The organism is Pseudofrankia sp. EUN1h (assembly GCF_001854645.1).
Lineage (GTDB): Bacteria > Actinomycetota > Actinomycetes > Frankiales > Frankiaceae > Pseudofrankia > Pseudofrankia saprophytica.
On record NZ_MBLN01000025.1, the window covers coordinates 173015 to 230685 of the forward strand.

Genomic DNA, 57671 nt, shown 5'->3' on the forward strand with positions numbered 1-57671 from the left:
GGTCCATCCCCCGCAACAGCTCACCGAAAGCCTTCTGATCGAGACTGCCCGCGATGGCGTCGGCGAACGGTCGCAGCTGTCCGGCGAACGCCGGCTCGTTCCCGAGCCACGCGAGCCAGCCCGCCGTATGCGCCGTGGCCGCCGGCACCGCGTAGCGGTCGGCCCCGGTGCCGGTGGCCGCCGGACCGGCGCCGGGGGCCGCCGCTCGGCCCGCGTCGACGGCCCGGTCGTCGTCCTCGGCCGCCAGCCGCACCAGTTCCAGCGCCAGGGCCGGCCCATCACCGCGCTCGGCGAGCGCGGCGAGCACCGCCGCGTCCTGCGCGCCGCTGCCCGGCCCGGCGAGCAGCCGGCCGCGCGCACGCTGGGCGCGCAGCAGGGCGACGGTGTCGGTCAGGTCCTCGCGGGCGGCCCGCTGCCGCAACGCGCGTTGCCGGCCACGGTCCGAGGCCGCGGCGGCGGCCAGCTGGGCCGTATGCCGGGCCCTGGCCGAGGTCAGGAGACTGCCGGCGAAGAACGCCGGGCCGGGCAGGTCGGCGAGGCACAGGAGCGCGTACAGCGGGTCGGCGATCCGATGCGCGGGCCGGTATTGCCGCTTCCAGAGGTGGGCGATGATCTGTTCGACCGGCAGGCCGCGACGTTCCCGCAGGTCGACCAGCAGCTCGAAGTAGTCCGCCGCCGGGAACGGCAGCCCGGGCAGGCTCGCCGGCCGGCCGGCGCTCGCGAACCGCACCTCGGCCTCGCCCGGCCGCGGCCGATCGGTGTAGGCGAGCCGTATCCGGTGCTCGGTGCCCGAGTCCGCCCAGGTGCTGGCGACGAGCCGCGCCCGCTGGCCGTAGGGAAGCAGTGCGGCGACGGCGTCGAGGAAGCCAAGACGCTCCTCCACCTGTTCCCAGCTTCCCGCCGCCGACGCCCCCAGGAGCGCCACCGGCTGGCACAGCAGCAACGCGGCGATCCCGGCGGCGAGCCGGAAGTTCTCACCCGCCAGCCGGTCGGCGATCCGGCCGGCGTCGAGCCCGGCCAGGGACCCGAGCGGTACGGCGCCCGGCACGTCGTCTCCCACGGCCGCCGGCGCCGCGGGCTCGGGGACGGGAGCGGGGCGGACGGCGATGCTGGTGTCGCGGTCGTGCGACACGCCCACGGCGTCCGGCCCGACGGCGGCCGCCACCTCGGGGTCGTGCCGCAGAGCCTCGTACAGGCCCTGGTAGCCGACGGCAACGGCGGCGAGCGCGGCGAACGGCGCGCACAGGTAGGTCGTGCCGGCCACCCGCCGGCCGGCGGCGTCGGCCAGGTCTGTCCAGTCGCGCACGGCGATCCCGAGTACGCCCGGGCCGACCGGCCCCGGGCCACCGGCGCCGGTAACCAGGGCCGTTCCCGTTCCCGTTCCCGTTTCCGCGCCGGCCGCGCCGCCAGCCCTGCCCGCGAGCGGGTTCAGCGGGGCGTAACTGACGGTGGCCCAGGGCAGGGCGGCGGCGCCCGGCCGGCTGGCCCGCGGTGGTGGCGTACCGGGACCGAAGCGGCGAAGAATGCTGTCGTAGTCGGCCCGGCTGAAGTACGCGTTGCTCGCGCGCTGCACCGCGTAGTCATCCGAGGCGCCGGCCTGCTTGCCGTAGACCGCCCAGCCAGCCGCGACCCGCCGGGCGCCAGCGGTCGGGTCCACCGGGGACCGCCGCCGTGGCTCGTCGGCTGGTGACCGGCTCACCGGCCCACCTCGGCTAGACCTCGTCCTCGTCGTCGAAGGTCACGGCCGCCGACGGAGTGAAGGTGGCTGGGCGCTCCTCGTCAGACAAATCCGGCGGGGGCTGCCGACCAGCGCTCGGCACGGGCGGCGCCAGGTCCGGCGGGGGCGCCAGGTCGGGCGGGGGCGCCAGGTCGGGCGGGGGCGCCAGGTCGGGGTCGAGGTCCGGGTCGAGGTTGTCGACGGACGTGTCCCAGCGGGGCCCGCCCGTCGGCGTGACCGGCGCGACCCCGGGTGGACGGCCCTTGCGGATCGACTCCTCCAACCACAGAAAGGGCTCCAACACGCCTACCGGACGGATCGGGCCGCGGATGCGCGCCCCCGCCTCGCTGGTGGCGACGTTACGGAAGTCCTGAACCCGGAAATAGCCGGCGGGGCCGACGTAGAAGCCGACCGACGAGCTGGCAAAGTACCGGACCCGTCCGGGGCTGAAGTGCGTCTCAATCGCTCCGCGGACCCTCGGCCCGCTGGTGGCCTCACGCAGGGCGCAGAGCGTCTGGAAGAAGTCCGCGGCATCCTCACTGGTGATCTGCGGGAGCAGCAGGTCGTTGTCGCCGGCAGACAGGAACGCGCCGTCATAGGCGCGGTTGAACACGATCGGGTCGTCGATCTTGTTGATGCAGACCGCCAGATAGTGCGGCAGCCGGCCATCCCGCAGCCGACCCAGCTGGGCGGCCCGCGCGGTGACGCGCTCGAGCATGCTGTCCAGGTACTGGAACGTGTCGTGGGTGGCCAGCTCCCGCAGGGGATCGAACAGGTAGACGATCCCGTCGGCCCGGGCCAGGTGGTCGACCAGCCGCTCGACCTGGTCGTCGGTCCCCGAGGCGGCGCCGAACGACCCGCCGACCGGGTCCTCGTCGCCGAAGTCGATGTCGGGAGTCGAGAGGTCCGCCGCGTCCGGGCCGTAGCGCCGGCCACCGACGTCGACCAGGACGATCTCGAACTCCCGGATCCGCTGGCCCCGCCGCCGCAGCCGAGACCACCAGCCGACCGTCTGCGGCTTCACCAGTCTCAAGGTCAGCTCGTGCACCGAGTCGAGGGTCGCCTCCGGGAAGCTGCCCGCGTTCAGCTGGGCGGTGATCCGGCGCAGGAAGCGCGAACTCGGCTCGTTGCCGCCGTACAGCAGCCAGCCCTGTTCCCTGTCGGGCTGGTCGCCGACCGCGAGCCGCAGGGCGGCGAGCATCGTCGTCTTGCCGCTCTCCGTCGCGCCCCACAGCCCGATCCGGCTTGCCGCGGCCCGCTCCGCCGACCCACTCGGCCGCGTCATCGGCACCGTCCCGACCGCCCGAAGGCGTCCCCGCACCTCATCAAGCCCCCCGAACTAGCCGCCGACGGTGTTTCCTCGCCCATGTTTCGCTCACCGTCATCCGTCCAGCACATCGGCGACCGGTGCCGTCAGTGCCCGCGCCGCCGCCGCCGCGAGGTCTGGATTTCCGTCGGACGCGGCGACGTAGGCGACCACCACCCGAGTGATCTTGGCACCGTCCTTGACGAACTGGACCGACCAGGCGCCCGCGTCGCCCGCCAACACCGAGAAGGTGGCCCGAGTGCCGAGGTCACCGAGATCCTTCAGGGCCGTGAGGTCGTCGCCGGCCTGGCGGTCCTGGTCGGCGGCGCCACCGCCGGTCAGCAGGTAGGGCGCCGGCAGCTTGCCGGGCGACTTCTCGTTCAGCGTGGCGAGCCCGGCGAGCGCGGTCGCCACCTGCAGCGGGCTCGCCCAGAGGCAGGTGCTGAGGTCAGGGCCGCAGTCCTGGGCCGACCCAACCGTGATCCCGTCGACGCCGGAGTGGTCCCCGCTGTCGAGTCCCTCCTTGCCCAGCTGCTCGCCGGCCTTGCCGTCGAGGGCGACCGCCGTGAGCAAYGGTCCGAGGACGGGACTGAGATCCTTGCCGGGTGTCGGGGCGGGTGTCGGGGCGGGCAGTGCGCCGGCGACGAGGGCGAGAACCTTCCCGCAGCGTTCGCCCGCGAGGAACCGAGGTGTCGAGTGCGGATCCTTCGGCAGCTCGACGCACGCCTGGTATCGCGGGTCCTTCCGGATCGCTTCGTCGGCCGAGGCGAGAATCCTGTCGGCCGCGTTTCGGTCGGGAGGCGCCGGCGCGAACGCGTCGTCGACCTGCCTCTGGTCGATCGGCTTCCCGGCGACCGTCTGCTTCTGGTCAACCAGTACCTGCAGCGCTTCCCGCCTTAGCTGATCGCGGGCGGTCTTCGCCGCCGCGTCGTATCCGGAGTCGCTCGAGAGCGCGGACAGGATCAGCAACGAGCCGATGTCACCCGTGGGGGCCGCGGCCCACCACCCCTCCCGATCGACCCGCCCGCTTCCGGTTCTCGCGCCGCCGGAGGGGTCAGCGGTCACCGGCGACACTCCGGCGGGCGTGACCATCGGCCGGCCCGGGCCGGCCGCCGCCGAGAGGGGGTTGGCATCCGCTGGCGGCGGGGTCTTGGGGCCGGCGGTGGACGGCGAGGCTCCGGCCCCCCCGCCCGACGTCGACGCACCGCTGGACGGCTTCGGGCTCTCCTGCCGCTTCGCCCCGCCGGTCGGCGACGGCGTGCTCGGCGACGGTGGCCCGGAGGGCGTGGCGGCGGTGGACGGCGTAGGAGTGACGGACGGGGTGGGCGTGGCGGAGGGCGTGGCCGTGGCGGGCGGCGCGGTGCCGCCCGAGCCGCCGGTGCCGGTGCCGGTGCCGGTGGCGAGGGTCAGCAGCTTGCCGTCGCTGACCTCCAGGGCGACGACGGAGCCCACCGCCCCGGGTTGCAGTTCCTTCGTCATCGCGTCGACGGCGGCCTGCTGGGCGGAGCCGTCCAGCGTGGCCTCCGCCGCCTGCGGGCAGCGGGCGCCGAACCCGCCACCGGGCGCCTGCGCGGGCGGCTTCGCCGGGCACCACGCGCCGGCGCCAACCCGCCCGCTCAGGGCCTTTCGGGTGACCTCGTCGAGACCMGCCCATCCCACGTCGATGGTCGCCTTGGGTCGATACCTGTCGGCCTCCGAGACCGCCGCGGTGTCGTCAGCGGCGCTACTGTGACGGTTCTCGTTCGCGGCGGCCACCGGCAGGGCGATGACCATCGCGAGGACGCAGCCGACCGCGACCAGCCGTGGCACCCCGTCATCGCGGTCATCGCGGCGCGCGCGGCCAGCCACGGCGGCCGGCGGCTGGCGCGCGGCCGCGGCGACCGGCGCGCCCTGGCGCGCGGTCCGGCCGGCGGCGCCGAGCAGGGCGCCCACCGTCCAGAGCAGCACGACCAGGCTGACCCCGTCCGCGGAGACGCCGGGCATCGCGACGTCGACGTGGAACCCCGGCCACAGCAGCGGCAGCACCGGCACCGCGAGCGTCACCACCGTCACGGCGGCCAGGCCCCTGGCCCACGCGCCGACGACACCCCGCCCGCACCGCCGTGCCAGCAGCACGGCCAGCAGCCCGACGGCCACCGCGGCCACCAACAGGACGAGCAGGCCGGCGAGCCCCAGCTCCTCGCCGACGACACGCAGCGCGTCGGTGTCCGGCACCACCCCGTCGAGCTGGTAGCCGTTCGACCCCGAGCCCTTGGAGAGCGTGTACCCCTCCACCAGGCCCAGGCCCGGTCCGCTGCCACCCCATCCGCCCCGGGCCAGCGCCGATGCCGCGTGCCGCGCCGGCCCGGCGGCGTAGCCGTTCTGGAACACGTCCTGGGTGTGGGTGACGTCGAACAGGGCCGCGACCCCGAGATAGCCACCCACGGCCACGGCAGTCCCGACGGCGGCGAGCAGGCGGTCACGCGTCAGCACGGCGGCGGCGACCGCGACGCCCACCACCGACGCGACCACCCCGGTGGGATGCGCCGGGCCGAGAACGGCCGCCAGCACGAGTGCGATGGCGGCTACCGCCGGGCCGAGCCGGGGAGCCGGCCCCGCGTCCGGGTCGTCGTCCTCCCCCCACAGGCCGTACCACATCGCGAAGACGGCGAACGCCGCCACCAGCAGGAACGGCACCAGCGCGACCGGCCGCACCGCCAGCCCACCGGGCGCCAGCAGCGCGTCGTCGAACCTGTCGACCGCCGCGAACACGACGACGGCGAGCGCCACGCCGAGCACGGCACGACCGGCGAGCCCGGTCGTCGACTGCGCGCGCTCGGCGTCTTCCGCCGGCAGCCTGACCAGGCTGTCCGACCCGCCCGACCGCACCAGGTCGGCCAGCAGGACGAGCCCGACGGCACCGACCCCGAGCGACAGCATCAGGCCGGTGAGTGAGAAGCCGGGACTCGCGCTCGTCAGCCCCGCCAGCCGCAGCCGCGCCAACACGCCGAACGCGACCAGCAGGTACGCGGCGGCGACCAGCGGCACACCGAACCGCGCGAGATCGCCCCGGTCACGCCGACGGTCCGACGCCGTGCGCCAGGACTCCGCGAGCGCGGTCACGGCGAGCATCGTGGCCCAGGCGGCCACGCCGACCAGCAGCACGACCAGGGGCGTGGGCGGGAGGTTCGCCGTCAGGTCCGCGCGGTGATATCCCAGCCCGAACACGAGCCACCACGTGAGGAACGCCGGGCACAGTGCCAGCGCCCCGGTCATGGCGACCGACCGGGCACCACCTGGCACGAGCCGGGCGCCGCGGCGGGGTCCGCCGCCGGTCTCGCCGCCGCGGGCGGTGTGCCGGCCACCGGAAGGGCGCGGCTGCGTGTACGTCGTCACCACAGCTCGCTGAAGGCCGCACCGAGGACGATCAGGATGAAGACGGCCGAGACGACCACGGCCAGCAGCCGCCCGGCGAGATCGGACTCGCTCTCGGCCTGCGCGGGTGTCGACGGCCAGGGCGCGGGCGACCAGGCCACGGGAAGCGTGGCCGGTTGCCTGCCGGCCGCGCGCAGGTAGTGCAGGTATGAACGCCACCACGTGGCCTCACGGGCGGTCTCCGACCAGCCCAGCTGGGAGGAGACCGCCCACAGCGCGTTGAAGAGCTGGTCGGCCGCCCTGGAACCCATCGCGACCGGCGCCAGCAGCTGGTGGAGCATGGCCTGGAGCTCGAGCTCCGCGTCCCACGGCATCTCGCGCAGGAATGCCTGCTGGACCACCTGCCTGATCGCGGCCGCGCAGTCGGCCCCGTCGACGGCCTCCCAGGCGGCCCCGCCGAGGCTCGAGACGAGCTCGACGCGCAGCTGTTTGGCCAGCGCGACCCGCCGCTGGTCGCCGGGCGCGACCGCGCCCGCGTCGTAGTACGCGTCCGCCGCCGGCTGCAGTCGCAGCGAGACGAGGAACGCGTGGCCATCCAACCTCGCGGCCGCGGGCTCGCCGACCCAACCGGCCGCCGTGGCGCTCGCGAGAAGCTCGCGCAGGTTCGCGACGTCCTGTTCCCTGGCGTTCAGGAGTCCCTGGATCGACATGTACGTCGATCTGAGGTTCTCGTGCTCGGCGGCCAGCGAACGATAGTCGCCGGTCACCTGCTCCCTGGCCGCCAGCTGCTTCGTCAACTCGCCCTGAGTCGACTCCAGCTCCCCACTCAGTCTGGTCGACTCGTTCCGCAGTTCACCCACGTCGGATTTCAGCCCGGCGACCGCGACTTCCCACTCCCGCCGCCTGGCTTCCCATTCGGCAGCGGCCCGCGCCTGTTCCCTCGCCTCGATGCGCGACGCCTCGGCCGATGGAGCGCCCTTCCCCGCCCAGGCAAGCAGGCTGTCCCGATCGCTGACGCCCGCCGATTTCAGGTCCTCTTCCCAGGCCTTCGGATTCGCCGAGTTACGGAACGCGGTGACGAGTACCGCCGCGGCGACGAGGTATTCCGACGTCTGATCGAAGACGCTCAGGTCAGCGCGCGCCTCGGACGTCGCCCGCCCGCCGGGCAGCAGGAAGGTGACCCGAATTCCGGGCTTCTGCGCCGGCTCACCGCTGGAGAAGGTCCAGTCAGGTGAGAGGCACTCACGCAGGATCGCCCGGGCACCGGTGAGCAGGACCCTGGCGTCGCTGCCGTTGCCGGTCACGGCCAGCCTGCCCGGCCCCGCGCGTAGCAGGGCGTCGACCAGCACGACCAGCTCCCGCTCGCACTCGGGCGCGCGCGCCGCGGCCTGCGCGTGCCGTAGCCCCTCCGAGGCGGTGGCGACGAGGATCCGCAGGTCGATCGGCGCCGGCTGCGCTGGCGCACCGACCAGCTGCCAGCCTGACCAGGTGGACGACAGCCCGAGCGCGTGACCCGCGGCCAGCTTCGGGCTGATCAGGACGTGCGCGGCCGCGGCCAGCCGGCCTGAGCTGTCCGGCGCCCTACAAATGATCATGCCTCGGCCGTGCGGGTCGTCCGGCACCTGGGCGAAACTCAGCGTCGGCGCGGCTCGGACGTCCTCCGCCCGGTAGGCCGCGTCGACGAGCGCGGTGAACCGGGTGCCGACGAATCCGAGATCGGCGGGCGCGAGTGTCGCGGCGACGGGCCGGAACCCTCGCGCGGCCAGGTCATATCGGAAGATCACCTGATCGACGGTTTCCATCAGAATCCGCTAGCCCCCCGCACAAACTCACCGTCAAGAACGTCAAGAGCCGCCAGCAATGCCACCAGCGGCTCCAGTACCCGCCGCGGCCGGGCGGGCCGGACGAAATAGTCGGTCGCGTCGTCGTAGGCGGCGCCGCTGGCCGAGACAAAATGCAGCGTGCACTGCTCGAACTGGTTCACCGGCGCCAGCCAGGCCGTGGCTCCCCGTTGGTGGAGGAACGCGTATGCGTCCCGGCTCTCCTGCTCCAGCAGCCCGAGGTCCACGCCTCCGGGCCGCGGTGGGCGGTTGAGCCACTGGTCCACCGGTGGGTCGAACCTCATCAGGTCCGACTTGGTGATCGCGATCGCGGTGGGAATCGTGAAGCGGGCCTGGCCGGTCGCCCGCGCCCAGCGCAGGCTCGCCAGCGTCGCCGTGTAGGTCGGATCGCCGCGCATGTGCGCGTCGGCGACCAGCGTCGGGTCCGCCACGAAGACCAGCCCGTCGACACGGTGCAGGAAGCGGACGGCCGCGTGTGAGCCCTGCAGACCCTTGAGCGACTCGCCGTTCGCGTCGAAGAAGACCAGCGGGAACGTGCGGCCGGCGGCCGTCCGCAGCAACACCGCGTCCTTGTACGTGACCAGGTCGACCACCTCGGTGTGCGGCGGCGCCTTGCCCCGCTCGAACAACGGGTCGACGATCTTCTCCACGTAGTCGAGGTGCTCACCCATGTTGATCGGCTCGGTCTGCAGGCCGTAGGGCTCCAGCCGGTTCCGGTCGATCTCGCCCGTCATCGCGGCCAGCAGGCAGGTCTTGCCGGCGCTCGAGTTGCCGACGAACCCGATCACCACCGGCCTGCCGTAGAGGGCGAACTCGACCGGAAAGAAATGCGGGTCGCCGTCCTCCTCGTTCGGGCAGCGGATGAAGGTGTCCTGGATGGCGAAGCCCCACCGCGGGTCCGTCTGGGCGGGCAGGTCGACCGGCTGGGCAGGCGCGCCCACCGACCTGCGCCGGTAGGCCTGCTTACCGTCCCACTCGAATGGCTCCAGGCAGTTCACGCAGGTCAGGGTGAGCGACGCGCGCCCTCCGTCCACCGTCGTCACGGCGCCACCACCCCGAGCGGCCATCCCGCCGGCCCGGCCCAGGCGGGCGGGGAACCGGCGGCGAACGAGGGCGAGCCACGCCGGCCGAACCGCCCGCGCCTGGGTTCCGGCGCCGACGGAGGCGAAGGCGGAGGCGGTGGGGTTGCCGGCGACGGGTAGGTCGACGAGGACGACGGGTAGGTCGGCGGATCCGGGTAGGTCGGGGGATCCAGATAGGCCGGCTGGGGGCGCCTACCGGCCATCAGACGGTCGTACGCGGCCCGGCCCGCCTCCAGCAGGGTGTCGGGATCCGGCCGCGGCGGGTCGGCGGGGAAGTCGGCGCGGCCCAGCCGGTGGAGCAGCGCCGCCGCGTTCGGCCGGCCCTCGACGGGGCCGAACACACCGGCGAGCAGGTCCGGCAGCCACTGCATGCCGGTGGCCGCCGGGTCCGGGTAACCGTCCAGGCGTCGGCGCAGGCCGGGCGGGGTGACGCTCAGGATGGCGCAGCCGGCGCTGTACACGTCGTCGCGCGGCTCGACGAACCCGCGACCGCCCATTTGCTCCGGGGGCGCCCATTCGGACGCCGTCCGGTAGCGCGGCTCGCCGGGGCGGCGGGCGTACTCGAACCGGTTGATCTGCACCAGCTGGCTGCGCGAGTCCCAGTGCACCGTGTTGCTCAGGAGCTGCCTGTGCACGATTCCGAGACGGTCCAGCAGGTAGAGCCCACGGGCGAGGCCGGCGGCGAACCTTCTGGTGTCATCGGGCGAGAGCGGACCTGGCAGCCGGTTGAGCGGCGTGCCGTACTCGAGGGTGACCACGAACGGGCGCTCGACGTCGACGTCGTAGCCGAGCAGCCGCGACAGCTCCCACGGATAACGCTGGTCCGGCTGCTCCCATGGATAGCGGTGCTCGGCGCCGTAGCGGCGCAGCATCCGCATGCCGACCGCGATCGCGTTCTCGATCGCCGCCTCGGACTTCTCGCCGCCGACGGCGTAGCGGATCGCGAACGGAAGGCTCTGGTAGCGGCCTCGCCGGGTCTGGAAGTTGGTGGTCTGCTCGGGCTCGCCCGGGTCCATCTCGGCGTCCCAGATCACCTCGGAGCCGTCCGGCCCATGGAACGTCAGGCGCTCGACGTCACCCACCGCCACGCCCCCCTCGCCCGCGGACGGCCTGCTGCAGCCCGGCGACCAGGTCGGGCAGCTTGGCGCGCGCGCCGGTGGGCAGCAGGCACAGGCCGGCGACCCCGGCCATCAGGATCAGGACCTGAAGGATCACCAGAGGTCCTCCTCGTCGCCCCGCCCGGCGGAGGTCGTGGGAGCGGCGGGTGGCGGTGATGGTGACGGCCGTGGCCGCGGGCCGGCCGGCCGCACGACCGTCTCGTCACCGGCCGCGGCGGCGGGTGCCGCCGGAGTGGATCGTCCGGCCGCGGGGGCTCCGGACGTCACGGCCGGTTTGCCAAGCGGTATCGCCGCCTTCGCCGAGTCTCCGGACTCCTCCGAGTCGCCCGACTCCTCCGGATCCCGGGAGACGACCGGTCGCCGCGGTGGGGGTGGTGGGGGCGCAGCCTCGGCCGGCCCGGCCGCGGGCACGGGTGGCGGCCCGTACGCCGTGGCCGGCGGCGGGGTCGCGGCCGCCGCGGGCGGCCCGGGCGGTGTCCCCCGGGCTGCCCAGCCGTCGGCGGGACGATCGAAGGTGGTCTCGCCGTCTTCGTCATCCCAGGGATCCGGCGCGGAGGACGCCTCCGCCTGRCTGGTCTCGTCCGGCCCGTCGGCGCTGGGCTGGCCGGCCGGCGAGGCGCTCGGCGCGCCCTGCCCCCGGACACGCCGGGCGCCGCTGGCGTCCAGCGGGACCAGCCGGATGAGTCCGGCGATGTCCGGGGAGCCGGTCCCCTCCCCGACGCCGGGGTCCGCGATGGCGGGGATGAACCGGACGAGCCGCGCCTCGCGCGAGACCTGCGTCAGCAGTGGCAGGTCGCCCGCGCCGGTGAGCTGCATGAGACCGGAGTCGTCCACGTCGGCCTGGCGCAGGTGCCGCAACGCGTCGGAGCTCAGCCACACCGCCCGCGCGAGCGCCGTCCGGCGCCGCGGGTCGGCGGTGAACGGTGGGTCGGCCAGTGGGCCGCGCCGACCGAGATGCTCGTCGTACGCGGCGAGCACGCCGGTCAGCCCCGTACGCACCACGTTGCGGATGTCCTCCGGCCTTTCCTGCGCGATCTCCTCGCCACGCTCGTTGATGACGATGCGGATGGCCGCGGCCACGTCGTCGGTGACGATCTCCCCGAGCTCGCCGCCTCGGTCACGCAGCCGGTCCGAGATCACCAGGTCGATGCCGCGCACCCGGCCGTCGCGTCGCTCCCAGCGCCGGTCCTGACCACCAGATACACCGGGTGCACCGGGCGCGCCAGGTGCGGGGAAACCGCCCGGTACTGGACCCACGCTGGGCGTTCCAAAGCCACCAGGCGGCCCGAAACCGCCCGGCGGGCCGAACCCCCCCGGCGGCCCGAAACCGCCCGGTCCCACAGGCGTAGGCCGCAGTTCCTCGAGCGTGTCCCGAACGCCGTCGAGCGCCTCGGCGAGCGCGCTCGCCAGCCGAGCCCCGCCGATCCGGTAGTTCGCTAGCACCCATTCGTTGAGGGCCACCTGGTTCAGCAGCTGGCCCAGCGCCGCGATGGAGTTCGCGGCGGCATCCAGTCGCAGCTGCCCGAGCCACGCGTTGACGGCGTGGCGCCACCACAGCAGGGGCGCGAACGCCAGCAGCAGGCCGACGAGCAGGCAGGGAATCCCGATGGCCAGCGCGAGTGTCCACCCCGCGGCCAGTCCGACGGCGGTGCCGATCAGGCCGCCCGCGAACGCGTCCAGACCGAACCAGACCAGGTTCATCCGGGACATGTCCCGCGGGTCCGGGCGGTGACGCGGCTGCGGGATCGGCCGGCGCCGGTACAGCCCGACAGACAGGCCGACGGTGATCGCGATGGCGCCAAGGGCGCCGAGGAAGCCAAATGGCCACGGGAAGCCGATCGCGGCGAGGAAAGTGCTGACGAACGCCGTGGACAGCGTGCCGACGTTGAACCGCATCGGGAAACGTGGCGGGCTCCCCAGCGTCATGGCGAGCGCCGGCGGGCAGCGCTCGGCGACCAGGTGCGCGAAACGGCCGCTGCCGGCCGGACTCGCGCGCCCGGCGAGGTCACGCAGCCGGGCCGCGATGCCCGCGAGCGGCTCGCGGGCGACGAGCGCGGCGTCGGTCATCTGCCGCAGCGCCTCGCGCACCCGGGCGGGCTCGGCCGCCGGCACCGGCACGATCCGCACGCCGAGGCGCGCCAGCTCGAAGGACTGCGGCTGGCCGATGCCCTGGGAGCCGTCGACGGCGCGCAGCGCTCCCTCGAGGCCGGTGGTCAGGCTCTCCAGGTGCGTGCCGGCCTGGACCAGCTCGGTCCAGATCAGCTCGCCCGCCGGCACGACGCCACCACCGGGCACGGGGCGCTTGGGGGCGAACGGCTCCGTCCGCAGCGTGGAGATCAGGTCACCCGCGGCGCTCAGATGACGTCTGGCCTCGGCGGCATGGTGTGGCAGGAGGCCGCGCGGGTCGGTGACGTTGCCGATGCTGGCCAGGTCCGGGGTGGCGGCCGCGGTGAGCAGGCGGTCGATCGCGACGAAGTCGCCCGGCAGGCCGGCGGGCCCACCGGGGCCGGCGGCCGCTGGCGGTCCGCCGTGGCCGGGGTGCCCGGTCGGCGCCGGCTGGCCGATCGGCCCCGCCGGCACCGCCTCGGTGAAGTGGGTGAACGCGTGGCCCGCGGCCTGGTCGAGGATGTCCTTGTCCACCGTGCCGAGCACGAGATGGATGGCGGGCGTCCCCGCGGCATGCGGGAACTCGCGGATGTGGTCGCGGACCCGGGTGAAGACGCTGGGAATCCCGAGCGCGTGCACCAGGCCGTCGACGTTGCGTTCGGCGTCCTCCTCGTCGCCGAGCACCCGGCCTCCGAGCCCGGGACTCCAGCCCAGGCCGCGCGGGTCGCCGGCCCACAGCACCGGCAGCTCCATGTCGCCGGGCGGCAGCAGCAGCCTGCCGTCGCCGGGCGGCCGCCCTCCGACGGCGAGCAGGAGCAGCTCGGAGACCGTGGAGGCCGCGAGGAGATCGGTCAGCAGCGCGACATGCGACACCAGCCGGGCCGTCTCGTCGATGACGAGCACCCGACCGACGTCGACGTCCCTGCGGTTCAGTCTCCGGCGGTACTCCCGCTGGATCTGGTCGATGGGCGTACGCAGCGCGCGCTCGAGATCCCTGCGCAGGTCGAGCACCACCACGACCGCGTCGTCGTCAACACCGCGGCCCGGGTCAACGCCGAACGCCCCCGTAAACGTTCGGTTCGTCATCATCCGCCGTCCGTCACTCCAAGCCGGTCATGTACTCGTACAGTTCGCGGAGGTTGCCCCGTACGGCCTCGAACTCGGCGAAGGGCCGGGTCTCGGCGGCGGGGAATGTCTTCGTCCAGAATTCGAGCAGCTGGTCGGCTCGGCCCCGGCTCCCCGGCGGCAGGCCTTCGCGGAACTTCTCGACCCGCGCGGACTCCTCCCTGGCCACCTCGACGAACGCCTGGTAGACCTCCGAGGGCGCGCTCACGTCGTCGGTCAGGCCTCGCGGGCGCATGACCCGCAGGCTGGCCGCGAACTGGCGGCGGGCCGAGTCGTCGTCCTCGACCGTCCAGAGCTCGTAGGCACGCAGCAGCGAGCCCCAGGACGACGTCTGCCCGACCCGCTGCAGCGGCAGCCGCATCGGCTGCGCCTCGGCGTACTCGACCGCCTGGACCAGCACCGCCCGCGGCGACTCGAGCGGCCCCTCGACCTTCACCTGGCCGTTCCACATCGCGCACATCAGCCGGTGCAGGATCAGCTCGCGGTTGTCCTCGGTCATCGCGAGCCAGCCGAGGTGGTAGCCGAGCCGCTGCCGCCACCGCAGGTAGTCGGCCTGGTCGTTGACCTGCGCCGACCCGGCCCAGAACCGCAGCAGCTCGCGGACCTCGCGGACCTCGTTGATCGCCATCGAGGTGCGGAACAGCACGATGACGATCGAGTCGGCCTGCGCCGGCCGGAACTCGGTGACGGCGCCCGAGTCGGCCGGCAGCGCCAGCTCCCGCTTGAGGTAGCCCTCGACCTCGGCGCCGGGAACCTGTTTCACCTCCGGGTGCGCGATCAGGATCTTGAGCTGGCCGCTGCCCTGGGGGGTGAACCCGCCCGGCAGCAGGGCGCGCAGCTGGTCGACGAAACTGCGCAGGTCCACCGGCTCGACGTCGGGCGCCGCACTGCTCGCCGCCMTGGCCAGCAGCCGCCCCATCGACGGCAGCAGGGGCACGCCCTTGCCTTCCGCCTCGTCGAACAGGGCCTTGATCTCCTGCTTGAGCCGGTCGCGCAGGCCCGCGACCGCGCGCTGCGACGAGCCGCGCTCGGTGATCTCCTCGAAGGCCTTCTGCCAGTCCTGCCCGCGTAGCAGCACCCGCAGGACGTCGGCCTCGCTCGCGCCCTCCGGGTGGTTGTCACGCTGGATGAAGCGGCGCAGCACACCGCGGTAGAAGACGTCGAGGTTGCCACCCGACGGCAGCAGCTGGCGGATGCCCGTGCGGTCGCGGCTGAGGGCCACGGTCCGCCGGTCGAACTCGGCCGGCTCGGCCCGGGCGAACACCCGCAGCGCCTCGGCGAAGTCGTCCACCATGGCGACCGCGGTGCTCAGCTTCGGCTGCCACACCCGGGTCTGGCGGCCCCAGGCTTCGTGCCACAGCGCCCAGGTGTTCCACCTGTGCCAGTCCCGCAGGGTGGCCAGCGAGAGCTGCACCGGCGGGTCACCCCACTTGGCCCGCGACACGGTCCGGTTGCGGATGTCCGGCAGCAGCGGGGCCGCGGCCGAGACCGGCGGCCGGTTCGGCGGCTGCGGCGGAAGGTTCTTGCGCCCCTCCAGGAGGCCCAGCAGCCCCACCTTGTCGTTCGGGTCCATCAGCGCCTGGTGGCCGTGGATGACGCGCTGCAGCCGGAAGAYGTCCGTCTCCGCCAGCATCACCTTCACCGCCTCGACCGGCTGGAACCGCTGGCCGGCGATCTCCGGCACCCGCTGCTCGAGCTGCTGGCGCTGCGCGCGCAGCACGGCGCTGATGCTGTCGGAGTAGTCCGTGAGCGACCGCCTGATCTCCGCGGCACCGTCGACCATCCGTGGCGCGCCCACCGGAAGCTCGGGACGGTCGAGGATGTCGGCCAGGTTCGCCGCCCGCGCCGTCCGCCCGATCAGCGGGATGTTCTGCTCGGTACCACCGGCCGCCGGGACGTCGAGCAGCGGGACGGCGCGGGCCAGCAGCCGGCCGGCGACCAGCTCGGCGAGGTCGTCGCCCGGCACCGTGAGCGAGGCGACCAGGCTGGTGGAGACGCCGCGGTAGCCGATGCCGGAGTCCGCCGGCGTGTTGCGGGACGCGGCCGCGTTGATGAACGAGTCCGCGAACGACAGGAACGTCTCGCCGACGTGGGCCGCCCGCTCCGGCGGCTGCTCGGCCGTGATCAGCGAGAGCACGAGCGACGCGATCGACCGGTGGATGTCGTCGCGGTCCATGCCCGGCGTGCGGCTGAACAGGAACCCGGTCTGCACCGTGCCCGGCGCGATCTGGATCTTACGACCAGGGTAGGCCACGTCGACCGCGCGACCGATGTTGTCCGAGTGGCCGAGCACCATCTGCGCCTTGCGGGCGTTCTGGTCGTCGACCAGCCGGAACAGGTCGAGCAGAGCCCGGCCGCCGTTGAGCTGGGCGGAGCGCCCGCCGCCCCTACCGTCGTCGAACGCGCTGGGCATCAGCACCAGCGGGTAGATCTGCACGGCGATGCTGGCCCGGTCGAAGGCATCGGCGATCAGGTGGAGGTAGTCGTAGAAGATGCCGGTGCCGGTGCCGCCCGCGACCGAGAAGGCCACGAACACGTCACAGCTCTGGCCGCTCCTGCCGCCGAGGACGCCGAGCTCCGCGCCGGACCTGCTCACCGCGTCGATCGCGGCCCGCAGCGGCTGCTGGGCGGGACCGACGTCCTCGCGCACGGTCTCGAACAGTGCCGCGCGCCCGACGGTCGGCAGCTGGCCGGCGCCTCTGCTGATCGGGGCGACCAGCGGCTCGTCGAGCCGCGGCGGCAGCCAGGACTGGACATACTCGCCCGCCGCCATCCGCAGGTTCGCGGCCACCTCGGAGTAGGTACGAAACCGGGGGACGAGCCCACGCACCAGGTGCGCGTTGCGCGCGGCGGCCTGATGGTAGGCCGGCCCCGGCACGGTGGCGCCGTGGATGCGGTCCAGCTCCGCCTCGTTGAGGTCCGCGTAGACGAACTGCAGACAACCTGGCAGTTGATAGGGCAGGTAGCTGGAGTTGCCGTGCACTCCCATCCGCTCGGCGAACGCCGTGCCATCCGGCCCACACAACGCCTGCCGCAGCCGCCGCTCCAGCTCGGTGCCGATCGCGCAACCGGTTCCGCCCAGCCCGACGAAGACGAGCGGCTGGTAGATGTTCAGCGGGAAAGGGTTAGTTGGCGCTGGCATCGTCATGCGTATCCCGATCCTGCTCTGTGTGCTCGTGGTTCCGCGGCATGTCCGTCGACGGCTGGCAGGTGTGGGTGCCGGGGCCGGGGCCGGAGGCGAGTGGTCAGTTGCCGAATGGGTCGTTCCCCCACTCGTCGCCCCAGGTCGGGCCCGGTTGCGGCGCCGTCGGCGGTGCCTGGCCCGGCTTCGGCTCCTGCTGGCCGGGCGGCGGCTGCGCACCGCCGTACGTCGACCCGCCGGTGTACGTGGGATTGCCGCCGTACGGGTCGGCACCGGGGTAGCTGGGCGCGCCACCGGTGTAGGTGGGCGCTCCTCCCGTGTAGGTGGGCGCTCCTCCGGTGTAGGTGGGGGCGCCGCCCGTGTAGGTCGGCGCGCCGCCGTACGGGTCCGCGCCCTCCGAGTAGGTCGGGTTGGCGCCGAAGGGGTCCTGGCCGCCGGGAGCCGCGCCGAACGGGTCGTGCGCCGGGGGGGTCTGGCCGCCGGGGGCGCCGGCGGCGCCCGGAACGCCGCCGCCCGCGGCAGCCTGGGCCGGCACGCCCGGGTAGGGGGATCCGAACGGGTCCGCGCCACCGTAGGAGAACGGGTCGGCCGGAGTCTGGCCGCCGCCGCCCCAGGGGTCGCCCGGCGCCGGCGGCACGACACCGCCGCCACCCGCGCCGACCCGCCGGTCCTCGATCCGCAGCAGCAGCCCGGACGCGAGCGGGATCGGCGTGTTCGCCGGGTCCGTCCGCCGCTCGCCGCTCGGCTGGATCACGGTGAGCTGGCCGTGCTTGGCCCGCCGGACGGTGTACACGTCCGCGGCCTCATCCGGGTTCGCCAGCGTGAGGATGATCGCCTGGCCGGTGTCGCGCAGCACGAAGCGGAACTGGGGCGCCCACCGGTTCGGCGCCGGCAGGTCAGCCACCGGCCCGCCCTGGGCGCGCGACGCCCAGGCCTGCAGGTAGGACACGTCCGCCGCGCGCCGCCAGCGGGCCCGCAGCAGGAGCGCGACCAGCACCGCGAGGATCAGTACCGCGAGCCCGATCAGGAACCAGTACCAGTACTTCGCGAAGAAGCCCGGTGGCGCCTTCACGTCGAAGGCGAGCGATTCCTCGTCGAGTACCACGCCCTGCCCGCCGCCCGTGGCGTCGAGGGCGCGCAGCACGCCGGCCCGCTCGCCGTAGGCCGCGTCGGGCGCGATCCGGATCGTCAGGTCCTTGGTGAACCTGTTCTGGCCGGCCCGCACCGTCACCGTCGTCGGCTCGACCGTCGCGCCGGCGACGCCGTCGAGCGCGATCTTGATCTCACGGTCGGAACCGGTGGTGTTGTCGGCCGTCAGGGTCGCCGTGATGCGGTCGCCCCGGTGTGCCGAGGTGATCGCCGGCACCTGCAGCACGACGCCGCCGGAACGCTCCCCCGGGATCGCGTAGCTGGCCGACTGCACCGTGCCGCGCAGGCCGATGGCGGACTCGTCGGTGACCTGGATCCGGCCGATGAGCGACAGCCCACCGGTCGCGGAGCCCGGCACGGTCACCGTGCCCGAGAAGGTGGCGTCGTGCGCCGTCTTGTCCCCGCCCTGCCCGTCGTCGGTCAACGTGACCGCCTGCGGGTCGAACCCCTCGCCGGAGAGCCTCGCGTCGAAACTCAGGCCCTCGAGAATTCCGGGATCGGTGACCGCGATATTGCGGCTGGTGATCAGGCGCACGGTGGCGACGGCCGTCTCGCCGGGCTTCGGCGACGGCGGGTCGAGCCGGATCACGCCGCTGAGCTGGCCCAACCAGGTGAGGTCGGAGGCGACGGTCTGCGGATCGGCGCTGTCCGGCCAGGTGAACGTGACCTTCCACGTGCCCGGGATCGGATTCGTGATCGACAGCGACTCGGAGCCGGGCGAGCTGGTGTTCAGCGTGTACTCGGAACCGTCGACCGAGCCGGTGCCGCCGACCGCCTTGCCGTTCGGGTCCGTGAAGGTGACCTTGATGTCCTTGTTGCGCTTGACGGCGGTGATCGTGGCGCGGGACGCGATGACGGGGATCGTCTGGGTCAGCGTCACCGGGCTGCCGGGGCCGCCGTCGTCGTGCTTGTCCGGGTCGATGTGCAGGCAGGTCGCATTCGCGAGCGCCTGGTGCAGCGTGAATATGACCTCCTCCGCGTTACCGGCGAACCGGTAGGCCGGCGCCGCGGGAGGCACCTTGCAGTCGGTCGTGGCACCCACGCCGATCGTCGCAAGGTGGTTCATCCAGGAGACATCGAGCGAGGAGCCGAATCCGACCGGCCAGATCTGCACGCCCAGCCGCTGCGCCTTGGCCTTGATCGGGCCGTCGATCAGGGTCTTCGCCGCGCCGATCCGCTGGTTCGCGACCGCCGGGTCGCTGCCGTTCCCCGAGCCATAGCGGGGGCTGTTGTCCACGCGCAGGCCGCCGTCGGTCAGCAGGAACACCACGTTGAACACGCCGTCTGTCTTGTTGTCCTCGAGAATGTTGAGGGCGAGATCCAGCGCGGCGGCATGGTCGGTCCCGCTGCCCTCGGCCTCGGTGCGCAGCTTCAGCTTGGCGAGGCAGGAACGGAAGTCGGTACTGCCGACCGGGGCCATCGGGCAGGTGTCGTCCGCCGCGACCTGGCCCGCCTTCCCGTCGTCGGTGCCGAAGCCGACGACCGCGATCTCCGACTCCGGGTCGAGCTGGCCCTCGGCCGCGATCAGGCCGGCGGCCTGTGCCTCCTGGTCGACCTCCGCCGGCTTCAGGCTGTTCGACTCGTCGACGAGGACTACGGCATGGATCAGTGGGCTGCCGCTCTTGCCTACGCTCCCGACGGTCTCGGAGCCCGAGCCGCCGGGAGAAGTCGTCGCGGGTGTCGTCGGCGCGGCGCTGGCCGGCGACGTGCCGGTCGCGGAAGGACTCGGCCGACCGTTKGACGCGGTTGTCGCGGTTGTTTGCGCCGCTGCCGGGACAGCTCCGAGGACGGCGAGAAAAACACCCAGGGCGACGACCGCGGACAACCGGGACCGAGCCGCTGACCAGCGTCGATAACTGTTGTCGAAACAATCAGCGCGCCGGCCGTCGCGGCCTATCCGAACACGGCGTGACTGAACTGGGCGCGGCTGAACTGGGCACCGCTGAACTAGGCGCGGCTGAACTACTTGAGCCGCGAGAATGTCTCGCCCCTGCATCGCTCGCTGCCTCCCCCATGGCTCGCGCGACGACGGCCCCCGGGACCCTGGGCGCCTTGCGCGGCCTCACCATGAGCTGACGGACCAACGACGTCGTCCGCCGACCGCCATGGACACAGTTAAGCCGTGCGCCCCGCAACATACACCCCGATCCGGAACCTTCGGTACCTTCCTGTCCGAACAGGCCAACCCGCTATCAACGACGGCCGCTGGGACGGAAAGCTCCGCCACCACATTTCCTGCGGCTATAACATCCGTGTGAATCGCCGCAGGTCGGGGCGGTCGGGATCCTGACGCCCGAACAGGCCAGCCACCGACCTGGACGCGGCGGCGTGCCGGCGCCCCGGCACGCCCGGTCGCCGGGCCGCCGCCCGGTGAGGCTCCCGCCGAGCGCCCGCTCGCRCCTCCCCGCCGAGTACCCGCTCGCGCTTCCGTTGCCGGGCGCCACCGCGCCCCGCCTCCGCTCGGCGTGAAGCCGTAGGCGATGACGCCACCCCATCCGCGCAACCGCCTCGACCCGGAACCACGCGGGGAGGCTGACCAGCGATCACGCGGGGACGGGGGTCAGCACCGACGGGCGCCCCGCCACTGGGGCCCCGCCACTGGGAGCGAGCTTGCACTCACCAGGGCCGAGTGCTAAACAGGGAGCTGGCACTCGGGTAGTCTGAGTGCCAGCAGGCTGAAACGACGAGGCTTGTCGTCACGATCGGGATCGCCCTGTTCGTTGCCCTTCGGGCAACTCGCCGGGCTCCCGCGTAATGCCGGCCCAGGGGGGCGACCCCCTGGAACCCCCGGTGCGCCCGCTTGCGGGCGCTGGCAACTGGTCCGTTCGCCCCACGGGCGCTGGCGGGCTGGTGTCGTGGCGAAGCCGTCCGTCGCGGGCGTCGTTGTGGCCAGGCCATCACATTGCCATATCCCTGTGGGAGGACTCCGACACCATGCCGAAGATCATTGCCTTCGATGAGGAGGCGCGGCGCGGCCTGGAGCGCGGCATGAACCAGCTGGCCGACGCCGTGAAGGTCACGCTTGGTCCGAAGGGCCGCAACGTCGTTCTGGAGAAGAAGTGGGGCGTACCCACGATCACCAACGACGGTGTCTCCATCGCCAAGGAGATCGAGCTCGAGGACCCGTACGAGAAGATCGGCGCCGAGCTCGTCAAGGAAGTCGCCAAGAAGACCAACGACGTCGCGGGTGACGGCACCACCACCGCGACGATCCTGGCCCAGGCGCTGGTCCGCGAGGGCCTGCGCAACGTGGCCGCCGGCGCGAACCCCCTGAGCCTGAAGAAGGGCATCGAGGTCGCCGTCGAGAGCGTCTCCGAGGAGCTCTCGAAGCAGGCCAAGGAGGTCGAGACCAAGGAGCAGATCGCCTCGACCGCGTCGATCTCCGCGGGCGACCCGGCCATCGGCGCCCTGATCGCCGAGGCCCTCGACAAGGTCGGCAAGGAAGGCGTCGTCACCGTCGAGGAGAGCAACACCTTCGGCCTCGAGCTCGAGCTCACCGAGGGCATGCGCTTCGACAAGGGCTACATCTCGCCGTACTTCGTCACGGACGCCGACCGTCAGGAGGCCGTCCTCGACGACCCGTACATCCTGATCGTCAACAGCAAGATCTCGGCGGTCAAGGACCTGCTCCCGCTGCTGGAGAAGGTCATGCAGGCGAGCAAGCCGCTGGCCATCATCGCCGAGGACGTCGAGGGCGAGGCCCTCGCGACCCTGGTGGTCAACAAGATCCGCGGCACCTTCAAGAGCGTCGCGGTGAAGGCCCCCGGGTTCGGTGACCGCCGCAAGGCCATGCTCGGCGACATCGCGATCCTGACCGGCGGCCAGGTCATCTCCGAGGACGTCGGCCTCAAGCTCGAGGGCACCACCGTCGACCTGCTGGGCAAGGCCCGCAAGGTCGTCGTCACCAAGGACGAGACCACCATCGTCGAGGGCGCTGGCGACCCCGACCAGATCTCGGGCCGGGTCAGCCAGATCCGCAACGAGATCGAGAAGTCGGACTCCGACTACGACCGCGAGAAGCTGCAGGAGCGGCTGGCCAAGCTCGCCGGCGGCGTCGCCGTCGTCAAGGTGGGCGCGGCGACCGAGGTCGAGCTCAAGGAGAAGAAGCACCGCATCGAGGACGCCGTCTCGAACGCGAAGGCGGCCGTCGAGGAGGGCATCGTCGCCGGCGGTGGCGTCGCCCTGCTCCAGGCTTCCGTCACCGCGTTCGACAAGCTCGACCTGAGCGGCGACGAGCTCACCGGCGCGAACATCGTCAAGCTCGCGCTCGAGGCGCCGATCAAGCAGATCGCCTTCAACAGCGGTCTCGAGGGCGGCGTCGTGGTCGACAAGGTGCGCAACCTGCCGATCGGCCACGGCCTCAACGCGGCCACCGGCGAGTACGTCGACATGCTGGCCACCGGCATCATCGACCCCGCCAAGGTGACCCGCTCGGCGCTGCAGAACGCCGCGTCGATCGCCGGCCTCTTCCTCACCACCGAGGCCGTCATCGCCGAGAAGCCCGAGAAGAACCCCGCCCCGGCCATGCCGGGTGGCGGCGGCGAGATGGACTTCTGAGTTCCTGAACTCACGAGTTCACAGCACGTAGGAGGGGCGGTCCCGGAAGGGGCCGCCCCTTCGTGTCTGCGCCGCCGGGCGGCGGTCCCGGCCGCGTCTGCGCCACCGGGCAGCGGTGCCGGCGCGGCCCGAACACCGGTCGACTACGAGAAGTGACCGGGTGGGGGATGTCGCGTGGGTGGCATGGCCTTTGCGCGTGGCCAGTGAAAGGCTTGGCGCATGTCGCAGAATTCCCCCACGCCGGGCTGGTACCAGGACCCGTCCGGGGCGCCGGGTCTCCGGTGGTGGGACGGCACCCAGTGGACGACGCACACGCAGCAAGCACCACAGGGACAGCCGACGCCACCGCCCCAGGCGCAGCCACAGCCGGCGCAGCAGGCCCCGGTCGCGCAGCCGGCCGGTCCCTACGCGCCCCAGGCTCAGCCGCAGCAGCCAGGCGGCTACCCGCAGGGGCCAGGACAACCAGGGCCCGGATGGCAGCAGGGGCCTGGGCAGCCCGGACCCGGCTACCCGCAGGGGCCTGGGCAGCCGATGCAGTGGGGGGCTGCCCAGGGCGGCCCGGGAGCGCCGGGCGGGTACGCGCCGGCGCCGGTGTTCACGTCCGCCACGCCGGACAAGATCCAGCACCAGGTCCAGCAGCAGGCCGGAGTCGGCCCGGTTGGCCCGGGCGGAGGCTCGATCTTCTCCGAACCGGTGCTCGTGGTGAACCAGAAGACCCAGCTCATCGAGGTCACCAACCAGTACGCCGTCTTCGACCAGCAGGGTCGCCAGATCGCCTCGGTGGTCGAGGTCGGGCAGAGCACGGTGAAGAAGGTCGCGCGGGTGCTCACGTCGCTCGACCAGTACATGACCCACACCCTGGAGGTGCGCGACCCGGCCGGCATGGTCCAGCTGGTGCTCACCAGGCCGAGGAAGCTGGTCAAGTCGCGGGTCGTCGTCACTCGGCCGGACGGCGCCGAGATCGGCCAGATCGTCCAGCAGAACGCGATCGGGAAGATCCGTTTCGGGCTGATGGTCGGCGAGCACCAGGTCGGCATGATCAAGGCGGAGAACTGGCGCGCCTGGAACTTCGCCATCGTCGACCACAACGACGTCGAGGTCGCCCGGATCACCAAGACCTGGGAGGGGGTGCTGCGCACGATGTTCACGACGGCCGACAACTACGTCGTGCAGATCCACCACCGACTGGCCGACCCGCTGATGAGCCTGGTCGTCGCCTCCGCCCTGACCGTCGACACCGCCCTCAAGCAGGACTCCCGCGGCTGGAACTAGCACCCCGCTACACCCACCACACCCACCACGGACGTCCTGCCTCTGCGCGGCAGCGACACCTGACCGGTTGAGCGCCAGCGACGTGTCGCCGTGGTCGCGGATTCGACCAATCGCGACCACGACGACACACCCGCGGCGATCATGGACGTAGATCCGGCCGACCGGCGGACGCGGGACTACGGGGAAACTCGCGCGGCAAGAGGCCCACAACCGGCCGATTGGCCGAAGGTCGCGCGACAATAGGTGAAACCCGCGCGGCCGGCGGCCTACGGCAGGTCGAAGGCCGGCTTCGGTCAACAACCTCTTAGACAGACGGGCGGGCGGGCGACAGGATGGCCGCGTGATGCAGCAGGCAGTCACACAGGCGCGCAGGCGCCTTCCTTCGGTGGTCCTGCCCGCCCCGCCGGTCACGGTGGCCGTGCTGGATGCGGCCGAGGCCGACGACGGACGGGTCGAGCTCCTCGACGGGCTGTGCGTGCTGCGCCCGTGGCCGACGCCGCTGCGCACCCGGGTCACCCAGCGGCTCGCCGAGCGGCTCGCGGACGCCGCCCCGTCGGGCGCCTACGTCTACCCACACGGCGTCAGCATCGAGGTATCCGCGCGCACACTGCTCGCCCCGGACATCGTCGTCGGCCCAGCGCCCACCCTGCTACCGGCGCCGGCTCCCACGCCGCCCGCGCCAGGAGCCGGCCAGGCGGGCGCCACGCCGCCCCCGGGCGCCGGCGGGCAGGTACCCACGAGCGCCGCGGCGAGGAGCCGGATCGCCGAGCTGCCGTTCCTCGTCGTCGAGGTCGCCGACGAGAGCACCCGCCGCTACGACCGAACCCTCAAGCTGGATATCTACCGGGAACGCGGCGTCCCCTCCTGCTGGTTGATCGATCCGGACCCGGCCGCGGCGACCGCCACCATCGAGGTCTACGACCTCGTCGACGGCGCCTACGTCCGCACCGCCGAGGCCCGCGGCACCGACCCGCTGACCGTGACGCGCCCCTTCCCGGTCACGCTCGTTCCGGCCGACCTGATCGACCCGCCGGACTAGCGAGCCCAATAAGGCAGCTCAGCTTTCCCAACCACCGCGACCAGGCGAGTTCTCGGAGGAAAGTAGTCACAGGAAGCAGCCTGGCCTTCGCGCTCATTCTCCTTGGGGCCGCTCGTCTTTGTCGGTAGTCGGCCCCTCTCGAGGATCGGGTCGAGGCGTGGACCGACGCCGAGCGGCCGGCAGGCGCCGCGCCGACGGGCGCCGGGGCTCCGCCAGTCCCATCAGCGACAGGAGCCGGTCCACGTCACCGACCTCGCCCACCTGGACGAGCTCGCGCCGAACCAGGACACGAGCCTCCTCCTTGTCGAACCCGCGTTCGTCCACCAGCCACCGGCCGATGTCCCGCACGTCGTCAAGATCCTCGAGTCTGAGTCTCGTCCAGGCCGCCCGTACCGCCGCCGTGGCCGCCGCCTCGGGGCCCGGATCGAACTCCATCCGCGCCAGCAACGTCTCGCCGAAGTTCCTGTCGTAGATCCGGTCGCGAATCCTGGCAAAAGCCTCGGCATATTCCCGGACGACACCTATCCGATTTTCACGCCACAGGCCTATCGCTTCGGCGAAGTGCTCGACCGCCTTGTCCGCGTTCCCGTTCTCGTCACCGTCGTACAGTTCGCCAAGATAGTAGTGGCTGCGCACCATCAAACCCGGAAGATGATCAGCTCCCTGCTTTCGTCTCACCAGGTCCAGGGCTCGCGTGTGGGCATCGAGGGCGTCGTCCTGGTGGATCTCGAACTGTCCTCGGCGGGTCAGGATCTCGTGCCCTGTGACAACGTCGAAACGCTCCGAGCCAGCCTCGTTCATGAAGCGCTCGGCCAGCTTGTAGCTATCGAGAACCCGGCCCCTTGCCACGCTGGAGCCGTCCATGCGTTCCTGCCTGATCAGCCCGAGCTCCAGCTCGGTTCGGGCCAGCCCGGCGGCATTGTGCAGACGCTCGAACAGCTGCCTTGCCGCCAAGGCACGGTCCTGCCAGTCCGGCGCGCGTCCGGAACTCTCCGTTGTGCCGGGATCCGCCGACCACCGCAGTTGCGCCAAGGTGAGCAACGCCTCAGCCTTTTCCGGCAGGAGACCCGTGGAAGGCATCCGCTGGACGGATTCGTCGATCCGGTCACCAACAGCGCGGGACTCACCGGTCGAAGCCGGCGCCCCCCGCGCGAGCTCCGCCCAGAAGAGCAGGGCATGGACGCGGACCCGCCATGTCTCGACCACGTTCGCGCCGGCGGCCGACGCCGGATCGGCCAGTTCGAGAATCTCCGTCAGAAGACTGCGGGCCCGCGACTCCTCGCCGTCGAGCATCTTGATCCTGCCGAGACCCAGCAGGGCACGGATCCGGAACAGCCGCAGCCGGCCCCGCTTCGGGTCGTTCAGCGCCTCGCCAGTGCTCCCCCCGGGCACCTCCGCCCCGGCCACCCCGGCCGACACCACCGGCGCGGCATCCAGGCGATGTTCCTCTCGGGCGACCCGTTCCAGCGCCTCCTCGAAGTCACGCAACGCGCCGGCGAATCGACGGCTCTCCAGCGCGAGCACACCGCCGCGGAGAAGCTGCTCGATGATCTCCTCGCGGTCCTGCCGCCGCCGGGCGTACTTGAGGCGCTGCTCCGCCAGTTTCTCGGGATCTTCCGGCGAGTGCCCCGGGTAGCGGATCCGGTTGTCTGCCGGCGGCCCGGCCGCCTGCCCACCGTCCAGCGGCGCGCCAAGGAGTTCCCTCACGACCAGATGCGCGACATCAGGCGCCAGACCATACAGCGGCTCTCCCGGCAGCGTGCCTGACTGTTCCAGGCCATCTTCGTCGTGCACCAGGACCGGATGCAGGATCAGGTCTCTTCCTGGAGTGAGTCGTTGTTGTGCGCCCGTGATCAGGAGATCTGTCGCTATTCTGTCCGAAAATTTCCGGGGAATTATCGGAACCACGCAGAAGGCTCCCCCGGATTCTTGCTCAACCTCCTCCAGAATTTCGGCGCCGAAAGATCCGGTGACCTTGCTCCTGGTTCGTCCGCCGCGCCGGAATGCCTTGCTGGAAGCAGGCCCGTGGTCCATCTCCTTCGGAGGGTACAGGGCCACCTGGAAACCGAGGAACCGCAGCTCCTCCGCCAGCCACAAGGCCCATCCCACTTCCGCCGGTCCATAGGTGACGATGACGTGAGAAAATGCGGACTCGCGGCGACGCATTGCTCGCTCGCGCAACTCGTCGACTCGAGCTCTGCTCGGCAGCCGAAGCTGCGCCAACGATCGGTCGGTGTCCGGGTCGCCAGCCGTCAGGTAGTGAGCCAGGTTCTCGCAGGCGCGAATCACGTCGTCGCGCAGGCCCGCCACGGGAGCAGGCATCTCCTCGAGCGCCCAGGATGGCTTGTACGGGACCTCGACATCCCGCCAGTACCTGCCGAGATCGGTCACCCGGAACCCGCTGTCACTATCCGCGGACTGCTCGACCAGCAGTTCGTTGAGGAGTCTCCGGTACTCCTGCCGCGCGGCATCCAGCCGCACCCCCTCGGTGACGTCGAGGCGGGCAGGAACCGGGAAGACGGTCTTCCCTCGGTTTCGGAGCTCCGCTGAGACGGCCACAGCTCCATCGATGCTCTGCCGGCTCATCCCGAAGCAGTTGACCACCCGGTCGGCGAGAGTGAGCATACTGATCGAGACCAGCTCGCCGACCCCGGTCCTGCTGTCGACGAGTACATATTCGTACTGGTCGACAAGCGCCGCCTTGAACCGCTCGAGAAAAAGCGAGGGAGGATCCTCCCTGTTGCTGGTCCGCTCGGCATACAACAGTTGCCAGTCAAAGTCCACCAATTTCCGCGAATAACGCTCGTCGCGGTAGCCTGCCGGCATGAGGTGGACGTGCCCCCTGCCGAACGAGGCGCCGATGTCCCGGACGACGTAGGTCTCGAGTAAGTCGGCCAGAGCCCGGTCGACGTCGTTTTCCACGTCACCGTCGGGCCCGGACTCGTTGCGGAGCCCACCGTAGTCGACCATCAGGTCCAGGAGGCCGGGACTGAGCAGGACCTCTGCTTCGAGGGCCTTCGGGAAGAACCAGTGAAGCCCGGGCGCCTCGAGATCCCAGTCGATCACCAGCACCTTCTTCCCGCAACTGGCGAGTATCCAGGCGACGGTCGCCAGCACCGTCGACCTGCCGACACCTCCCTTGAACGAGTAGAAGGTGATCAGCTCGCCAGCCATCGTCTCTCTCCGTTGAGCCTGAATGGCATCGCCTGGCCGGCCGCCGACCCATGCCCGATCTCGCTAGGCACTGACGCCACCGCCAAACGCCGGCAGCGGGCCGTCGGCAGTCGCGGCGCCGAGGACCGCGGCGTAGAAGGCACGGTGGTCCTCGGGCATGTGGAGCTGGTGCCGACCGTTGCCAACCCAGTCCCGTACCGCTGGGAAGGCCACTMCTTTCGTCTCGTCCACGTAGCCTTCGGTTACGATCCCGGCAACCTGATGATCCTCCGGGTTTTTCGGGACGAGCATTTCACACTCGCATTTGGCGAGAAATTCACCGAGAGCATCCCTGCGCTCCTCAGAGCCGATAAGGAATGCGTCCACAATGACGATCGGAGTCGAGGAGCCGGCTCTTTGGAGCGCGTCCTCGATGCCCGCGGCTCTTTCGATCTCCATCACGTCGCGGTCGGCGTCCTCATGCCTCTGGGCCTCTCGAAGCGCCTCACGAGCCTGATCAATGAGAGGGGTGCGGCTCTGGTCGATTCCACGGTAGGGCTTCCAGCCGTTCCGATCATCGCCATAGTAGCGGGCGCGTGCTGTCGGCTCACGCTCGCCGAAGTCGTTTGGATCTAGCTCGTCGACGGCCGCGACCATACGGACCAGGCTCACCGGGCGGGCCGTGCTCCGCTTCCTGGCCCGTCTCAGCTCGAAGAACCTCCCGCACCGGGAGTACGCCATGCCCGGATCAAACGGCGCCGGCGGCATGATCCTCTCCGGCGCCTGACCACCCGGRAAGCTCCGCGAGATCCGCTCGGCGAACAGCCACATCATCTCGATGTACCAGGAGGAGTTCTCCCGGTCCTCCTGGAGTGCGAGCAGGCCGGCTCTGGCGTACTCCCCCTCGCTCGCACTGTTGCCGATCTGATATGTGTCGCGTACCTCCTTGAGTACCTTTTCCTGTTCCAGCATGGGGAATACCAGGCTCCGCTCCGACCAGAGCACCGGCAACACGAACTTGGGGCTGCCGTCGTGACCGTTCTTCGCCCGGTTTACTTTTTTTATTCTCTCTTCGAACAGCCACCAGGCCCTGGATGCCGCCTCAGACTGGCTGTAGTTTCGCGCCAGGAGCGGGACGAACACGTGGCTGCGGCGCAGCTCGTCGAGGTGGTCGCGTCGCCATTCTCCCGCGGCCTCCAGAGCACTGGCATCGACCGAAGTCACCTTGCTGCCGGGGCGGYCGACGAACCCCAGGTACTTCGCGAGGTCGTCGGAAAATTCCTCGATCTGGTCCAGCGCCGCCCTCGACGAGTGATGCACGAGAATTTCCAGCGGGCCGGGAGTCTTGTGGGGGTCGAATTTCCTCTCCCACGCGGAGAACTCCTCGTCCAGGCGGGAGTTCAAGTCGAGAGTAACCCGGTCGAGACGGTTCCCTATGAGAGTGACGATGGATCGAAGGATATCCTGGTAAGTTGCCGACTTAGATTGCATCAAATACTGGAGGCCGCGTTCGGCGTATGTCCTCCTCGGCGTTTTTCCCGCGATCCCGTAGTCGATCGAGGAAATTTCCGGAGGTAGTTTGACGCAGTCCTGGGGTGACCAGAGGATCGGCTGTAGGAGGCCGTGCCGATCCGCGGTCCGTCCCATCCGTCGCTCGAAGTGTCGCCACTCCTTGGAACAGACGTCAGAGGTGAAGTAGTTGGGTGAGACGAGCGGGAGAAATACCTGGCAATGGTCCAGCTGATACTTAAGGTCATCCTGCCACCGGTCGATGCTGCCCAGACTGGTCGCGGAGAGAAAGACCTTCGCGTCCAGCTCGGCGAGTTCGATGCGACGCTCGAGATCCTCCTTGAACCGTTGCACGTTCCGGAGAGYATCGTCGTCCGAGCGGAAGCTGATGAAGATGTTCACGGTCATGTCAGTCGATCACCACGTCGGCGTGCCCTGGCTGATACGCCTCGTCACCGCGACGTTCGTCGGAGAGTTCCAGCCGACGGCGCGATCCGGACACCGGAAGCATCCCGCCCCAATCCCAGTCGAATTCCTGCCATCGGACGTTCGATCGCCGCCGGAACTCGATACCTCCGGGCGCCCGACGAATCCGGTACTCCGCCCTGTCCGGCTCCACTTCGATGAGCCGGCCACCGTCCTCGTCGGAGACGCTGAAGGCCAGCTCCACCGCGGCCGGGTCGCGTGGTACGAAGCGATCGCCCCTGGCGCCGTCGACCCACAGGTACACGGTCAGGCCAGTCGCCGGGATCCCATGGTCGGAATCCGCCCACGACGGGGGTGTCGCCGGCTCCGGGCCGGCTGGTGGCGTCGGACGGTGGAGCAGCTTTCGCCAGAGCGCCAGCCATGACCGACGGCTCAACCAGGCAAAGACACAGACCATGATCAGAACCAGCAGGGCGACGACACCAATGAGGGCCTTGCTCAGGGTCGAGAGTCGTTGTCCATCGGCTCGTTGAGCGGGCTCGCCTTGCCGGCTGGGCTGGACGGTCACGGCGCCCAGGTCACGCCACTTGAGGCGGGTGAATCGTTCGTCGGCGAGCTGGTCGACTTCGAGAAGACCACGTAGCGGCCCTGGCGGGGCGTCTTCGGCCACGTGCAGCGTGTACTGGATCCGAATCAGTCCGGGGCCAGCCGGCTGGGGGTCGCTGCCAACCGTGACCATCCGGGGGTCGACGTTGGCCGGTTGCAGGAAGATCTTGGGCGGGTTCGCCTGGTCGACTCCCGAGAGGGTGACCGTACCCGTGATGTCTCCGCCAGGCTGGACGGTCGCGGGAAGTGCGTCATCGAAGGTGGCCCAGAGGGCAGCTCCGAGTACGCCGCCCGCGATGCTGGTCACGAACGTGGTCTGGGCACAACTGGCCGGGTCCTTCCGGCCAGGACACAGGGGAACGCCCAGGCTGCTCCCACTCACTTCGGCGACGAACACCAACGGTTCCTGCGCTCCTGAAGGAACCGTCACCGCGCCGCCGTACACGCCGTCCCCCGGAGCGCCGGACCGCTCGACTCCTCCGGGACCGTCGTCGCCCAGCGGGACGAAGGGCGATTCCTTCTCGGAAAGGCTGACGTCGCCCTGCCCGGCCAGGCGGACCCGCACCATCACCTTGTCCATCAGGCCACGGTTTCCAAACGAGTCCCGCTGGCCGGCCAGCACCACCTTGACGGGCACCTCGGTACCCGGGGTGGGCGACAGCCCGTCGATGTCCAGGCTGGCTGAGACCGACCAGGAGGGCACGACCGTGATCGGCTGCTCGGAGGTGACCGTCCAGGCCCCTGGCGGCGGATTGGTGATCCGGAGGCTGACCACCGTCCCCGTCCCGGCCACGGTGACGCTCCTACGGAGGTAAGCGGACAGCCCACCGTTCTGGGCGCCGGCGTCCGGCGCGGGCCGCGTCCCACCGTTCCCGTCGGCGTCAGGCATCAGGAACCGCGGTTGCGAGGCGCTCGTGCCGCCCGCCTGCGGCAGAACCGTGATCGTCGCCTCCGCCGTACCTGCCGGAATGGTGACGGTCACGCGGGCGCCAGCTGGTCCACTCGCCCGGGCGCCCCAGTTGGTGCAACGAGCCGCCGCGAGCATCGTCAGCAGCCCGTCCGGCCCGGTCATGGTCAGGTGGCCGCTGTCCGCGAGCCAGGGGATCACCCGCCGCTCGGCGGGCGTGCTCCCGCAGTTGGGCGCGGCCGGGACCCGCGCGCCAGCCGGAGCGCCGTGGCCGACCAGCTTGTCAAGCGCGAAGACGGGTGAACCGGCAGGGTCGGAATACCGATGTGGACGCTTCCCGACCGCGATCGGCCAGAACTCGACGCCAGCTGGCCAGGAGATATCCGGCAAAATCGTGTCGACGATTTCGCCGGCCGCCTTGAGGTCGTCCGGGCTCGACTTGTCCGACTGATCGTTGTCGAGGTCGAGGAAGCCGTCCGTCAGCAGGTACACAATCCGCCGGCGCGGCTCGCCGGACTGGTCGGCGGTCGTGAGAGCCGAGGTCGCCGCCTTGAGCGCGGCCCGGTAGTCGGTGTTGTTGCCTTCGGCCGTGGTCCGTCGATGGATCTTGCCCAGGCAGCTCGAGAGTTTCTTCGTGTTCTCGATCGCCGCGAGCGCGCAGTGCGTGTCGGTCCCACTGTTCTGACCTCGCGGACTACCGAACCCGATGACGGCGAGGCGGTCATCCTCGCCGAGATCGGTCGCGGCGATGAGGCCGATCGCCTGCTTCTCCAAGGCCATCGCCTGGTCATCGAGCGAGCCGGACTCGTCCACCAGAACCACCTGGTCGACGGGTCGCTGATCGGGATCATGCTGCGGCCCGAGCGCCTTCGGTCCACCATTTGTGTCAACTGTTGGAATCTGCTCCGGCCTGTCGGGCGATGTAGTCGGCCGATTTGTCAGCCGCGCGCCGTCGCCGCCCGGATTCGTGGCCGCGGCTGCCGGGTCACCGGCGCCCGTCCCGGCGGCCAAGCCCAAGGCGAGGATGAGCGTGCAACTCGCCGCCCCGACGCGCATCAGGGCAGCGCTGCCCCCCGCCACGATTGGCATCAAACGCAATGGACACCCCCGTTACTACGCCCATTGCGGTCGAACACTACCGGATGTCACTTATCTGGTCACTCGTGCGACCCAGCATCTTGCGGACAGACTCCGAGCGAGTACCCAAAAGATCGATCAAGCCTCGGCCAGGTCGTCAGTCGACACTGAGGGAACACTGCCTACGCGATTGGCCGGCTATCAGCGACAAACGTCGCACCAACTCGACTGGCTGGTGGGGGCGTCCCGGTAGGCCAGCAGCGGGTCGCGCCAACGCCAACGAGGCGAATTAGCCAGCCGACCGGGATTTCATGGTCTTGCCGCCGTCCGGGACCGGCCGAGCAAGAACGGGCAGGAACGGCACGCCGGGCTGGGCCCACGCGGGCAGCGCAACTGCCGGTCAGGCCGGTGGTCGCGACGAGGTGGTCAGGCGATGTCCGCCGCGTCGACGATGGTGTAGGCGTAGCCCTGCTCGGCGAGGAAGCGCTGGCGGTGGGCGGCGTACTCCTGGTCGAGGGTGTCGCGGGAGACGACCGTGTAGAAATGCGCCGAACGGCCGTCGGCCTTGGGGCGTAGCACGCGGCCGAGGCGCTGCGCCTCCTCCTGGCGGGAGCCGAACGTGCCGCTGACCTGAATGGCGACACCTGCCTCCGGCAGGTCGATCGAGACGTTCGCGACCTTGGAGACGACCAGTGTGGTGATCTCCCCGGTCCGGAACGCCTCGAACAGTCGTTCCCGTTCCTTGTTACGGGTGCTGCCCTGGATCACAGGCGCGTCGAGGTTGCGCCCGAGCATCTCCAGCTGGTCCAGGTAGGCGCCGATGACGAGTACCCGGTCGTCGGAGTGCTTTCGGACGAGCCGTTCGACGACGCCGTGCTTGGACAGCGCGGTCGCGCACATCTTGTAACGCTCGTCGGGTTCGGCGACGGCGTAGGACATCCGCTCGTCCTCGGTGAGAGTCACCCGGACCTCGGTGCATTCGGCCGGCGCGATCCAGCCCTGCGCCTCGATCTCACGCCAGGGCGCGTCGTACCGCTTCGGGCCGATCAGGGAGAACACGTCACCCTCGCGGCCGTCCTCGCGCACGAGCGTCGCGGTCAGTCCGAGCCGGCGCCGCGACTGGATGTCGGCGGTCATCCGAAACACCGGGGCGGGCAGCAGGTGAACCTCGTCGTAGACGATGAGGCCCCAGTCTCGGGCGCCGAACAGGTCGAGGTGCAGGTACTCGCCGCCGCGGCGGGCGGTCATGACCTGGTAGGTGGCGATCGTGACCGGCCGGACCTCCTTGCGCTCCCCGGAGTACTCACCGATCTCGTCCTCGGTCAGCGACGTTCGCTTCAGCAGCTCGCTACGCCATTGCCGGCCGGCGACCGTGTTGGTGACGAGGATCAGGGTGGTGCTGCTCGCCCTGGCCATCGCCGCGGCGCCGACGATCGTCTTGCCTGCGCCGCTGGGCAGCACGATCACGCCCGAGCCGCCCTCCCAGAAGCCGGCGACGGCGCCCTTCTGGTAGTCACGCAGCTGCCAGCCTTCCTCGTGCAGCTCGATCGCGTGGGCCTCGCCGTCGACATAGCCAGCCAGGTCGTCGGCCGGCCAGCCGAGCTTGAGCAGCGCCTGCTTCAGCCGGCCCCGCTCGGACGGATGGACGATGACCGTGTCGTCGTCGACCTTCGCGCCGAGCATCGGCGCGATCCGCTTCGCCCGGGTGACCTCGACCAGCACCGCCCGGTCGATGGCCCGCAGCACCAGTCCGTGCACCGGGTCGTTCTCCAGGCGCAGCCGGCCGTAGCGGTCCATCGTGTCGGCCACGTCGACGAGCAGCGCGTGCGGCACGGCGTACCGGGAGTAGGTGACCAGCGCGTCGACGACCTGCTCGGCGTCGTGGCCGGCGGCGCGGGCGTTCCACAGCGCGAGCGGCGTGATCCGGTAGGTGTGGACGTGCTCGGGAGAGCGCTCCAGCTCGGCGAACGGCGCGATTCCCGCCCGCGCCTCGTTCGCGCGCGGGTGGTCGACCTCCAGCAGCAGCGTCTTGTCCGACTGGACGATGAGCGGCCCGTCAGCCACGGGTTCGCCGATCCAGCAGGGATCCCGGGGACCCCTCGTACCGGGATGGCCTGAAGAGCATGACTCGACGGTACCTGCCCTCGAAAAGGACACCGCACGGCCACCAACCGTAGCGGTGACGGGCAAGAGGTTGACCACGCACCGAGGAGCGCCCGAGTCCGCGGTAGAGCGGCGGTCATGCCCTAGCCTTACGACGTTCGACCGAAGACCGCGCGATCGTGGCGAAGCCACCCGCGGCCGGAGGCCGAGATCCAGACCGATCCAGTCCAATCCAGACCAGTGGACGCCAGCCGAACGGCTGCGTCCTTGACATCGGGAGCCCGCCATCGCTCGCCGAACCGCCCCACCGCCTCATACCTCCGCCGCGGCGAGCGGCGCCGTCGGCAGCGTGCCCGAGGTGGGACCGCGCCAGCCGTGCCCCTGCGGCTCGGGCCGCCGTTACAAGGCCTGCCACGGCGCCAGGACGCGCCCCGCGCCGGTGCTGCGGCCGTTCGCCGGCCGTGCCGACGAGCCGGACCTGGTAGCGCTGCGGGAGCTGGTACCCAGCGCCACCGCGCCGCTGGCGCTGCACCCCGACCATCTCGCCAAGCACCCCGAGCACGCCGACCGCAAGATCACCATCGGCACGATGCTGCCGCAGGCGGCGCCCGCGCTGGTCCGGGACACCGGTGAGATCCTGCTGGCCACCCAGACCCTGACACCCGGGCTCGACGCGTCGGCGGACATCGCTGGCGCGCTGCTGGCGGCGCTCGCCGCGGAGCCCGGCACGGTCGTCGCCGACGGTCCGGTCTCCGCGCTGGGCACGGTGGAGCGCCTGCCGCAGGGGCTCGCCGGCCTCCCCCGCCTCGTCGACCTGCTGGACCCGGCCCGGCTGGAGATCACCGTGCACCCCGGCTTCGGCTGGTGGCTGCCGCCGGCCGAGGACGACTCTCCCGGCCTGTCCGCCGAGGTGCAGTCCAGCCTCGAACGGGCGAACGCCACGGTCGTGCCCACCGCCCGGCTGAGCTCCGTCGAAGCCGCCTACTGGACCCATCCCGGTGACAAGGTCCACCTGCGCTGGGTGCTGCCGTTCCCTGCCGAGGAGGACGGCGCAGCCGGCCACGCCGGAGCGGGAGCCGAGGAGCAGCTGCTCGACGCGCTCGCCCGGCTCGCCGCCGCCGGCGCGTTGACCGTCGGCGAGGGGTCGCGTTTCGTCGGCTCGTTCCGAGCCGACGGGCTCGTCGTCCCGGTCTGGGACCTCGCGCCGGACGCCGACGCGGACAGCTGCGAGGAGCCGGCGGCGGCCCTGCGCTCCGCGCTCGACGACGTGCTGGCCGACCGCCGCCCGCTGACGAGTGAGGAGCGTCGCATCCGCGCCGGCGTCGTGGGCCGCACCCTGACGCTGCGTTAACACGCCCTGACCTGGCTGGTATCTGGCCCGGTTCAGGTTCTGGCCAGACCCGGGCCTGGCCAGAACCTGGTCGGGTGGGCGCGGGCATGATGGCGGCGGGACCGCAGACGAAGGCGAGACGAGGCAGCCCGCCGCCGCGACCGAGACGAGGCCACTCCTGATGCCGGACCGTGCCTGATGGCGGACTTCGACGTCGTCGTGATCGGGGCGGGGCCGGCCGGGGCCGCGGCCGCGCGGGTCGCCGCCACGGCGGGAGCCCGGGTCTGCCTGCTCGAACGGGCCGTGCTGCCGCGATACAAGACCTGCGGCGGCGGGCTGGTGGGGATGTCGCGCGACCAGATCGCCGCCGCCGGGCTCGACTGGGCCGAGCTCGCCCGGGCCCAGGTCGACGCGCTCACCATGACGCTCGACGGCCGGCTGAAGGTCACCCGGCGCCGGCGCGACGGCCAGTCGATCCTCGCGATGGTGATGCGCCCCGAGCTCGACGCCGCCCTGGTGGACGCGGCCAAGGCCGCCGGTGCCGAGGTTCGAACCGCGACGACCGTCACCGAGGTGCGCGACGCCGGCGCGGACGGGGTGGCGGTGGCGGTGCGCGGCGGGCCCGACCTGGTCGCCTCGGTCGTCGTCGGCGCGGACGGGACGTCCTCGCGGGCGGCCGGCTACGTCGGGGTGCGGTGTGACCAGGTGGACCTCGGCCTGGAAGGCGAGTTCCGGGTGCCGTCGTACCTCGCCGCCCAGTGGGAGCGGCGGATGCTCCTGGACTGGGGCCCCGTGCGCGGCTCGTATGGCTGGGTGTTCCCGAAAGGCGACGTCCTGACGGTCGGCGTGATCGGGTCGCGCGACGAGGGCCCGGCGCTGCGCGCCTACTACGAGAAGTTCGTCGCCTGGCTGGGCATCGCCGACCTGCCCCGTCAGCATGACTCCGGGCACCTCACCCGGGTGCGCGCCGACGACTCACCGGTGCGCCGCGGCCGGGTGCTGGTCGCCGGGGACGCCGCCGGCCTGCTCGACCCATGGACGCGGGAGGGCATCTCGTTCGCGCTGCGCTCCGGCCGGCTCGCGGGCGAGGCCGCGGCCGCGGCCGCGGGCGGCGACCCCGCCGCGCTGGACGCCTACCCGGCGCGGATCGAGGCCGTGTTCGGCTCCGAGCTCGCCGCGGGCCGGGTGCTGCTCGGGCTGTACAGCCGCCGTCCCGAGCTGATGCACACGATGATGTCGGCCGGCCCCGGCGCGTTCGGCCTGTTCACCCGGATCATCGACGGCCGCTCGACGATCGCCCGCCAGCTGCGCCGCCCCGCCGTCACGGCCACCGTCGCGGCCTTGTCTCGTTAGACCAGTGGCCTGTCGCGGTGGACCGGAGGTCAGGCGCCGCCCGACGCGCGCCGCGCCGGGCCATCAGGCCGGGTTGGGGCGGTCAGCCATCCTCGGCCGAGCGCAGCGCGGCGTGCAGCGAGGCCGGGGTCAGATAGCCGGCGAAGTCGCTGGGGCCGTCACCGTTGCCGTTGCCGGCCTCGTAGACGGGCAGCCGGGCGTCGTCCCGGGCGAGCAGCGCGGTCAGCGCCTCCGAGAGCATGGAACCGATGACGATCGAGGGCGTCGCGCTGCCGTCAGGCGAGCCGTCGGCGGCCGCGGCCGGTTCGAGGGCGTCGCGGCGCAGCGGGAGGACGTCCAGTCGGCGCAGGGTTCGTTCGGCGCCGGTGAAGTCGGCGACGAACGGGGTCGCCGGGTGGGCCAGGATGCGAGCGGGGGTGTCGATCTGCTCCAGGCGACCCCCGTCGGGGCCCGCGCGGAAGACCGCGACCCGGTCGGCGAGCCGGATCGCCTCGTCGATGTCGTGCGTGACGAAGACGATCGTCTTGCTGATCTCCCGGCGCAGCCGGGCGAACTCGTCCTGGAGGCGCGCGCGGGCGATCGGGTCGATGGCCGAGAACGGCTCGTCCATCAGCAGCACCGGCGGGTCGGCGGCGAGCGCCCTGGCGACCCCCACCCGCTGCTGCTGCCCGCCGGACAGCTCGTGCGGGTACCGGTCGCCGACGACCGCCGGGTCGAGCCCGACCAGTTCCAGCAGCTCGTCGGCCCGCGCCCGGGTCCTGGCCCGGTTCCAGCGCAGCAGCCGGGGCACGCAGCCCACGTTCGCCCGCACCGTCAGGTGYGGGAACAGGCCCACCTGCTGGATCACGTAGCCGAGCCGGCGACGCAGCTTCACCGGGTCGAGCGAACGCACATCCTCGCCGGCGAGCAGGATCCGCCCGGCGGTCGGCTCCACCAGCCGATTGATCATCTTCATGGTCGTGGTCTTGCCGCACCCGGACGGCCCGACCAGGCAGACCAGCTCGCCGTCGCCGATCTCGAAGGACAGATCGGCGACCGCGACCGTCCCGTCCGGGTAGGTCTTCTCGACCCCCTCCAGGACGATCATCGACTCGCTAGCCGGCATGAGGGCCGCCCTCGGCCGACGAGATCGACGAGGTCCACGAGATCGACGGGATTGACGGAATCGACGACGGAATCCGCGCCGCCGGCTCGACGCGGGTCGGGAGAACCGGCGGGGGCGACGTCGACGTTCCGCTCATTCCGGGCAGGATAGTGGGTATTGGCACCTCGTCGGTCGGATAGCGTGCGGGTATGGCCTCGGCGGGTGGGAGCTGCCTCACGCGCAACGAGTGGATCTGCGGCCGGTATCTGAGCACCCGGTCCGACGAGATCCTCGCGGCGCTGCGCGAGCACATCGACCTCACGGTCACCTCGGTCGCGCTCGGCGTGGCGGTGGCGATACCGCTCGTGCTCGTCGCGCGCCGCTGGCGGCCCGCGGTCGGCCTGATCGGCGGTGCCACCAGCATCCTGTACACGATCCCCTCGCTGGCCTTCTTCGCGCTGTTGCTGCCGCTGTCCGGGCTGTCCACGACGACGGTACGCACCGGCCTGGTGGTCTACACGCTCGTCATCCTCTTTCGCGGCTTCATCGCGGGACTTGACGGTGTGCCACCGGACGTCCTGGAATCCGCGCGCGGAATGGGCTACGGCCCGATCCGGATGCTGCTCACGGTCGAGCTGCCGTTGGCGCTGCCGGCGATCGTCACCGCGCTGCGGGTCGCGACCGTCTCGACCATCGCGCTGGTGACGGTCGGCGCGACGATCGGCCACGGCGGCCTCGGCAACCTGATCTACGACGGGCTGGGCAGCACGTTCAAGGCCGAGGTGTTCACCGCCTCGGTGCTGTGCCTGGCACTCGCCGTGATCACGGACCTGCTGCTCGCCGGCCTGGAACGACTCGTCACCCCGTGGCGGTGGCGCAGGCGCAGGCCCCGTCGGCCGGCCGGTCCGGCCGCCAGCCCCAGGACCGCCGCGGCCTCAGCCGAGGTGGCTTCGTGAGCACGGTCGCCGACGCCACCCGCTGGCTGACCGACGGCGCGAACTGGTCCGGCGGCGGCGGGATCCCGGCGCGCCTCGGCGAGCACCTGACACTCACCGGGGCGTCCGTCGGGATCGCCGCGGCCCTCGCGTTGCCCGCCGGGATCTGGCTGGGCCACCGTGGGCGGGGCGGGGCGCTCGCGGTCAACATCTCGGGCGCGCTGCGCGCCGTGCCGACGTTCGCCGTGCTGGTACTGCTGGCCATCGGCCCGCTCGGCATCGGCGACCGGACGACGATCGTCGCACTGGTCCTGTTCGCCATCGCCCCGCTGGTGGCGAACAGCTACGTCGGCGTGCGCGAGGTGGACGCCGGCGCGCGGGAGGCCGCCCGCGGCATGGGCATGTCCGGCTGGCAGGTACTCACCCGCGTCGAGCTGCCGCTCGCACTGCCCCTGATCATGCTGGGTGTCCGGCTGGCGGCGGTGCAGGTGGTGGCGACGGCGACGATCGCCGCGCTCATCGGCGGCGGCGGGCTGGGCCGGTTCGTCGTCGACGGCCTCGCCCAGCATGACCAGCCGAAGGTGCTTGGAGGCGCCGTCCTCGTCGCCGTGCTCGCCCTCGCCGTCGACGGACTGCTGCTCGGTCTCACCCGGCTGATCAGCCCAACCGGGGCCACCACCCGCCGAGGAGCCGGCCAGCGCGGACGCGGACGCGTCCGGTCGTCCGGCTCCCCCACCGGTCCGGTCATGAGCTTGGCCGCCGGCCCCGCCAGCCCCGCCGTCGGGCCGGCGGGATCGGCGAGACCGGCGGGACGGGCGGCGGGGCGGTCGGATCAGGTGGAGCACTCGGATCAGCTGTAAGCGGATCAGCTGTAAGGACGCCAGCGAACGGTCTCGTCGCCGGTACGCAGGCTGTTGAGGCGGACGCGGAACTGCGCCGCGGCGGTCGGGTTGCTGGCGAGGATCGGCAGCACGCTGGTGACCAGTTTCAGCTCGCGGACGGCCCGCAGCACCGGCCAGCCGTCCCACCGGGTGACGTCGGCGCCGTAGGCGGCGGCGAGCTGGGCGTGCCAGCTGGACGGGTAGCCGAACCGCGCCGTACCGACGGCCACCGGGACGAGGTCCCACTCGGCCGGGCCGATGCTCACCGAGTCGAAGTCACAGAGCACCACCTGCCCATCCGGCCGCCTGACGAGGTTGCCGAGATGGGCGTCACCGTGGATCACCGTGGTCGGCAGCTGGTAGCGCACGGTTCGCAGGCCGGCCGCGACCCTGCCGGCCAGCTCGTCGAGGAACTCCCGGTCGGCGGCCGGCAGCGCCTCCGCGTCGGACATCCGCCGCCGGACGTCGTCGAACGGGTCCCAGCGCGGCAGCGCCGGCATCGGCGGCGCCAGGGCGTGCAGGCGGCGAAGCGCGCCGCCGAGTTCGCCGGCCGTGGGCGCTGGCGGGGTGCCCGGTCCCGCGTCGACCCAGGCCGTCGCCAGCGCACCGGCCGCGGCCACCGGCGCGGGCACGCCCGGCAGCAGCCGGACCGCGGGCACGCCCTCGTCCTCCAACCACCGGGCGACCTGGATCACCTTCGGTATCCGATGGGTCATCGCGGCCGAGGTGGCGATGCGCACCACGGCGCCGGCCCGCGGCAACCGGTAGACGGAGTTGACGGTGAGTTTGAGCGCGACCGCGCCGGTCGCGTCCAGGCCGGTCATGGCGCAGATCGCGAGAAGAGCCTGGTGGGAGGCCTCGGCGGTGAACCGCCCGCCGGCGCCCGGTGACTCTGTCCTTGGTAGCTCTGTCTCTGGTGACGCCGTCCCTGGTGAATCTGTCCTTGGTAACTCTGGCGCCGGTAAGCCTGTCCCCGGTAAGTCCGGTTCCCGATCGGGAGCGGGCTGGTCGCCTCGCTCGTCGCCCGGTCCCGGTCCACCGTCCCGCGTTCCCCCCCGTGACCCGCCCGTCAGCCGTTCACGTCCGGGAGTGTCCGGCCTGGTGTGCCTGGCCCATCGGCCACCGAGGCCAGGGCGGCCGCCGTGGCCACGCCTGGCAGGCCGTCGCGCGGCCCCTGCTCGGACGCCGAGCGCTGCCACTCGCGGACCAGGGCCGCCAGGTCCCGCACCTCCGGCACCTCGCTGTGCGCGCGGGTCGCCGCCAGCACCTGGTCGGCGCGGCCGGACACCGAGGCGACGGTGCGGCCCCAGGAGATCTGGATCGCCTCGCTCGCCAGCGAGCACGCCCGCTCGAGCTCGAGGCGCCCCGCCCTGGCCAGCGCGAGCGACAGGTCGAGGCGGATCACCGAGCGGAAGCCCGGGGCGTCCATCCCGTCCAGCTTCGGCATCGCCAGCTCGGCGTGCTCCTCGGCGGCTCGCGGCCGCCCGAGCAGGCACAGCGCCGTCGTGGCGTTGTACGCGACCTCCACCGGGTTGAACTCGTCGAAGCTCGGGCCGGGCCGTCCCCACCGGTCCGGCGGGATCTCGTCGGCGAGGTCGTAGGCGTGGTCCAGCGCGCGGGCGGCGCCCTGGACGTCACCGAGGCCCGCGAGCGCCCTCGCCTCCTGGCAGACCAGCCGGGCTCGCACGGGCCCGCCGGCGACGTGGCGCTGCCCATCCCTCGCCAGCCGCAGGGCCTCGTCCGGCCGGCCGTCGTAGAACTCGGCGACCGCACCGACCTCGCGGGCCGAACCGCACAGCTGCCCGTCTCCGGCGGCGAGCCCGGCGGCGTATCCCTGGGTGGTGAGCACTCGGGCAGCGGTGACGTTGCCCTGCTTGAAGGCGGCGTCCGCGCGCAGCACCGCGACCCGGCCCGCCAGCACCCGCAGCCGCTTCCACTGGCCGTCGGCCATCCGGCGCCGGGCCAGCCGCTCCAGGCCGCGGTGCAGCCGCGCGGTCTGAGCGAGGACGTGGGTCGGCGGGATCACCTCATGCGCGCCAAGAGCCTGGCCTAGCAGGTGCTCGGCCMGTTCGAGCGCCAGTTGGACGGGGCTGGCGGCAAGCATGCCGGACACCTCCAGGATCTGGCCTTCGAGAAGCAAGGCGCCCATGACCGCGCCGGCGGCCAACCGATGGAACTGACGGCGGTCGGAGGCTCCCTTGTCCGCATCGTCCTCGTCACGGGGCGTCGCGACGGCGCCMGGCGTGGTCCGAGGTGTGGTCTCCTCCCGCACCGTCTCCGGGTGGGCGTCGGCCGCGGTGCTGGCCGACGGCGCCGGCCACGGCGCGCTCTCGGCCGGCTGGGATCGCGGGCCACCTATCAGGCCTGGGTAGTCCTGCGGATGGTCGTCGGGCGACCGCCGGGCGACCGGGATGAGGCTCTGCCCGACGGGACCCGCTGGCGCGGGACGGCGGTCCGCGCCGCCGAGGCCGGATCCGGCGGCCGCAGCGGGCACGATGGCACCGTCGTGCCGGTCGCGCGTGCCGTACCCGTCGTACCCGGCGCGATCGTCGTGCCCGTCGCGTACGTCGCCGCCGGCACCGGTGTCACCCGGCGCCGGCGGCGTGGCCGCGTCGGCGTCGTCGTTCCCCGGGTCCTGGGGCAGTCCACCCGTGGCTTGCGGCATCGGGTGTCCCTCCTGTGAATGGCCGAATCGCCGGTCAGACCGGACGCATGGACTAAGATTGGGCTAATTTTGGGACCTTCGACCCTGGCGGAAAGACTAGATCTCTCTTTCCGTCGCGCACCCTTGTTCCCGAGAGGGCCCACGGTCGGACCACTCCCGGCGTGGCCCGATCAGCCCGACCGCCCCGCGGTGGCATCCAGGCCGGGTCGAGCGGCGCGGGCCTCATCGCCCTACCGACGCGCGCCCTTGCCTACGGACAGTCAGGGACACTCTCGGGGGTCGCCGTCGCAGCACCCTCTTCGCGGAGATCGTACGGGCGCCCCGCAGCCAGCCTTCCGACCTGTCGACGCCAGACTTGTCCGGTATGGTCCCGACTTGGGACCACACAACGCCCCTTGTGCTCAAGGGGATCCCGTTAGCGACCCGTTGACGTCCCTCACCGATCCCTGATTACCGAAAGTCATTGGATCGGTCTCTCAGCGGTGGTTGTAGGGCGGCCCTAGCCGTTTGGGTGCGCCGAGCGGGCGGCGGGCATCTCGGCCGCCCACTCCCGCCGCTGTCGCCCGCGCCGGCTACCTCAGTGAACTGATCGCCGAACGGGTCGCCGCCGGCCTGCCCCGGCCGCCAGCTGAGCTGGGTGGCCGGCATCACGTCTGCGGCGGCCGCCTGGCGGCTGACGAGCGCCGTCTGACCGAATGGTCTCGGTAGCCTCGGGAGCATGTCTGCTCGTGGGGGCGCGGTGAGCTCCGGCCAGGAGCCTCGAGCCGCGGACCCACTGATCGCGCCCCGCCAGTTCGCGGATCTCGCGGAGCCGGCGGCCGAGCCGGCGCTCGCCCGCGCCACCGGGTTCGCGGACCGGGCGGCGCTGGCCGCCCAGTTGGAGGCGCTGGCCTTCCGCGGCTGGCCGGCGCTGCGTGCGCAGCCGCTCGACGGCTGGGTGCTGCGGGACTCCGCCGGCGCCACCCGCCGCGGCAACTCGGTCTGGACGTGCGGCGAGGTCGCCGACGTCGCGATGGCCATCGGCGAGGCCGAGCGGTTCTACGCGCGCGCCGGCCGCCCGTCGACCTTCCAGCTCACGCCCGTGTCGCGCCCCGTCGGACTCGGCCTCGCGCTGGACGCGGCCGGCTACGACGGCGACAGCGGCCCGACCGACGTGTGCGTCGCGGACCTGGCCGCCCTCGTCACGAGCGCCGCGGGCATCACCCAGGGCACGGCAGTCCGGACCCGGCAGGATGACGCGCCAGACCAGACCTGGCTGGACGTCGGCGCCGCGGGCGGGATGTCGATGTTCGGCCCTTACCGGTCCGCCAGCGTCGCGATCCTGTCCAAGGTCGCGCTGCCCGTCGTCTACGTCACGGCGACGCTCGACGGCAGACCGGTCGGGGTGGGCCGAGGCGTCCTCGACGGAGAGTGGCTCGGCGTCTACAGCATGGCGACGCTGCCGGCCGCGCGCGGCCGGGGCGCGGCCACCGCGGTGCTCGCGGCGCTCGCGCGGTGGTCGGCGGGGCTCGGCGCGCGGCGCGCCTACCTGCAGGTGGAGGAGCACAGCGTCGCGGCGCGCCGGCTCTACGCCGCCCTCGGCTTCCTCCCGGTCTACCGCTACACCTACCGTCGGCGCCCGGCCGCGCCGGCGACGCCCGCGCAGGCGACGTCCACGTGACCGGCGCGAAGCGCGACGCGACCACCACCGAGGACCCGATGGCACGACTGCTCGCACCGGGGCCGACCCGGGTGATGGGCGTCGTGAACGTCACGCCCGACTCGTTCTCCGACGGCGGCACCTACGCCGACCCGACCGAGGCGGTGCGCGCCGGGCTGCGGATGGTCGCGGACGGCGCCGACCTGGTCGACGTGGGCGGGGAGTCGACCCGCCCGGGCGCGGCCCGCGTCGACACCGCCGAGGAGTGCCGCCGGGTGCTGCCGGTGATCGCCGCGCTGGCCGCCGCCGGCGCCGCGGTGAGCGTCGACACCACCAGGGCGGCCGTCGCCGAGGCGGCGCTGGCCGCCGGCGCGGTGCTCGTCAACGACGTGTCCGCCGCCGCCGAGCCCGACCTGCTCGCGCTCGTCGCCGAACGCGAGGCGTACTACGTGCTCATGCACGCCCGAGGGGCGAGCGTCGACATGGCCAAGCGGGCGCACTACGGCGACGTGGTCGCCGACGTGGCCGCCGAGCTGGCCGAACGCCTCGCGACCGTGCTCGACGCGGGCGTACGCCGGGAACGGGTGATCATCGACCCGGGCATCGGGTTCGCCAAGCGATTCGAGCACAACTGGGCGTTGCTGGCCCACCTCGACGCGGTCACGGCGCTGGGCCGGCCGCTGCTGGTCGGCACGTCGCGCAAGTCCTTTCTCGGTGCCGTGCTCGCGACGCCCGACGGCGCGGCGCGCCCGGTGGAGCAACGCGAGGACGCCACCCAGGCGACCACCGCGCTGCTGGCCTACCAGGGCGTGTGGGGCGTGCGGGTGCACAGCGTCCGGCCGGCGGTGGACGCGGTCCGGGTCGTCGGCGCCTGGCGGGCGGCGGAGCGCGCCGGTTCGCCCGGCGCATGACCACTGGGCGCCGGCCGTACCGGGGCCCGCTGCCGGGCCTGCCTAGCCGGTCGGCGGGGACGGAAGCGTGGTAGGCATGGGGAAGAAGGCGGGATGGTGGTGCGACGGTGGTGACGGCGCGGGTGGATCAGGCGGGCCCGGAACGGGCTGACGGGCAACGGCTCGCGCGGGCGCTGCCCGCCGACCGGATCGCGCTGACCGGGTTGCGGGTACGGGGCCGGCACGGCGTCCTCGCGGCCGAGCGCGAGCTCGGGCAGGAGTTCGTCGTCGACGTGACGCTCTGGCTCGACACGGCGCCCGCCGCGGCCGCCGACGACGTGACGCTCACCGTGCACTACGGCGAGCTGGCCGAGGCGCTGGCCCGCGTCGTCGCCGGTGAGCCCGTCGACCTGCTCGAGACCCTCGCCGCCCGGCTCGCCGACGTCTGCCTCGCCGACCCTCGGGTCGCGCGCGCCGAGGTGACCGTCCACAAGCCGGCGGCGCCCATCCCCATCCCGTTCGGCGACGTCGCCGTCACCATCGTCCGGGACCGCGCGTGACCGGCACCGGGCCGGGCCGGACGGACGGAGAGCCCGACGCACCCGCGGCCAGCGGCCCCGCGGTCCCGGCGGTCCTGGCGCTCGGCTCGAACCTGGGCGACCGGGAGGCGACGCTGCGTGCCGCGGTCGCCCTGCTGGACAAACGGCTCGGCGCACTTGCCGTCTCACCGGTCTACGAGACCGTGCCGGTCGGCGGGCCACCGCAGGACGACTACCTCAACGCGGTGCTGCTCACCAGGCCGGCGTCCGCGCGGGAACTGCTCGAGGCGGCGCGGGAGGCCGAGCAGGCGGCCGAGCGAGTCAGGTCCGTGCGCTGGGGGCCGCGCACCCTGGACGTCGACGTGATCGCCTGCGGTCCGATGGTCAGCGACGACCCGGAGATCCTCGTGCCGCATCCGCGGGCCCACCTGCGCGCGTTCGTCTGCGTGCCCTGGCTGGACGTCGCCCCCGACGCGGCGATCCCCGGCCACGGCCTGGTCGCCGACCTGGTCACGGGTCTCGTCGCGGCCGGAGAGACCGCGGGCCTGCGCCGCACGGCCGTGGATCTCGGCGAGGGCCTCACGCTCGGATGAGGCGCGCGCATGGTTTCCGCGCCGGCCGCCGCGGCGGCGCGGCGCACCTTCGGGGACGGCGCGGATGAGGCCGACGCGGGCACGCGACCTCGCCGGCGCCGCCGTGGTCGCCGGCGTGCTGGTCTACCTGCTGCTGGTCTGGACCTACCGGTCGCTGCCGCAGCTGCCACGCACCGGACCGCTGTCGGTGTTCGTCGTCGCCCTGCTGGAGGTGCAGACCGCGAGCATCACCCGCCGCAGGCTCGCCGGCCGGCCCGGGACCAAGCCCATCATGCCGATCACCGTGGCCCGGCTCGCCGCCCTCGCCAAGGCCAGCTCCCTCACCGCCGCGGTCATGGCCGGCGGATGGGCGGCGCTCCTCGGCTACACCGCGTCCAGGACCGACGAGTTCGGTACCGCCGGCGCGGACCTGGTCACCGCCGGCCTGGGTCTTGGCTCCGCGGTCAGCCTGATCGCCGCGGCCCTCCTCCTCGAACGCGTCTGCCGGGTCCGCCGCTAGTCACCGCGCACCCCCCCGTCCGGGCCAGAACTCGGCCTCTTACGCTAAGCACTGACCGTGACTGACACGGCCCTGCTCGCCGCGTGCCGTCGAGGCCCGCGCGCGCGTACGTGCCACCGCTGCCAGGTCGCCGCTTCAGGTAGCCGCCGTCACCCGGGCAGGCGGTGCGCGTGGACGGGGGAGGTTCCCGCCGTGGTCATCAAGGTCGAGGGAGCTCGGGGCGACCGCTCGGACGACTGGTCGGGCGACGGCTGGTCCGACGAGAGCTGGTCCGACGGCGGCTGGGCCTACGACGGCTGGGCCGCCGGCCACCCACAGCCGAACGGTCACGCGCAGCCGAATGGTCACGCGCCGCCGAACGGCCACGGGCCGCCGGACGTCGGCCACCATGCCGACGGTCGACCCGAGGAACCGTGGGAGGAGCCGCCGCGTTCGCGGTCCTCACCCGCGGCGCCGGATGCCGCGGACGGCCAGCGTCGCACCGCCGACCGCAACCCGCCCGGCGACGGAGCCACCGGCGGGTTCGACCGGCCGCTCTACGCGCCGTCCCGGAACGGCCGGGCGGCCCGCCACGCCCGGCCCACGCCCGTCGACCACCAGGACCAGCAGGACCACACCGAGCTCATCAACCGGATCTCACTTCCCGGCGGCGGGCGCGTCTACCAGCCCCAGCACGATGAGATCCGGGTCACCGCCGAAGGCACGGACCGGTCCGACCACCGGCGCCAGTCCAACCGGGAAGCTCGCCGCGACCGGTCCGGCCGCTCCGGCCCAACGGACGGGTCCACCCGGGATGACTCCGGCCGGGCCGGCGGGTCCGGCCGGACCGGCGGGTCCGGCCGGACCGGCGGGACCGGCGGGACCGGACGAACCAGCGCGGCCAGCCGCACCGGAGCCACCCCCGCCGACCGGGGCGGCGGGGCGGACCGCGCCGGCCGCGCGGGCGGCGCTGGTCGTCCCGAACGGACCGGCCGAGCCGGGTCGGACGGGACCGCGCGGGCCAGCGGGACGGGCGATTCCGGCAGGGCGGGACGGGCCGGAGCGGCGGGCGGAACCAGAGGCTCGGGCCGCCACGGCAGGGCCGACCGCGGTGGGCGAGCCGCCCGAGGCGGCGGCGGGTCCAGCCCGGACACCGGGCTGGACGAGGTCAGCGCCACCAACCTCAACCTGTCGATCCGCGGCGACCTCGCTCCCGAGGGCGCGGCCCGCCCCAGGCGCGCGGCGTCGAACCCGTCGTCGTCCGGCGCGGACGAGGCCACCGGTTGGCAGCCCGGCACGGGGGACACGCCGACCCGCCGGCCCCGACGCCCACCGCCCGAGCATCGGCCGATCGCCAGGACCGTGAAGACGCTGGTGATGGTCGGCGTCGCGTCCGTCGGCGTGTCCCTGGGCCGCGAGCTCGCGCTGCCGGGCGACGCGAGCCTGCAGAACCGGATCTCCGACTGGGCCAGGGACCACCACTTCGGTTTCATCGTCGAGGCGGGATTTTGACCCGCACCCGCGACCCCCGCGACGGCCGAGGAAGGCCGGCGAGGGGTTCCGGCGAGCGCGGCCCATGAGCCCGACGCCGCCGCGCGCCGACGGGCCGACGGAGATGCTGGGCTACCGTCGGAGGGTGTCATCGGGGGTCAGCCAGGGCGACAGCCAGGGCAACGAGGAGCCGGCCACGCTCGCGGCGTGGCTGCGCGCTCGCTCCGACGACGAGCTGACCAGGCTGTTCGAGCTGCGGCCCGACCTGGCCACGCCGCCGCCACCCGACTTCGACATCCTCGCCGCGCGGCTGGAGATCCGGGTCAGCGTGCTGCGCGCGCTCGACGCCCTGGACGCGTTCACCCTGGAGGTCGGTGCCGTCCTCACGCTGCTGCCCGCTCCGGTCTCGGTCCAGCGGCTGGCCGAGCAGTGCGGCGGCCTCGACGTCGGGCCGTCGGTCGCGGCGCTTCGTGCCCGCGCCCTGCTCTGGGGCCCCGCGGACGCGCTGCGCCTGGTCGCCACGGCGGGCGACGTGCTTGGTGACCGGCCCCTGGGGCTCGGCCGATCCGCGCGCGACTGCCTCGCCGCCTATCGCCCCCCGCAGCTCGCCCGGCTCGCCACCGCCCTCGGCGTGTCCCCGGCGTCGGCCCGCGCGGGCAACGGCCGGGACGGCGGCGCGGGCCGGTCGTCGGAGTCCCGTGAGCCGCTCGTCGCCGCGATCAGCACCCGGCTCGCCGATGCCGACCTGGTGCGCCAGCTCGCCGCCGAATGCTCGCCGGCCGCCGTCCGGATCCTGGACCGGCTGGCGGACGGGCCGGCGCGCGGCGCCACCGCCGACGCGGGGCGCCTGCTCACGGTCTCCGCCGCGCGCACCCCCGTCGAGGAGCTGCTCGCCCGTGGCCTGCTCGTGGGTGTCGACGCCGAAGAGGTGGAGATGCCCCGCGAGGTGGGGCTGGCCCTGCGCGGCGACCCGCCCACTGGGACGTTGCACCCACGTCCGCCCACCCTGACCGGGCGCGCCGTCGACCCGGCCTCCGTCGACCCGGCGGCGGCGCTGGCCGCCGACACGTTGGTCCGCCACATCGCGACCCTGCTGGACGCGTGGGGAACCGCGCCGGTCGTCCCGCTGCGCACTGGCGGGCTCAGCGTGCGCGACCTGCGAGCCGTCGCCAGGCTGCTGGATGTGTCCGAGCCGGACGCCGCCTTCGTCGTCGAGCTCGCGTCGGCCGCCGGGCTGGTCGACGCCACCGCCGGCGTCGACGTGCGGATCATGCCGACGACCGCCTTCGACCGGTGGAGCGTCGACCTGCCGGCGCACCGGTGGGCGGCGCTGGTCGACGGCTGGGTCAGGTCGGCGGCGGTCGCCTCGCTGGTGGGGGAACGGGACGAACGCGGCCGGCAGATCTCGGCGCTGTCGGTCGACGTGCGCCGGGGCGCCGCCGTCACGACCCGCCTGGAGGTGCTGGTGGCGCTGGCGGCCGCGCCGGCCGGCGTGGCGCCGGCCCCCGAGTCGGTGCGCGCCTTGCTGGCGTGGCGCGCGCCGCGGCGCGGCGGCCAGCTGCTGGACCGAATGGTCGACGCGACGATCCGGGAGGCGGAGCTGCTCGGCCTGACCGGCCGCGGCGTGCCGGCCACGACCGGCCGCCTGCTGGCCGAGCTGCTCACTCCCGCGGGACCGCCGGCACCGGGCGGCGGCGCGGCCGGCTCGGTCGCGTCGGGCGGCGCGGGCCCGTCGGGGTCGCTCGTCGACACCCTCGCGGACGCGCTGGCGCCGCTGCTGCCCGAACCGATCGAGGAGCTGCTGCTCCAGGCCGACCTGACCGCCGTCGCGCCCGGCCCGCTGGTGCCCCAGGTCGCGGCGGAGCTGGCCCAGCTGGCCGACATCGAGTCGGCCGGCGCGGCGACCGTCTACCGGTTCTCGGAGGCGTCGCTGCGCCGCGCGTTCGACGCCGGCCGCTCACCGGCCGAGATCCACGACCTGCTCACCCGGCTCAGCCGCAGCGGCGTGCCGCAGGCGCTCGCCTACCTGGTCGACGACACCGCGCGCCGGCACGGCCGGCTGCGTTCCGGCCCGGCCGAGTCCTACCTGCGTTGCGACGACCCGGTGCTGCTCTCCGAGGTGCTGGCGTCCCGACGCACCCAGGCGCTCGGGCTGCGCCGGATCGCCCCCACCGTCGTGATCTCCCGGATGCAGGTCTCCGACCTGCTGGACGGGTTGCGCGCCGCCGGCTTCGCCCCGGCGGCCGAGGGTCCGGACGGCCGGGTCGTGGTCAGCCGGCCGGAGGCGCACCGGACGCCGGCCAGGGCCCGGTCCGCCTCGGCCGATCCGGCCGCGGTGCGCCGCGGCCAGCTGCGCGACGCCGTGCGGCTCGTGCGCCGCGGCGACGAGACAGCGCGGGCGCTGCGGCAGGTCGGCACGGGCGGCGCCGGCGCGCGGGGGGCCGGGGGCGGCGAGGTGGACGGCCTGGTCCGGACCGCGCCGATGATCCTCGTCAGGCTCCAGGCCGCGGTCCGCGACCGGCGCCGGGTGGTGCTCGGCTACGTCGACCAGCAGGGCACGGCGAGCGACCGGATCGTGCGGCCGACGGCGCTCGACGGTGGCTGGCTGACCGCCTGGGACGAGAACAACGGCGCCCCTCGCCGCTTCGTCCTGCATCGCGTCACCGCCGTCGCCGACGTACCCGATCCCTTCGCCCTCCCCGACGCCATGGGCTAGTCGGCTAGCCGGGGTAGCGGTCCGACAGGGCGTACCGCAGCAGGACGACGTCGTCGATCCTGACGACCTCGGCGAGGCGGGTCGGGTTGGCCGAGTTCCAGGGGTAGGCGCCGTCGTGAACGAAGCGCGGGGCACGCGGGTCGCCGACGAAGAACGGCGCGATCGCGAGCTGCAGCTCGTCGGCGAGGCCGGCCGCCAGGAACTGGCTGTGGATGGCGCCGCCGCCCTCCACCATCAGCCGTCCGACGCCCCTGGACGCCAGATCGGCGAGCATCCTGCCCAGGTCGGCCGGCTCGCCGACGTCGACGGTCTCGGCGACGGTGCCGACGCGGTCCCGCGTCTTCTCCAGCGCGGACGTCGCCGCGTAGACGACCTTGGGGGCGTCGCCGGTCGTGAAGAAAAGGGCCTCGGCGTCCAGGTCGCCGCGGCCGGTGAGGGTCGCCTTGAGTGGGTTCGCGGGCTGGCCACGCCGGACCCGGGTGTCACGGCGAGCCTGGGAGCGGACGAGCAACCTCGGGTTGTCCGCCCGGATGGTGCCCGCGCCGACCAGGATCGCGTCACACCCGGCCCGCACCTCGTCCACCCGGTCGAAGTCGGCCTCGTTGGACAGCCGCAGCCGGTGCTCGCTCGCGTCGTCGATGTACCCGTCGATCGACGCGGCGCAGCTCAACAGCACATACGGCTGGCCAGCCGGCCGCGCGTTCCCCATGTCCGCACGCTACGCGGCCGGCAGGCCCCGTCGACCGACCGAACGCGCCGATGGGCTGACGGCTGACGGCTGACGGCTGACGGGTCAGGAGAACAGGCGGTCGTCGTACCGGGACTGGGAGATGGGGTAGCCGGCGTCGTCGAGGTCCGGCGGGGCGAAGCGCTCGGCGACGGCGGCGGCGAGCTCCTGGTAGGCGCGGCGCGTCTCCCGCTTGAGCTCGTGCAGGTCGATCCGCCCACCGGTGGCCAGGTGCGGGTCCCACGGCACCCGCACCACCCGGCGGGTGCGCGCGGCGAAGTGCTGCTCCAGCGAGTCGACGTCCACACCATCGCCGTTCTGCGGGAACATCGAGATCACCGCCACCGCGTCGCGGACCCGGTCCGCGTAGCCATGAGCGTCCAGCCAGTCCAGGGTGGCGCTGGCGGACGTCCCGCCGTCGGCGCTGGAGCTCGTCACGATCACCAGCGTGTCGGCGAGCGCCAGTACGCCGCCCATGGCGCTGTGAAGCATGCCGGTGCCGCAGTCGGTCAGCAGGATCGAGTAGTAGCGCTGCAGCAGCTCGTCGACGGCCCGGTAGTCGGAGTCCGCGAACGCCTCCGAGATCTCCGGGTCGTCCGCCGACGCCAGCACGTCGAGCCGAGAGTCCGACCGGGCCATGTACTGGCGGACGTCGACGTAGCGGAACAACCCGGGAGCGCGCTCCAACAGGTCGCGGACGGTGTACGGCGAGGGCCGCTGCACCTTCGTCCCCAGGGTGCCGCGGTCCGGGTTGGCATCGATCGCCACGACCCGGTCGTCGCGCAGGTCGGCGAGCGTGGAGCCCAGCCCGATCGTGGTCGTCGTCTTGCCGACGCCGCCCTTCAGGGACATCACGGCGATCCGGTGACAGTCGACCAGCTGCGTCCGGATGTGTCCGAGCAGCCGGTTGTGCCGGGCCTCGTCGGGCGACGGCCCGGGGTTCACCGCGCCGCCGGACATCTGGTAGACGACCTTGCGCCAGCCTCGGGCCGCCGTCTCCTGGGCGGGCCCCAGCAGGGCATCGCTGTAGAGCGCCGCCCCCGGGTGCCCGGTCCCGTGCCGGCCGTTCGTCCGGCCGGACGGGTCGGCATCGGCGAGACCGCCCGCCTGATCGGAGCCGTCCGGCGTGTTCCGCCGTCGGGGCGGCGTGTACAGCGCCCCGATGTCGTCCCTGGTCTCCCGGCCTTCCCGTGCGTCGCGGGCATCCCGGACCGGACGGCCGTCGCGGCCGTCCCGGCCATCCGGCGGCGCCAGGCCGGGGCGGCGCGGCGGTGCGGCGTCGAACTGGTCCCACGGCTCGCGTTGGCCGGACTGAACCCGGCCGGCGCCTGGTGGCTGAGGGCGCCCGGCCGGTCGGCCTGCCGCCGGATAACCAGCCGGCTCGTGACCCGCGGGCGGCGGGCCCGACGGTGGCCGGCGCGTCCCGCCCTCGACGCCAGGGGGCGGCATCGCGGGCGGTCGCGGCGGTGCCAGCGGGCCGCCGACGGCGGCGGTGGCGGGTGGCGCCATGCCCGGCGGTGGGGGCGGCGGCACCGGGAGCGGGCTCGGCGCGGGCGCCGGGAACTGCGTCGAGGGCTGGAAGCCGGGCGCCCGGTCATGAAGGGGCGCGAAGGTCGTCGACGCGGTGTTACGGGGACCGCCCGGCGCCTGGCCGATCGGTAGATCGTCGAACAGCGGGTCGAACGCCTGGGTCGATCGACCCGCCGAGCCCGGCCGCTCGCCGGGGCCTGGCCCCGGCCGACCGGCTCCCGCGCCGTCGCGGCCCAGGCTCGCCGGCGGCCTTCCCACCGAGGCGGCCGAGCCTTCCACCACCCACGGCCCGGCGGCGGGCTGGGAGCGGACCGGCGAACCGGCGTCACCGCCGACGGCGATGCCGCCGGCCTGGCGCATGCTGGCGCCCGCGCCGGGCCGGGCACCGTGACCCGGCCCGGCGCTGTGACCCGGACCGGCGCTGTGACCAGGCCCAGCCTGGTTGCCCCGCGCGGCGCCGTTGCCCGGTCCGGCGGCGGAACCCGCCCCGGGCCCGCGGCCGGCGCCAGGACCGCCGTCCACACTCATCCCCGGACCGGCCCCCACACGCCGCCCGTCGTCGGGCCCGCCGAAGACGATCGGACCGCCGGGCCTCGACGACCCGCCGACGGCGACATCGCCGCGCCCACCGCCCGAGACGTCCCAGTCCTGCCGGCGGGTCGGCGGCGCGGCCGGGAACTGGCCGACCGGCCCGGCGCCGTACGCCTGGCTCCCGGGCGGTGGCCCGGCCGGCGACTGCCTGCCCGGCGGTGCGGGCGGCGGCGGTGGGCCGGCGGGCGAGAAGGCGCCGGCCTGGTTCTGGCCGTACGGCGCGCCGACGGGTCCGCGCCCGTTCGCCGCCGGGACGCGCGGCGGCCCGGGCAGGTCGGCCGGGCCCCCCGCCGGATCGGCGAAGCCACCGTAGGAGGCCGGCTGGGAAGGCTGCCGGGAGGTCTGTGGCCGGGATGGGGCGTTGGGGTTCTCCATGGCGAGGCCGGTCGGCCAGGACGGATGCCCTGGCGCGTAAGGAACACCGTGGCCCTCCCGCGCCGGCTCGCGCGGGTCGGCGGGCTGACGGGCGGTGCCGCTGGCGGGGGCCAGGATGTTGGAGAACTCAGCGGCCGGACCCGCGGGCGGGGCGGGAGGTCTGGCGGGCCCTCGCCCGCCGAGCACGAACGGGTCGCGCGCGACGACGCCGAACGGGTCGGCGGACGGCGGGTTCCGGCCGGCGGCCTGCTCGGCCGGGCCGGCTGGCCTCGCGGCGGGACCATCCGCCGGTGCGCCGGGAAGGGCACGGGCCGGGTAGCCCCCCTGCCAGTCCTCGACGCGCCCGTCCGTCGCGAATGGCCCGCCGGGACCCGGCGCCGACCCGCCCCGCGGGGGCGACTGCGGGCCGGGCACGGCACGCGGCGGGGCGGCCGGACGCGGCGGCGGCGGCGCGGCGGCGTGGGTGGACGGATGGTCCGGAGCCCCGACCGACCACCCGTCGGGCATTGGCCTCGGTGGGCCGCCCGGCGAGGCGGACGCGTCGACGGTGAAATCGGTGAGCGGATCGGGCCGTCGCTCTCGCGCGGCCCCGTTCGGGCCGGCCTGCGCGTGGGCCGGAGCCCAGGGGTCGGGGCGCCAACCGTTGGAGCCCGGTGGCGAGACGGGCGGGCGGGCCGGCATCCGGTCGCCCGGATCGAAGTCGATGGGGCCCGGCGCGGGCGGCGGAGCGGCCGCCGAACCGGGCCGCGGGCCGCGGGGGTGCGCGCGCCCGTCTAGGTCGACCTCCGATCGCCAGTCGGCCACCTCGGCGCGACCAAATCCGTTCGGCGCCGCGGGTCCGGGTGAACCGCCGAAGCCGCCCGGAGCACCGAAGCCGCGCGGATCGAAGGCCTGGTCGTTCGGGGCGCCGTACCCGTCGGGAACGCCACGACCGTTGGGAACGCCACGACCGTCAGGCGCGCCACGACCGTCAGGTGCGCCACGACCGTGCGATGAGTCGAATCCGTTCGGGTCTCCGTAGGCACTCGGGTCTCCGTAGGCACTCGGGGCGCCGTAAGCATTCGAGGCGCCGTACCCGCCCGGCCCGCCTGGCCGACCCGGTCCGGCTAGAGCGCCCGGCGCCTGCCTGGAGGCGGCGGGCCCTGGCGGGCGCCGGCCGTCCGGAGCGCCGCCGGGGGCGGCCGAGCCGGGACCAGCCGACGCGCCGTACCTCGGGTTCTCTCCGCCAGGCGGCGGAACCGGTGGGGGCGGTGGGGGTGGGGGGAGCTGGCCGTGCGCGCCCACGCCCGGCAGGCGTCCGACTCCCGGCGTTCTCGGAGGGCCGTCGGCACCGTACGCGCCGCCGAAGTCGGCACCCTGCTCGCCGATGGGCTCGCCGGCGGCGGCGCGGCCCAGGTATCCAGCCGCGAAGGGCAGCGCGGTGGGGTCGAGACGGCCCGTTCCCGCGGGCGCCCTGGCGACGTCCACCCGCGGCTGACCGGCGTACCGCGAGGGCGGATACCCGTCACCGGCATCGATGTCCGCGTCGCTCCTCATGATCCCGCCCGGTCCGCCCCGCCATGGGCGGGGCACTCACGATCCGGCCTGGCGCCCGCTCCGTCCACAGGAAACCCTTCCGTCGGGGGCTGGATCCACCGGTGACTAGAACACCGATGGACTAGCCCATGGCGCGGAAATGGCCAAAGATCACTATAAGCACCCACCCCATAGTCCCATGCCACCCTCTGGCGGGCCTATCCGAGGGGCTTCGCCCGGTCCGGTGGGGACTTTGCCCTGGTGGGTGCCATGCGCCTTCTGACCACTCACCCCACGGTTACCCACGACGGAGGTCGTCACCCGTTCACTCCAGAGCAGTGTGGAACCACGGCGCCGCCCGTGCATGGTCAGCGGCCGGCTCGCGGGCCGCGCGGATCAGCACGGGCCACGCGGGTCAGCACGGATCAGCACAGGTGGCGCGGGGTCAAGCGCGAGCGGCGCGGATCAGCGCGGGCGGCGCGGATCAGATCGCGGCGGGGCCGCCCTCGGCGGGCAGGGGTACGTCCGACCAGTCGCCGGCGTGCGCGAGCGCGTTCGCGGCCGCGAGCACCCGGCGCGCCGGCCAGCCGAGCCGGTCCGCGACCAGCGCCACGTCCTCCCACTCGGGCTGGGCCACGCCGCCAGCGGAACCCCGATCACCACCTCCAAGGTCGCCGACGTGGCCGCCGGCGTTCCGGTCGCCGGCACCGCTGTCGTCGACGTGGGCGCCGGCGAGACCCGGCGAGACCTTGACCCGGATCGCGTGGCCGGCGACCTCGACGACGCGCACGCCGCGGGCCAGCGCATGTTTGCGCACCGCCGTCTCGCGCAGCCCCAGGGTCGAGGTGTGCGCGAAGACGGCCGCCCGCACGCCCGGCGCGGCCACGAGTGGCACCAGCGCGCGCAGCGTGTGCGCCGGGCGGCCCTTCTTCATCAGGATCGGCGTCAGCCAGGCATCCACCGCGCCCGCGGCGAGCAGCGCCGCGAGCACCGACGGCCACACTCGCGGGTCGAGGTCGTCGACGTTGGCCTCCAGCACCAGTTCGTCGGTGGTGACGAGACCACCCAGCTCGCCTCGCCCTCCGGACCCGCCGCGGTCTCGGGTTTCGTCGGCCTGGTCAGCCTGGTCAGCCTGCTCCGCCTCGTCGGCCTGCTCTGCCGGGTCGGGCGGGAGAGCGACGGCGACGGCGACGGCGCCGTCACCGTCATGTGAATGGTCACCGCGCGAGTGACCGCGGTGCGAGTGGTCATGGCGCGAGTGGCCGCCGCCCCGCCAGCCACTACCGCCGAGCGCTTCCTCCAGCGCGTCGCCGAGGACGAGGCGCACGACGTTGGGACGGCCGGGCAGGTCCCGGGTGCCGGCGCCCGCGCCGACGGCGGTCACCCGCAGCGGCGGCAGCTGGCCGTAGCCGGCCACCGACGTGACGACGATCGCGGCGCCGGTCGGCGTGCACAGCTCGACCTGCGCCGGGCCTCCGCTGGCCGGCGCGCCCGCCGCCCGCAGCAGCTCCAGCACGGCGGGCACGGGAACCGGCAACACGCCGTGAGCCGTCCTGGCCCGCCCACCGCCGAGCGCGACCGCGGTGGCCACCAGCTCGTCCAGCCCGAGATAGGCGAGGCCGGCGCTCACGCCCACCACGTCGGCGATGGCGTCCAGCGCGCCGACCTCGTGGAAGTGGACCTCATCCGGCGCGATCCCGTGCACCCGTGCCTCGGCCGCCGCGAGCGCGGCGAAGGTGGCCGCCGCGCG

General features: G+C 73.1%; 34 protein-coding genes (2 of these 34 running past the window's edge). 14 read left to right on the forward strand and 20 right to left on the reverse strand.

Going from position 1 to position 57671, the window contains the following annotated elements; genetic code table 11:
* The 10 genes from BCD49_RS07130 to BCD49_RS07170 all read right to left on the reverse strand — a co-directional run.
* A protein-coding gene (locus tag BCD49_RS07130; RefSeq protein ID WP_131803396.1) for a hypothetical protein crosses the window boundary here: on the reverse strand, positions 1 to 1699 show its 5' portion. The gene continues 620 nt to the left of window position 1, outside the view; only the first 1699 of its 2319 coding nucleotides appear in the window; it begins with the start codon at positions 1697 to 1699; its stop codon lies off the left edge, out of view.
* 13 nt (positions 1700 to 1712) lie between these two features.
* A complete protein-coding gene (locus tag BCD49_RS07135) occupies positions 1713 to 3002 on the reverse strand; it encodes a hypothetical protein (RefSeq protein WP_007520565.1) in 1290 nt (429 codons plus the stop codon).
* Between the two features lie 96 nt (positions 3003 to 3098).
* The gene (locus BCD49_RS07140) at positions 3099 to 6398 is read right to left on the reverse strand and encodes a hypothetical protein (RefSeq protein WP_131803398.1); all 3300 of its coding nucleotides are present in this window, start codon (positions 6396 to 6398) and stop codon (positions 3099 to 3101) included.
* Entirely contained in the window at positions 6395 to 8179 is a 1785-nt protein-coding gene (locus tag BCD49_RS07145; RefSeq protein WP_007516582.1) for a hypothetical protein, read from the reverse strand. Before BCD49_RS07145 ends, BCD49_RS07140 begins: the two co-directional genes overlap by 4 nt.
* Positions 8179 to 9261, reverse strand: coding sequence for a TRAFAC clade GTPase domain-containing protein (locus BCD49_RS07150; RefSeq protein ID WP_007516583.1), 1083 nt, complete (start codon positions 9259 to 9261; stop codon positions 8179 to 8181). Before BCD49_RS07150 ends, BCD49_RS07145 begins: the two co-directional genes overlap by 1 nt.
* The gene (locus BCD49_RS07155; protein ID WP_007516584.1) at positions 9258 to 10388 is read right to left on the reverse strand and encodes a protein kinase family protein; all 1131 of its coding nucleotides are present in this window, start codon (positions 10386 to 10388) and stop codon (positions 9258 to 9260) included. Before BCD49_RS07155 ends, BCD49_RS07150 begins: the two co-directional genes overlap by 4 nt.
* A complete protein-coding gene (locus BCD49_RS43450) occupies positions 10375 to 10515 on the reverse strand; it encodes a hypothetical protein (RefSeq protein WP_007516586.1) in 141 nt (46 codons plus the stop codon). The genes BCD49_RS07155 and BCD49_RS43450 overlap by 14 nt, the downstream gene beginning before the upstream one ends.
* A complete protein-coding gene (locus BCD49_RS07160; protein WP_007516587.1) occupies positions 10512 to 13613 on the reverse strand; it encodes an MFS transporter in 3102 nt (1033 codons plus the stop codon). The genes BCD49_RS43450 and BCD49_RS07160 overlap by 4 nt, the downstream gene beginning before the upstream one ends.
* 10 nt (positions 13614 to 13623) lie before the next feature.
* Positions 13624 to 16797: a tubulin-like doman-containing protein gene (locus BCD49_RS07165; protein WP_083401319.1), complete on the reverse strand. Its 3174-nt coding sequence runs from the start codon at positions 16795 to 16797 to the stop codon at positions 13624 to 13626.
* Between the two features lie 97 nt (positions 16798 to 16894).
* A complete protein-coding gene (locus BCD49_RS07170; RefSeq protein ID WP_027140331.1) occupies positions 16895 to 19765 on the reverse strand; it encodes a vWA domain-containing protein in 2871 nt (956 codons plus the stop codon).
* A 1109-nt stretch (positions 19766 to 20874) separates the two neighbouring features.
* Here BCD49_RS07170 and groL point away from each other — a divergent pair.
* The 3 genes from groL to BCD49_RS07185 all read left to right on the forward strand — a co-directional run bounded on the left by groL (position 20875) and on the right by BCD49_RS07185 (position 24808).
* Positions 20875 to 22497: a chaperonin GroEL gene (groL, locus tag BCD49_RS07175; protein WP_007516590.1), complete on the forward strand. Its 1623-nt coding sequence runs from the start codon at positions 20875 to 20877 to the stop codon at positions 22495 to 22497.
* Positions 22498 to 22716: 219 nt separating this feature from the next.
* Entirely contained in the window at positions 22717 to 23769 is a 1053-nt protein-coding gene (locus BCD49_RS07180) for a phospholipid scramblase-related protein (protein ID WP_027140330.1), read from the forward strand.
* A gap of 343 nt (positions 23770 to 24112) precedes the next feature.
* Positions 24113 to 24808 (forward strand): Uma2 family endonuclease, encoded by a 696-nt coding sequence (locus tag BCD49_RS07185; RefSeq protein ID WP_007516594.1) that lies wholly within the window; start codon positions 24113 to 24115, stop codon positions 24806 to 24808.
* A 93-nt stretch (positions 24809 to 24901) separates the two neighbouring features.
* Here the strand turns inward: BCD49_RS07185 and BCD49_RS07190 are convergent, their stop codons facing one another.
* From BCD49_RS07190 to BCD49_RS07205, 4 genes are all read right to left on the reverse strand, one after another.
* Complete coding sequence (locus BCD49_RS07190; RefSeq protein WP_007516596.1) at positions 24902 to 27982, reverse strand: KGGVGR-motif variant AAA ATPase; 3081 nt, start codon at positions 27980 to 27982, stop codon at positions 24902 to 24904.
* Between the two features lie 63 nt (positions 27983 to 28045).
* Positions 28046 to 29878, reverse strand: coding sequence for a TIR domain-containing protein (locus BCD49_RS07195; RefSeq protein ID WP_071041298.1), 1833 nt, complete (start codon positions 29876 to 29878; stop codon positions 28046 to 28048).
* A gap of 1 nt (position 29879) precedes the next feature.
* Complete coding sequence (locus BCD49_RS07200; RefSeq protein WP_158072934.1) at positions 29880 to 32489, reverse strand: vWA domain-containing protein; 2610 nt, start codon at positions 32487 to 32489, stop codon at positions 29880 to 29882.
* Positions 32490 to 32912: 423 nt separating this feature from the next.
* Positions 32913 to 34550 carry a DNA repair helicase XPB gene (locus BCD49_RS07205; RefSeq protein WP_007516601.1) on the reverse strand — a complete coding sequence of 546 codons (1638 nt, stop codon included), beginning with the start codon at positions 34548 to 34550 and terminating at the stop codon, positions 32913 to 32915.
* Positions 34551 to 34875: 325 nt separating this feature from the next.
* Between BCD49_RS07205 and BCD49_RS07210 the strand changes: the two genes are divergently transcribed.
* Complete coding sequence (locus BCD49_RS07210) at positions 34876 to 35940, forward strand: DUF5926 family protein (protein ID WP_083401321.1); 1065 nt, start codon at positions 34876 to 34878, stop codon at positions 35938 to 35940.
* Positions 35941 to 36117: 177 nt separating this feature from the next.
* On the forward strand, positions 36118 to 37272 hold the full coding sequence (locus BCD49_RS07215; protein ID WP_007516604.1) for a geranylgeranyl reductase family protein: 1155 nt from the start codon (positions 36118 to 36120) through the stop codon (positions 37270 to 37272).
* 82 nt (positions 37273 to 37354) lie between these two features.
* Here BCD49_RS07215 and BCD49_RS45820 read toward each other — a convergent pair whose 3' ends face one another.
* Entirely contained in the window at positions 37355 to 38377 is a 1023-nt protein-coding gene (locus tag BCD49_RS45820) for an ABC transporter ATP-binding protein (RefSeq protein ID WP_007516606.1), read from the reverse strand.
* A gap of 188 nt (positions 38378 to 38565) precedes the next feature.
* On the opposite strand from BCD49_RS45820, the gene BCD49_RS07225 reads away from it, so the two are divergent.
* Both BCD49_RS07225 and BCD49_RS07230 read left to right on the forward strand, forming a co-directional pair.
* Positions 38566 to 39312, forward strand: coding sequence for an ABC transporter permease (locus tag BCD49_RS07225; RefSeq protein WP_007516607.1), 747 nt, complete (start codon positions 38566 to 38568; stop codon positions 39310 to 39312).
* Entirely contained in the window at positions 39309 to 40151 is an 843-nt protein-coding gene (locus tag BCD49_RS07230; RefSeq protein WP_007516609.1) for an ABC transporter permease, read from the forward strand. The genes BCD49_RS07225 and BCD49_RS07230 overlap by 4 nt, the downstream gene beginning before the upstream one ends.
* A 5-nt stretch (positions 40152 to 40156) precedes the next feature.
* On the opposite strand, the gene BCD49_RS07235 is transcribed toward BCD49_RS07230, so the two are convergent.
* Both BCD49_RS07235 and BCD49_RS40390 read right to left on the reverse strand, forming a co-directional pair.
* Positions 40157 to 40996 carry a phosphotransferase family protein gene (locus BCD49_RS07235; protein ID WP_007516610.1) on the reverse strand — a complete coding sequence of 280 codons (840 nt, stop codon included), beginning with the start codon at positions 40994 to 40996 and terminating at the stop codon, positions 40157 to 40159.
* 245 nt (positions 40997 to 41241) lie between these two features.
* Complete coding sequence (locus BCD49_RS40390; protein ID WP_083401322.1) at positions 41242 to 42837, reverse strand: hypothetical protein; 1596 nt, start codon at positions 42835 to 42837, stop codon at positions 41242 to 41244.
* Positions 42838 to 43555: 718 nt separating this feature from the next.
* Here BCD49_RS40390 and BCD49_RS07245 point away from each other — a divergent pair.
* From BCD49_RS07245 to BCD49_RS07275, 7 genes are all read left to right on the forward strand, one after another.
* Positions 43556 to 44497, forward strand: a complete 942-nt coding sequence (locus tag BCD49_RS07245) for a GNAT family N-acetyltransferase (protein ID WP_035924426.1) — start codon at positions 43556 to 43558, stop codon at positions 44495 to 44497.
* On the forward strand, positions 44494 to 45387 hold the full coding sequence (folP, locus tag BCD49_RS07250) for a dihydropteroate synthase (RefSeq protein WP_007516614.1): 894 nt from the start codon (positions 44494 to 44496) through the stop codon (positions 45385 to 45387). The genes BCD49_RS07245 and folP overlap by 4 nt, the downstream gene beginning before the upstream one ends.
* 107 nt (positions 45388 to 45494) lie before the next feature.
* Positions 45495 to 45926 carry a dihydroneopterin aldolase gene (gene folB / locus BCD49_RS07255; protein WP_007516615.1) on the forward strand — a complete coding sequence of 144 codons (432 nt, stop codon included), beginning with the start codon at positions 45495 to 45497 and terminating at the stop codon, positions 45924 to 45926.
* Complete coding sequence (folK, locus tag BCD49_RS07260; RefSeq protein ID WP_007516617.1) at positions 45923 to 46498, forward strand: 2-amino-4-hydroxy-6-hydroxymethyldihydropteridine diphosphokinase; 576 nt, start codon at positions 45923 to 45925, stop codon at positions 46496 to 46498. Before folB ends, folK begins: the two co-directional genes overlap by 4 nt.
* Before the next feature lie 64 nt (positions 46499 to 46562).
* Positions 46563 to 46997, forward strand: coding sequence for a DUF3180 domain-containing protein (locus BCD49_RS07265; protein ID WP_007516619.1), 435 nt, complete (start codon positions 46563 to 46565; stop codon positions 46995 to 46997).
* Positions 46998 to 47189: 192 nt separating this feature from the next.
* Positions 47190 to 48488, forward strand: a complete 1299-nt coding sequence (locus BCD49_RS42035) for a hypothetical protein (RefSeq protein WP_007516621.1) — start codon at positions 47190 to 47192, stop codon at positions 48486 to 48488.
* A gap of 64 nt (positions 48489 to 48552) precedes the next feature.
* Positions 48553 to 51183: a helicase C-terminal domain-containing protein gene (locus BCD49_RS07275; RefSeq protein WP_241832274.1), complete on the forward strand. Its 2631-nt coding sequence runs from the start codon at positions 48553 to 48555 to the stop codon at positions 51181 to 51183.
* 4 nt (positions 51184 to 51187) lie between these two features.
* Here BCD49_RS07275 and BCD49_RS07280 read toward each other — a convergent pair whose 3' ends face one another.
* The 3 genes from BCD49_RS07280 to larC all read right to left on the reverse strand — a co-directional run.
* The gene (locus BCD49_RS07280) at positions 51188 to 51892 is read right to left on the reverse strand and encodes a RibD family protein (RefSeq protein ID WP_007516627.1); all 705 of its coding nucleotides are present in this window, start codon (positions 51890 to 51892) and stop codon (positions 51188 to 51190) included.
* Between the two features lie 84 nt (positions 51893 to 51976).
* Complete coding sequence (locus BCD49_RS40400) at positions 51977 to 54913, reverse strand: MinD/ParA family ATP-binding protein (protein WP_241832275.1); 2937 nt, start codon at positions 54911 to 54913, stop codon at positions 51977 to 51979.
* Positions 54914 to 56405: 1492 nt separating this feature from the next.
* A protein-coding gene (gene larC, locus BCD49_RS07290) for a nickel pincer cofactor biosynthesis protein LarC (protein ID WP_007518043.1) crosses the window boundary here: on the reverse strand, positions 56406 to 57671 show its 3' portion. It continues 276 nt past the right edge of the window; only the last 1266 of its 1542 coding nucleotides appear in the window; the start codon falls outside the window, past its right edge — the gene reads right to left on this strand; it ends in the stop codon at positions 56406 to 56408.

Excerpts from the sequence above, each read along its gene's own strand:
- BCD49_RS07135 (WP_007520565.1), bottom strand. The coding sequence starts at position 3,002 with ATGACGCGGCCGAGTGGGTCGGCGGAGCGGGCCGCGGCAAGCCGGATC.
- BCD49_RS07145 (WP_007516582.1), bottom strand. The coding sequence starts at position 8,179 with ATGGAAACCGTCGATCAGGTGATCTTCCGATATGACCTGGCCGCGCGA.
- groL (WP_007516590.1), top strand. The coding sequence starts at position 20,875 with ATGCCGAAGATCATTGCCTTCGATGAGGAGGCGCGGCGCGGCCTGGAG.
- BCD49_RS07180 (WP_027140330.1), top strand. The coding sequence starts at position 22,717 with ATGTCGCAGAATTCCCCCACGCCGGGCTGGTACCAGGACCCGTCCGGG.
- BCD49_RS07185 (WP_007516594.1), top strand. The coding sequence starts at position 24,113 with ATGCAGCAGGCAGTCACACAGGCGCGCAGGCGCCTTCCTTCGGTGGTC.
- BCD49_RS07190 (WP_007516596.1), bottom strand. The coding sequence starts at position 27,982 with ATGGCTGGCGAGCTGATCACCTTCTACTCGTTCAAGGGAGGTGTCGGC.
- BCD49_RS07215 (WP_007516604.1), top strand. The coding sequence starts at position 36,118 with ATGGCGGACTTCGACGTCGTCGTGATCGGGGCGGGGCCGGCCGGGGCC.
- BCD49_RS07225 (WP_007516607.1), top strand. The coding sequence starts at position 38,566 with ATGGCCTCGGCGGGTGGGAGCTGCCTCACGCGCAACGAGTGGATCTGC.
- BCD49_RS07235 (WP_007516610.1), bottom strand. The coding sequence starts at position 40,996 with ATGACCGGCCTGGACGCGACCGGCGCGGTCGCGCTCAAACTCACCGTC.
- BCD49_RS07245 (WP_035924426.1), top strand. The coding sequence starts at position 43,556 with ATGTCTGCTCGTGGGGGCGCGGTGAGCTCCGGCCAGGAGCCTCGAGCC.
- BCD49_RS07265 (WP_007516619.1), top strand. The coding sequence starts at position 46,563 with ATGAGGCCGACGCGGGCACGCGACCTCGCCGGCGCCGCCGTGGTCGCC.
- BCD49_RS07275 (WP_241832274.1), top strand. The coding sequence starts at position 48,553 with ATGAGCCCGACGCCGCCGCGCGCCGACGGGCCGACGGAGATGCTGGGC.
- BCD49_RS07280 (WP_007516627.1), bottom strand. The coding sequence starts at position 51,892 with ATGGGGAACGCGCGGCCGGCTGGCCAGCCGTATGTGCTGTTGAGCTGC.
- BCD49_RS40400 (WP_241832275.1), bottom strand. The coding sequence starts at position 54,913 with ATGCCCGACGGGTGGTCGGTCGGGGCTCCGGACCATCCGTCCACCCAC.